The 52,610-nt window shown below is 65.1% G+C and carries 59 protein-coding genes (1 of these 59 running past the window's edge); 22 read left to right on the top strand and 37 right to left on the bottom strand.

What is annotated here, in order from left to right; translation table 11 throughout:
• The 5 genes from Q8S60_RS17150 to Q8S60_RS17130 form a co-directional block, all read right to left on the bottom strand.
• Positions 1-703, bottom strand: the 5' portion of a protein-coding gene (locus tag Q8S60_RS17150; RefSeq protein ID WP_305278709.1) for an acyl-CoA dehydrogenase family protein. 437 nt of this gene lie to the left of the window's left edge; 703 of the gene's 1,140 nt are visible here — the first part of the coding sequence; its start codon is at positions 701-703; the stop codon falls past the left edge of the window.
• Between the two features lie 81 nt (positions 704-784).
• Positions 785-1,978: an acyl-CoA dehydrogenase family protein gene (locus Q8S60_RS17145; protein WP_305278710.1), complete on the bottom strand. Its 1,194-nt coding sequence runs from the start codon at positions 1,976-1,978 to the stop codon at positions 785-787.
• Positions 1,979-2,190: 212 nt separating this feature from the next.
• Entirely contained in the window at positions 2,191-3,801 is a 1,611-nt protein-coding gene (locus Q8S60_RS17140) for an acyl-CoA synthetase (protein WP_305278711.1), read from the bottom strand.
• A gap of 132 nt (positions 3,802-3,933) precedes the next feature.
• A complete protein-coding gene (locus Q8S60_RS17135) occupies positions 3,934-4,818 on the bottom strand; it encodes a serine protease (RefSeq protein ID WP_305278712.1) in 885 nt (294 codons plus the stop codon).
• Between the two features lie 89 nt (positions 4,819-4,907).
• Entirely contained in the window at positions 4,908-5,552 is a 645-nt protein-coding gene (locus Q8S60_RS17130; RefSeq protein ID WP_305278713.1) for a hypothetical protein, read from the bottom strand.
• Positions 5,553-5,643: 91 nt separating this feature from the next.
• On the opposite strand from Q8S60_RS17130, the gene Q8S60_RS17125 reads away from it, so the two are divergent.
• From Q8S60_RS17125 to Q8S60_RS17115, 3 genes are all read left to right on the top strand, one after another.
• Positions 5,644-6,270 carry a TetR/AcrR family transcriptional regulator gene (locus Q8S60_RS17125; RefSeq protein ID WP_305278714.1) on the top strand — a complete coding sequence of 209 codons (627 nt, stop codon included), beginning with the start codon at positions 5,644-5,646 and terminating at the stop codon, positions 6,268-6,270.
• A gap of 90 nt (positions 6,271-6,360) precedes the next feature.
• Entirely contained in the window at positions 6,361-6,564 is a 204-nt protein-coding gene (locus Q8S60_RS17120) for a hypothetical protein (RefSeq protein WP_305278715.1), read from the top strand.
• 11 nt (positions 6,565-6,575) lie between these two features.
• Entirely contained in the window at positions 6,576-6,785 is a 210-nt protein-coding gene (locus Q8S60_RS17115; RefSeq protein ID WP_305278716.1) for a hypothetical protein, read from the top strand.
• A 61-nt stretch (positions 6,786-6,846) separates the two neighbouring features.
• On the opposite strand, the gene Q8S60_RS17110 is transcribed toward Q8S60_RS17115, so the two are convergent.
• Positions 6,847-7,980 carry a ferritin-like domain-containing protein gene (locus Q8S60_RS17110; RefSeq protein ID WP_305278717.1) on the bottom strand — a complete coding sequence of 378 codons (1,134 nt, stop codon included), beginning with the start codon at positions 7,978-7,980 and terminating at the stop codon, positions 6,847-6,849.
• A 211-nt stretch (positions 7,981-8,191) separates the two neighbouring features.
• Between Q8S60_RS17110 and Q8S60_RS17105 the strand changes: the two genes are divergently transcribed.
• Entirely contained in the window at positions 8,192-9,004 is an 813-nt protein-coding gene (locus tag Q8S60_RS17105) for an alpha/beta fold hydrolase (protein WP_305278718.1), read from the top strand.
• Positions 9,005-9,006: 2 nt separating this feature from the next.
• Here the strand turns inward: Q8S60_RS17105 and Q8S60_RS17100 are convergent, their stop codons facing one another.
• The 5 genes from Q8S60_RS17100 to Q8S60_RS17080 all read right to left on the bottom strand — a co-directional run bounded on the left by Q8S60_RS17100 (position 9,007) and on the right by Q8S60_RS17080 (position 12,459).
• Complete coding sequence (locus tag Q8S60_RS17100) at positions 9,007-9,519, bottom strand: response regulator (RefSeq protein ID WP_305278719.1); 513 nt, start codon at positions 9,517-9,519, stop codon at positions 9,007-9,009.
• Positions 9,516-10,061, bottom strand: coding sequence for a hypothetical protein (locus Q8S60_RS17095; RefSeq protein ID WP_305278720.1), 546 nt, complete (start codon positions 10,059-10,061; stop codon positions 9,516-9,518). Before Q8S60_RS17095 ends, Q8S60_RS17100 begins: the two co-directional genes overlap by 4 nt.
• Before the next feature lie 11 nt (positions 10,062-10,072).
• Positions 10,073-10,570, bottom strand: coding sequence for a response regulator (locus Q8S60_RS17090; RefSeq protein ID WP_305278721.1), 498 nt, complete (start codon positions 10,568-10,570; stop codon positions 10,073-10,075).
• Positions 10,571-10,745: 175 nt separating this feature from the next.
• On the bottom strand, positions 10,746-11,618 hold the full coding sequence (locus Q8S60_RS17085) for a class I SAM-dependent methyltransferase (protein ID WP_305278722.1): 873 nt from the start codon (positions 11,616-11,618) through the stop codon (positions 10,746-10,748).
• Between the two features lie 49 nt (positions 11,619-11,667).
• Positions 11,668-12,459, bottom strand: coding sequence for a hypothetical protein (locus Q8S60_RS17080; protein WP_305668744.1), 792 nt, complete (start codon positions 12,457-12,459; stop codon positions 11,668-11,670).
• Between the two features lie 62 nt (positions 12,460-12,521).
• Here Q8S60_RS17080 and Q8S60_RS17075 point away from each other — a divergent pair, with 62 nt between their 5' ends.
• A complete protein-coding gene (locus Q8S60_RS17075; protein ID WP_370867317.1) occupies positions 12,522-13,037 on the top strand; it encodes an NUDIX domain-containing protein in 516 nt (171 codons plus the stop codon).
• A gap of 27 nt (positions 13,038-13,064) precedes the next feature.
• Here Q8S60_RS17075 and Q8S60_RS17070 read toward each other — a convergent pair whose 3' ends face one another.
• Positions 13,065-14,114 carry a sensor histidine kinase gene (locus Q8S60_RS17070; protein ID WP_305278724.1) on the bottom strand — a complete coding sequence of 350 codons (1,050 nt, stop codon included), beginning with the start codon at positions 14,112-14,114 and terminating at the stop codon, positions 13,065-13,067.
• A gap of 191 nt (positions 14,115-14,305) precedes the next feature.
• Positions 14,306-15,736 carry an amidase gene (locus Q8S60_RS17065; RefSeq protein WP_305278725.1) on the bottom strand — a complete coding sequence of 477 codons (1,431 nt, stop codon included), beginning with the start codon at positions 15,734-15,736 and terminating at the stop codon, positions 14,306-14,308.
• Between the two features lie 133 nt (positions 15,737-15,869).
• Between Q8S60_RS17065 and Q8S60_RS17060 the strand changes: the two genes are divergently transcribed.
• Positions 15,870-16,235, top strand: coding sequence for a hypothetical protein (locus Q8S60_RS17060; protein ID WP_305278726.1), 366 nt, complete (start codon positions 15,870-15,872; stop codon positions 16,233-16,235).
• A gap of 3 nt (positions 16,236-16,238) precedes the next feature.
• On the opposite strand, the gene Q8S60_RS17055 is transcribed toward Q8S60_RS17060, so the two are convergent.
• The 3 genes from Q8S60_RS17055 to wrbA all read right to left on the bottom strand — a co-directional run bounded on the left by Q8S60_RS17055 (position 16,239) and on the right by wrbA (position 18,708).
• Positions 16,239-17,237 carry a glutathione S-transferase family protein gene (locus tag Q8S60_RS17055; protein ID WP_305278727.1) on the bottom strand — a complete coding sequence of 333 codons (999 nt, stop codon included), beginning with the start codon at positions 17,235-17,237 and terminating at the stop codon, positions 16,239-16,241.
• Positions 17,238-17,262: 25 nt separating this feature from the next.
• Positions 17,263-17,973 carry a pirin family protein gene (locus Q8S60_RS17050; RefSeq protein ID WP_305278728.1) on the bottom strand — a complete coding sequence of 237 codons (711 nt, stop codon included), beginning with the start codon at positions 17,971-17,973 and terminating at the stop codon, positions 17,263-17,265.
• A gap of 123 nt (positions 17,974-18,096) precedes the next feature.
• Positions 18,097-18,708: an NAD(P)H:quinone oxidoreductase gene (gene wrbA / locus Q8S60_RS17045; protein ID WP_305278729.1), complete on the bottom strand. Its 612-nt coding sequence runs from the start codon at positions 18,706-18,708 to the stop codon at positions 18,097-18,099.
• Positions 18,709-18,827: 119 nt separating this feature from the next.
• Here wrbA and Q8S60_RS17040 point away from each other — a divergent pair, with 119 nt between their 5' ends.
• Positions 18,828-19,745 (top strand): LysR family transcriptional regulator, encoded by a 918-nt coding sequence (locus Q8S60_RS17040; RefSeq protein WP_305278730.1) that lies wholly within the window; start codon positions 18,828-18,830, stop codon positions 19,743-19,745.
• A gap of 55 nt (positions 19,746-19,800) precedes the next feature.
• Here the strand turns inward: Q8S60_RS17040 and Q8S60_RS17035 are convergent, their stop codons facing one another.
• Positions 19,801-20,715, bottom strand: a complete 915-nt coding sequence (locus Q8S60_RS17035) for an SDR family NAD(P)-dependent oxidoreductase (protein WP_305278731.1) — start codon at positions 20,713-20,715, stop codon at positions 19,801-19,803.
• A gap of 361 nt (positions 20,716-21,076) precedes the next feature.
• Here Q8S60_RS17035 and Q8S60_RS17030 point away from each other — a divergent pair, with 361 nt between their 5' ends.
• Positions 21,077-21,598, top strand: a complete 522-nt coding sequence (locus Q8S60_RS17030) for a GNAT family N-acetyltransferase (RefSeq protein ID WP_305278732.1) — start codon at positions 21,077-21,079, stop codon at positions 21,596-21,598.
• Here the strand turns inward: Q8S60_RS17030 and Q8S60_RS17025 are convergent.
• The 7 genes from Q8S60_RS17025 to Q8S60_RS16995 all read right to left on the bottom strand — a co-directional run bounded on the left by Q8S60_RS17025 (position 21,595) and on the right by Q8S60_RS16995 (position 31,261).
• Positions 21,595-22,560 (bottom strand): metal ABC transporter substrate-binding protein, encoded by a 966-nt coding sequence (locus Q8S60_RS17025; protein WP_305278733.1) that lies wholly within the window; start codon positions 22,558-22,560, stop codon positions 21,595-21,597. The two genes, Q8S60_RS17030 and Q8S60_RS17025, sit on opposite strands and share 4 nt — an antisense overlap.
• 13 nt (positions 22,561-22,573) lie before the next feature.
• On the bottom strand, positions 22,574-23,443 hold the full coding sequence (locus Q8S60_RS17020; RefSeq protein ID WP_305278735.1) for a metal ABC transporter permease: 870 nt from the start codon (positions 23,441-23,443) through the stop codon (positions 22,574-22,576).
• Positions 23,440-24,177 (bottom strand): metal ABC transporter ATP-binding protein, encoded by a 738-nt coding sequence (locus Q8S60_RS17015; RefSeq protein WP_305278736.1) that lies wholly within the window; start codon positions 24,175-24,177, stop codon positions 23,440-23,442. Before Q8S60_RS17015 ends, Q8S60_RS17020 begins: the two co-directional genes overlap by 4 nt.
• Positions 24,178-24,393: 216 nt before the next feature.
• Entirely contained in the window at positions 24,394-26,469 is a 2,076-nt protein-coding gene (locus tag Q8S60_RS17010) for a hypothetical protein (RefSeq protein ID WP_305278738.1), read from the bottom strand.
• A 12-nt stretch (positions 26,470-26,481) separates the two neighbouring features.
• Complete coding sequence (locus Q8S60_RS17005) at positions 26,482-29,286, bottom strand: DUF4159 domain-containing protein (RefSeq protein WP_305278739.1); 2,805 nt, start codon at positions 29,284-29,286, stop codon at positions 26,482-26,484.
• A 3-nt stretch (positions 29,287-29,289) separates the two neighbouring features.
• Positions 29,290-30,249: a DUF58 domain-containing protein gene (locus Q8S60_RS17000; RefSeq protein WP_305278740.1), complete on the bottom strand. Its 960-nt coding sequence runs from the start codon at positions 30,247-30,249 to the stop codon at positions 29,290-29,292.
• Between the two features lie 13 nt (positions 30,250-30,262).
• Positions 30,263-31,261: a MoxR family ATPase gene (locus Q8S60_RS16995; protein ID WP_305278742.1), complete on the bottom strand. Its 999-nt coding sequence runs from the start codon at positions 31,259-31,261 to the stop codon at positions 30,263-30,265.
• A 164-nt stretch (positions 31,262-31,425) separates the two neighbouring features.
• Here Q8S60_RS16995 and Q8S60_RS16990 point away from each other — a divergent pair, with 164 nt between their 5' ends.
• From Q8S60_RS16990 to hemN, 5 genes are all read left to right on the top strand, one after another.
• Positions 31,426-32,061, top strand: coding sequence for a DUF1285 domain-containing protein (locus Q8S60_RS16990; RefSeq protein ID WP_305278743.1), 636 nt, complete (start codon positions 31,426-31,428; stop codon positions 32,059-32,061).
• Between the two features lie 9 nt (positions 32,062-32,070).
• On the top strand, positions 32,071-32,721 hold the full coding sequence (locus Q8S60_RS16985; protein ID WP_305278744.1) for a CoA pyrophosphatase: 651 nt from the start codon (positions 32,071-32,073) through the stop codon (positions 32,719-32,721).
• 89 nt (positions 32,722-32,810) lie between these two features.
• Positions 32,811-34,064, top strand: coding sequence for a CCA tRNA nucleotidyltransferase (locus tag Q8S60_RS16980; protein WP_305278745.1), 1,254 nt, complete (start codon positions 32,811-32,813; stop codon positions 34,062-34,064).
• Positions 34,064-34,591: a hypothetical protein gene (locus Q8S60_RS16975; RefSeq protein ID WP_305278746.1), complete on the top strand. Its 528-nt coding sequence runs from the start codon at positions 34,064-34,066 to the stop codon at positions 34,589-34,591. Before Q8S60_RS16980 ends, Q8S60_RS16975 begins: the two co-directional genes overlap by 1 nt.
• A 71-nt stretch (positions 34,592-34,662) precedes the next feature.
• Positions 34,663-36,012 (top strand): oxygen-independent coproporphyrinogen III oxidase, encoded by a 1,350-nt coding sequence (hemN, locus tag Q8S60_RS16970; protein ID WP_305278747.1) that lies wholly within the window; start codon positions 34,663-34,665, stop codon positions 36,010-36,012.
• On the opposite strand, the gene Q8S60_RS16965 is transcribed toward hemN, so the two are convergent.
• Positions 36,009-36,485 carry a YbaK/EbsC family protein gene (locus Q8S60_RS16965; protein ID WP_305278748.1) on the bottom strand — a complete coding sequence of 159 codons (477 nt, stop codon included), beginning with the start codon at positions 36,483-36,485 and terminating at the stop codon, positions 36,009-36,011. The two genes, hemN and Q8S60_RS16965, sit on opposite strands and share 4 nt — an antisense overlap.
• A 99-nt stretch (positions 36,486-36,584) precedes the next feature.
• Between Q8S60_RS16965 and Q8S60_RS16960 the strand changes: the two genes are divergently transcribed.
• Positions 36,585-36,998, top strand: coding sequence for a nuclear transport factor 2 family protein (locus Q8S60_RS16960; protein WP_305278749.1), 414 nt, complete (start codon positions 36,585-36,587; stop codon positions 36,996-36,998).
• Between the two features lie 17 nt (positions 36,999-37,015).
• Complete coding sequence (locus Q8S60_RS16955) at positions 37,016-37,465, top strand: MerR family transcriptional regulator (protein ID WP_305278750.1); 450 nt, start codon at positions 37,016-37,018, stop codon at positions 37,463-37,465.
• A gap of 70 nt (positions 37,466-37,535) precedes the next feature.
• On the opposite strand, the gene hemF is transcribed toward Q8S60_RS16955, so the two are convergent.
• Both hemF and Q8S60_RS16945 read right to left on the bottom strand, forming a co-directional pair.
• Positions 37,536-38,420 (bottom strand): oxygen-dependent coproporphyrinogen oxidase, encoded by an 885-nt coding sequence (gene hemF, locus Q8S60_RS16950; RefSeq protein WP_305278751.1) that lies wholly within the window; start codon positions 38,418-38,420, stop codon positions 37,536-37,538.
• A gap of 55 nt (positions 38,421-38,475) precedes the next feature.
• Positions 38,476-38,934, bottom strand: coding sequence for a tRNA (cytidine(34)-2'-O)-methyltransferase (locus Q8S60_RS16945; protein WP_305278752.1), 459 nt, complete (start codon positions 38,932-38,934; stop codon positions 38,476-38,478).
• A 316-nt stretch (positions 38,935-39,250) separates the two neighbouring features.
• Between Q8S60_RS16945 and petA the strand changes: the two genes are divergently transcribed.
• From petA to Q8S60_RS16910, 7 genes are all read left to right on the top strand, one after another.
• Positions 39,251-39,790, top strand: a complete 540-nt coding sequence (petA, locus tag Q8S60_RS16940; protein ID WP_305278753.1) for a ubiquinol-cytochrome c reductase iron-sulfur subunit — start codon at positions 39,251-39,253, stop codon at positions 39,788-39,790.
• A gap of 11 nt (positions 39,791-39,801) precedes the next feature.
• Positions 39,802-41,079 (top strand): cytochrome b/b6, encoded by a 1,278-nt coding sequence (locus Q8S60_RS16935; protein ID WP_305278754.1) that lies wholly within the window; start codon positions 39,802-39,804, stop codon positions 41,077-41,079.
• A 26-nt stretch (positions 41,080-41,105) separates the two neighbouring features.
• A complete protein-coding gene (locus Q8S60_RS16930) occupies positions 41,106-41,885 on the top strand; it encodes a cytochrome c1 (protein ID WP_305278755.1) in 780 nt (259 codons plus the stop codon).
• Between the two features lie 110 nt (positions 41,886-41,995).
• Complete coding sequence (locus tag Q8S60_RS16925; RefSeq protein ID WP_305668743.1) at positions 41,996-42,889, top strand: S-methyl-5'-thioadenosine phosphorylase; 894 nt, start codon at positions 41,996-41,998, stop codon at positions 42,887-42,889.
• Between the two features lie 9 nt (positions 42,890-42,898).
• Entirely contained in the window at positions 42,899-43,426 is a 528-nt protein-coding gene (locus Q8S60_RS16920; protein ID WP_305668742.1) for an adenine phosphoribosyltransferase, read from the top strand.
• 19 nt (positions 43,427-43,445) lie between these two features.
• On the top strand, positions 43,446-44,540 hold the full coding sequence (mtnA, locus tag Q8S60_RS16915; protein ID WP_305668741.1) for an S-methyl-5-thioribose-1-phosphate isomerase: 1,095 nt from the start codon (positions 43,446-43,448) through the stop codon (positions 44,538-44,540).
• A complete protein-coding gene (locus Q8S60_RS16910) occupies positions 44,537-45,187 on the top strand; it encodes a class II aldolase/adducin family protein (protein ID WP_305668740.1) in 651 nt (216 codons plus the stop codon). The genes mtnA and Q8S60_RS16910 overlap by 4 nt, the downstream gene beginning before the upstream one ends.
• A gap of 237 nt (positions 45,188-45,424) precedes the next feature.
• Here Q8S60_RS16910 and Q8S60_RS16905 read toward each other — a convergent pair whose 3' ends face one another.
• From Q8S60_RS16905 to Q8S60_RS16860, 10 genes are all read right to left on the bottom strand, one after another.
• Positions 45,425-46,006 (bottom strand): DUF4823 domain-containing protein, encoded by a 582-nt coding sequence (locus tag Q8S60_RS16905; protein ID WP_305668739.1) that lies wholly within the window; start codon positions 46,004-46,006, stop codon positions 45,425-45,427.
• 10 nt (positions 46,007-46,016) lie between these two features.
• Entirely contained in the window at positions 46,017-46,505 is a 489-nt protein-coding gene (locus tag Q8S60_RS16900) for a glutathione peroxidase (RefSeq protein ID WP_305668738.1), read from the bottom strand.
• Positions 46,506-46,531: 26 nt separating this feature from the next.
• Positions 46,532-46,954, bottom strand: coding sequence for an organic hydroperoxide resistance protein (locus Q8S60_RS16895; protein WP_305668737.1), 423 nt, complete (start codon positions 46,952-46,954; stop codon positions 46,532-46,534).
• 114 nt (positions 46,955-47,068) lie between these two features.
• Positions 47,069-47,506, bottom strand: a complete 438-nt coding sequence (locus Q8S60_RS16890) for a MarR family winged helix-turn-helix transcriptional regulator (RefSeq protein ID WP_305668736.1) — start codon at positions 47,504-47,506, stop codon at positions 47,069-47,071.
• A 487-nt stretch (positions 47,507-47,993) separates the two neighbouring features.
• On the bottom strand, positions 47,994-48,671 hold the full coding sequence (locus tag Q8S60_RS16885) for a dienelactone hydrolase family protein (protein ID WP_305668735.1): 678 nt from the start codon (positions 48,669-48,671) through the stop codon (positions 47,994-47,996).
• A gap of 43 nt (positions 48,672-48,714) precedes the next feature.
• Positions 48,715-49,197, bottom strand: coding sequence for a MaoC family dehydratase (locus tag Q8S60_RS16880; protein WP_305278799.1), 483 nt, complete (start codon positions 49,195-49,197; stop codon positions 48,715-48,717).
• Positions 49,197-49,676, bottom strand: coding sequence for a MaoC family dehydratase (locus Q8S60_RS16875; RefSeq protein WP_305668734.1), 480 nt, complete (start codon positions 49,674-49,676; stop codon positions 49,197-49,199). The genes Q8S60_RS16880 and Q8S60_RS16875 overlap by 1 nt, the downstream gene beginning before the upstream one ends.
• Before the next feature lie 406 nt (positions 49,677-50,082).
• Positions 50,083-51,192, bottom strand: coding sequence for a redox-regulated ATPase YchF (gene ychF, locus Q8S60_RS16870; RefSeq protein ID WP_305278797.1), 1,110 nt, complete (start codon positions 51,190-51,192; stop codon positions 50,083-50,085).
• Between the two features lie 3 nt (positions 51,193-51,195).
• Positions 51,196-51,810 (bottom strand): aminoacyl-tRNA hydrolase, encoded by a 615-nt coding sequence (gene pth, locus Q8S60_RS16865; protein WP_305278796.1) that lies wholly within the window; start codon positions 51,808-51,810, stop codon positions 51,196-51,198.
• Positions 51,811-51,836: 26 nt separating this feature from the next.
• Complete coding sequence (locus Q8S60_RS16860) at positions 51,837-52,487, bottom strand: 50S ribosomal protein L25/general stress protein Ctc (protein ID WP_305278795.1); 651 nt, start codon at positions 52,485-52,487, stop codon at positions 51,837-51,839.
• Between the last annotated feature and the right edge of the window lie 123 nt (positions 52,488-52,610).

Below are 52,610 nucleotides of genomic sequence, written 5' to 3'. Positions count from 1 at the left end.
CGAGGACGTCGTTGCCGCCATCGACCGAGCCGAGCACGGCCGTGCCCGGCACCGCAACATTGCGGAATTCGATGTTGGCGGCGTTGCGGCTATCGACCATGCGGGTGCGCGTGACCTTGACACCTTCGGATTTCGGATCGACCAGGAAGAGCGTGATGCCGGAGCGGTCGTTGTCGCCGCCGCTCGTCCGCGCCACGACGACGAGCTGGTCGGCGACGTGGCCGTCGAGCACGAAGGTCTTGGCGCCGGTGATGCGATAGGAAGAGCCCTCCGCGACGGCCTTTGTCGCGATGCGGGTCGGGTTGTGGTGCGGGCCTTCCTCGAGCGCGAGTGCCATCACGCGGTCGCCCGCCGCGATGGCGGAGAGGATGTCCTGCCGCTGCGTCGCGTTGCCCGCGAGCTGGACGGCGGAGCCGCAAAGCAGCACGGTGGAGACCAGCGGGGTCGCGGCGAGCGTGCGGCCCGCCTGTTCGAGCACGAGGCCGAGGCCGACGGGACCGAAATCGGTGCCGCCGTATTTTTCGGAAATCATGATTCCGGCGAAGCCGAGATCGGACATTTCCTTCCATGCCGCGCGGTCGAAGCCTGTCTGGTCCTGCGTGTCGCGCAGTTTGCGAAGGTTGGCGATCGGCAGCCGCTCCTGAAAGAACTGCGTTGCCGTGTCGCGGAGAAGCTGCTGCTCCTCAGTCAGTACAAGTGCCATCTCATCCCGGATTGTTTGCTGTTTCTATATAAAAAGCGAAGAGCATGCCGGCGGCATGCCCGGATTTCATGCAAGGCGGCGTCAGTCGGGAAGACCGAGCACCCGCTTCGAGACGACGTTGAGCTGAACTTCGCTCGTGCCGCCTTCAATCGAGTTGCCCTTGGAGCGAAGCCATGAGCGCGTGACGGCGATTTCGTCCTCGCTGAAGCCTTCGCCCTCCCAGCCGAGCGCCTTGGTGCCCATCACTTCGAGGAGAAGTTCAAAGCGGCGCTTGTTCAGCTCCGTGCCGTAATATTTGAAGATCGATGTCGCGGCGCCGGGGCCTTGTCCCGCCTTGGCTTCTTCCGCCGAACGCTGGAGCGTCAGCGCGAAAGCCTTGCCGTCCATCTTCTGACGCGTGATGTGGTCGCGCAGCGACGGGCTGGCGATACGGCCGTTCGCCTCGCCGTAATATTCCTTGGCGACCTGTTCCAGACCGCCGAGACCGGCGCCCGAACCGGCGCCGCCGAGGCCCATGCCGGAGATCATTTCGCGCTCGTGCTGCAGCAGGCGCTTCGCGATGGTCCAGCCCTTGTTCAACTCGCCGACGAGATTCTTCTTCGGCACCTTCACATCGGTGAAGAAGGTTTCGCAGAAGGGGGAGGCGCCCGAGATCATGGAAATGGGCCGCGCCTCGACGCCGGGCGACATCATGTCGAAAAGCAGGAAGCTGATGCCGTCATGCTTCTTCGTCGGGTCGGTGCGGACGAGGCAGAAAATCCAGTCGGCCTTGTCGGCATAGGAGGTCCAGATCTTCTGGCCGTTGACGAGGTAGTGGTCGCCCTTGTCCTCGCATTTGGTTTGCAGGCCGGCGAGGTCCGAGCCCGCGCCCGGCTCGGAATAGCCCTGGCACCAGCGGATTTCGCCGCGCACGATTTTCGGCAGATGTTCTTTCTTCTGCTCTTCGTTCGCGAATTCGAGAAGGGCCGGCCCGAGCATCCAGATGCCGAAGCTCGACAGCGGCGCGCGCGCCTTGATGCGCCGCATTTCCTGATGAAGGACGAGGTTTTCCTCCTTGCTCAGGCCGCCGCCGCCATATTCCTTCGGCCAGGTAGGAGCGGTCCAGCCGCGCGAGGCCATGCGGTCGAGCCAGACTTTCGAATCCGGATTGGGCCACTTCGCATTGCGGCCGCCCCAGGGCGTTTCCTCCTCGGGCATCGGAGTCCGCATGGAGGCCGGGCAATTCTCTTCAAGCCATGCCCTTGTCTCCTCGCGGAATTTTTCCAGCGCTTCCATGTCTTTTCTCTTTCCGAAGTCAGTTGCTTGTGGCTGACACAATATCAACAGCCTCCGGCCAGGCAACCGGCATCGGAGGGGTAGACAAGGCGGTCTTTCGGGTGAGGGCTCAGGCAGATGCTTTTCCGTCCCGTTTCGGGCAGCCGGCGGCCTGGAAGCAAAGAGGCCGGTCATGGACCGGCCTCTTTTTAACCCTGTCTTTCGCGGAAGCGTCAGGCGGCGCCCAGTTCGCGCTTTGCGAATTCGGTGACCGTCTTGTAGTCGGCCTTGCCGTTCGGAGCGCGGAAGGGGACCGTGCCGATCAGGATGCGCTTCGGCGTCTTGTAGCCGGCAAGCGCCGCGCGCACATGGGCGCGCAGGGCGTCCTCGTCGAAGGCGGCGCCGTTGCTGAGCTTGACGACGCCGGTAACGGCCTGTCCCCATTTCTCGTCGGGCAGGCCGACGACGAGCGCGTCCTCGATCGAGGGGTGCCGCTTCAGCACTTCCTCGACTTCTTCCGGATAGACCTTTTCGCCGGCCGTGTTGATGCAGGCCGAACCGCGGCCGAGCAGCGTCAGCGTGCCGTCGGTTTCGACGGTGCACCAGTCGCCGGGGATCGCATAACGCTCGCCGCGCACGGTCTTGAAGGTGCGGGCGCTCTTTTCCGGGTCCTTGTAGTAACCGACCGGGATCGGCGCGCCGAGGGCGATGAAGCCCGGGATGCCGGAGCCGGGCTCGACGGGTTCGTCGTTCTCGTCGAAGACCTTGCAGCGTTCGCCGATCTGGAATTTCGCGGTGGCGATCTCACCGTCCTTCGTCATCAGCGACGAACCGAGGCCGACGGCTTCCGACGCGCCGAAGCTGTCGGTCATGATCGCGTTCGGCATGTATTTCAGCAGGCCGCGCTTCACCTCGGTCGACCACATGACGCCCGACGAGATGATGGTGACGATGCTGGAGAGGTCGTATTTGCCCGGTGCTTCCTCGAGCGCGCGGAGCATGGGCTTGGCGAAGGCGTCGCCGACGATCGCGACCTGCTGGACCTTGTTGCGGTCGACCGCAGCCCAAAGCTCGTGCGGGTCGAGCGACTGATTGTCGAGGGTGACGACGCAGCCGCCCGAGAGCATGTTGCCGTTCGCGGTGAGAAGGCCGGTGCCGTGCATGAGCGGGCAGGCGGGGATCATGGGGCCGGCGGGACCGACTTCCTTGATGGAGGCGACGAGCGCATCCAGCGACTCCGGCACGGGGCCGAGGCGGCGCAATGCCGAAAGCTGCACCTCGCGCAGATCGTCGTGGCGCCACATCACGCCTTTCGGCATGCCGGTGGTGCCGCCCGTGTAGATGAAGAGGAGATCGTCGGGCGAGCGCTTGATGTCGAGTTGTTCGCCGCTGCCCGATGCCGCCAGCGTTTCGTAGCGTTCGGCGAAAGGCGCGATGTCGCCGCCGTCATTCACTTCGACGAAGGTCTGCACCTTCGTCAGGCGCGGGCGGATTTCCTCGATGATGTCGCGGAACTCGGTGCCGTAGACGACGGTCTGCGCATCCGAGTTGTCGAAGATGTAGAAGACTTCGTCGGGCTTGTAGCGGTAATTGACGTTCACATGCGTGAGACGCGCCTTGTAGGCGGCGGCGAGGAGCTCCGTGTATTCGGGCCGGTTGCGCATGTAGAAGGCGAGCTTGTCGCCCGGCTTCGCGCCGCGTTCGATGAGCGCGCGGGCGAGATTGTTGCTGCGCTTCGTCGTTTCGCCCCAGGTGATGCGACGATCGCCGTGAACGAAGGCGGGCGCGTCCTGCGGCAAGACAGGTGAAATGGCGTCGAGGATGTCCCCGAAATTCCAAGGCATTTCTTTCCTCCCAGAAAGCAAAATTTACTTGCCCCTCCGCTTCTCCGGCGGCTGGGGCCATTCTTTTGGCGACAATATACAGGGAATCTCCGGCCGGTCACCCGCAACCGGGCGGACGCCGCTTTCCCTGCGTCAGCAGGGGAGGGCGGGGGTCTCGTCCATGCTCACTACGAGGCATTTTACGGTGCCGGGCGCGCCGGCGCGCAGCAGGTTCTCCACCGTTGCCAGGAACCGGCCGTCGAGGCGGACGGCGGTATTGGGGTTCATGCGGCCATTATAGGGGCGGCCGGAGATATGCGTGATGGCGTTCACCTCGGTCGAGTTCACCGCCACGAGGTAGCTCGCGCCGCCTTCCCGAAGGATGAGCGGGCCGCCCGACCAGCCCGGCATCATGTCGCAATCGTGATTGAAGACGCGGGGGTCGAAGCGGTTCAGGTGCGAACCGAGCTTCGGCACGGGGCCGCAATTTTCCGACACCTGCAGCGGGCCGCGTTCGCCATTGTGGCCGGCGAGCAGGAAGCGCGCCTTGCGCGTTCTCAGTTCGTAAGCCTCGGCTTCGTCCACGACGCGGGGCAGGAGGCGCGAGAAATTCTCCGGCAGGCGGCGCTCCAGAATGGCGACCGCCCAGTCGTTGTGCCAGTTGCCGTAAGGCGAGAGCGTGCCCGTTTCCAGGAAGACGATTTTCGCGGCGAGGGCGGCATCGGCCTGCGGCCAGAATTCGCATTGCCGGAGAAGTTGTCCGTTGGAGCCGATGAAGGCGTGGGCGACGGTTGCGATGACATCGTAATAGGGCGAGGGGGAGCCGCCGGGCAGGGTCACGAGCGATGCCGTGGGGCGGCGCGTCGTGCCCTCGCAGACGATGGTGCCGACGCCGCTCAACCCGTCCCCGGGAAGGATGTCGCGCCGGTCGTCATGGCCGAAGATGTTCGCGTGGGCCGGGCCGACAAGCATCAACGTCAGCAGAAAGAGCCCTGCCGCAGAAGCCCGATAGCCCGTTGTCGCTTTCGTGCCGTGCATTCCGGGAAACCTCGGAAGCAATCAAGCCGATGATCCGACCAGAATAGCACGGGCGACGCTGCGCCAACGAACAAGAGGTCGTGATCCGGTCAGGCGGCGGCTTTGCGCCGTTTCAGCCACGCGGCGATGCGCAGGCCGAGAGCGAGAAACCCGAGACCGGCCGTCACGGCGAAGATCGGTTTCGGTTCGGGCGGCGTCTCGCTCATCAGGCGGCCGACATAGGAGTTCATGAAGATCAGCCAGACATAGGAGATGCCGGTGAGGTGGAGGCGCCGCCAGGTCTTCGGCCCGAGCTTGCGGACCGACCAGTCGTTGGAGGTCAGCGCCAGGAGCGCGATGAAGAGATAGGCGCCGCCGCCGCCGACAATCGTTACGACGCCCGGCATCTCGCCGATGGCGCGGTGGTAAGCGACGATGGCGCCGAGATGCAGGAAGTGGGCGAGTGCGAAGGAGAGGCCCATGTAGCGCCGGTTGCGCTTGAGCCAGCGCGTGAGCGGAGAGGGGAAGAGCTGCGCCAGCGCGGCGCTCGCGAAGACGGTGATGAAGATCAGAAACGCAAAGCGGGCCGTGTAGCGCGTGATGTGCAGCAGACCGTCCTCGCCGGGGCCATAGACGGCGATGCTTGCCGCCACGATGGCGCCGACGACGGCCAGAACGGACCCGAAGAGCCACCACGGTATCCGCCGCCCGCCGGCACGAGGCATGGACGGGTGTTGCAGAGTGCCATCGGTCATCGTTTCGCTCCCGAATTTTTCATACAAGCTGTATGATATGCAGCCTGTATAATTCGAAATCGTGTTTCATACAAGCTGTATGAATGAGGATATGACCCGTACGTCCCAGGCCAAACGCCCCTCGAAAAACCGCGACAAGCTGCTCGCTGCCGCGCGCCGGCTGTTTGCCGACCGGGGATATGCGGATACGGGTACCGAAGACATCGTGCGGGAAGCAGGGGTCACGCGGGGGGCGCTCTACCACCAGTTTGCCGACAAGCGCGATCTCTTTCGCGCCCTGCTGGAGCAGATGCTGCCGGAAATCGGACAGCGGCTGTTCGAGGAGACAATGGCGCGCATCGCGCATGACCGCGACGATCTTCAGGTCGGGTGTCAGGTGCTGCTCGGCATCTATACCGATCCCGAGGTCAGGCGATTGTTCCTGATCGAGGGGCCTGCCGTACTGGGGCTCGCGGACTGGAAGGCGCTTCAGGCGCCGCTCAGCACGCTGTTTCTCGATCATGCGCTGCAACATCTCGTCGACGAAGGGTTCATCGCCGCGGACGAGATGCGGCCGGTGAACGAGTTGCTGTCGGGTGCCCTGCAACAGGCCGCGTTGGGGATAGCCAGTGCCGAAAATCCTCAGGATGCGCGTGCCGGATATGCGCTCGGCCTCGATCGGCTTATCGCCGGGCTCATGCGCCGCAGCCCGGAGACGGCGGCCGCCCAACCCGCATGAGCGCGGCGGCTTGACGCGCCTTCTCCGTGAGCGCAGCGTCACCCGTGGAGGCGGGCATTCGCCCTCCGCCGCATGCAGGGAGGAACTCAGATGACATACCGGATCGGTATCGCGGCCGTCGCCGCGTTCTTCATTCTTGCGTTTGTGCCTGTGACCGTGAGTGCCGAAGAAGATGCCGAGGAACAACTCGAGCAGATTGAGGAGAGTTCGCAGGAAGCCGTCGTTGCGCCGAGCGACGAGGATGCCAAGGACCTGTCGGGTCAAGGCTTCGATACTCCGTCCACGGGTGAGTGAGGGAGATGAAAATGAAGTTTGGCATACCGGCGGCCGCCATTCTGGCGGGCCTGCTCATAGTGGCGCCGGTTCCGGCCCTGGCCGAGGATGAGACGCCGGTTCCGCTACCTTGCGACCCCGCCGATTGCGGACCCGTTCCGATCGAACTTCCGGGCTGCGACACCTGCGAACCGGGACCGGCGCCGGATCCGGGAACGGCACCCGGCGGCCCCATCGAATGATGGGTGGAAAAACAAAAAGGGCGGCCCGCAAGGCCGCCCTTTCGTTTCGATTGCGCTGCCGTTATTCGGCGGCGGACATCTTGTCGAGCGAGTAGGAGCGGTTGCCCTGACCGTTGAGCTGGAGAAGGTATTTGATGCCTTCTTCCGCGATGTCGTCGCCGATCATGCGGTCGCTCTCGCCGTAGAGTTCCTTCATGTCGATGAAGGCGGCGTAGTTCGGCGCCGTGCGGCCCGTGATGATGCCGGCTTTCAGGAGCGTTTTGATAAGCACACGGAAGATGTTGGAGGATTCCTGCATGCTTTCGCGGATATGCACGTCCGTCAGCGCTTCCATGAACGCGCCCTGCACCCATTCCCAGTCGAGGCCGACCGCGGCATAGATGTGCTTCTTCTGCTCAGGGCTTCCGAGGTTGAAGAGCAGGATCTGGAAAACTTCCCAGGCCCAGTCCTCGATCGCGTCGCGCTCTTCCGCCTTCAGGTTCGGAATGGTGCGGTCCGCCCAGATCTTGCCGAACTTGTGATGGAAGGCTTCGTCCGTCATGGTGAGCTGCATCAGCTTCACCATCAGCGGATCGCGGCCCCACTTGTAGAATGAGGCGAAAGCGCCCATCGCAAGGCCTTCGACCAGCATCTGCATGCCGACGAGCTTCTTCCAGACGAGCGGCGTGTTGACGAGTTCGGTCAGCACGTTGCCGAGCGCCGGGCCGACGGGCACGGGCTTGCCCCAGCGGGCCTTGATGTAGTTGGAGAAGCCGGCGACGTGGCGGGCTTCCTCGCGCGTCTGGTTGGCGGCGTATTCCTGCGCGCCCGGATCTTTGAGGATGTGGCAGAGGCTCGCGGACAAGGCCAGCGCGCCTGCTTCGCCGTGAAGGATGGAGGAGAGGCCCCACTGCACGTCGAGATTGACGAGCTTGATCTTCTGCTTTTCGTCGAGCTTGTCCTTGACGGCGGTCTTGAGGTCGGTGTTCTGCTCGGGGTCGATCAGGTATTCGTTTTCCATGTCGAAGGGCACGGAGAAGTCGATGTACTTCTTGTCCATCGGGTCCCAGAAATGATCGTGGGTCGCCGAGATGATCTTGTCGAAGGCGGTCGAGCGCTTGCCGTAGCGGTCCACTTCCATCATTGCGGGGAAATCGTCGGGGGCTACGGCTTCATAAGCCGCGTCCACCGTAATATTGGTCGTGATCTTCGTCATCGTTCCTCCTACCCTTGTGCAGAATGCCCTTGGCTCTCCCGTGCCCGGACAAGGAAGGGACAAGCCCTCCCGGCTCCGGCTTCCTGAATATCAATATAGGGGCAGGGGTTAATGGTTGCAAAAAATAATGACGCCGCTGTCATTTTTAGCGGGTAGCAGGGTCATACAGGCGGCAAGAACGGCCGAAAACCGGCCAAAATCCGGGGGCGAAATGAAAAAAGGCAGCGCCGAAACGGCTCATGGCACGCTGAGCTATGTGGAGAGCGGGGGCGAAGGGCCGGCCGTTCTGTTCATTCACGGCAATTCGTCGTGCAAGGAAATATTCGGGCGGCAACTCGAGAGCGGGATCGGCCGCGGCTATCGCTGCATCGCGTTCGACCTGCCGGGGCATGGCGAGAGCACGAACGCGCCGGAGCCGGAAAAGACCTACTCCATTCACGGCTTCGCCGATGCGTCGATGGCGCTTCTCGACGCGCTCGGCATCGAAAGGGCCGTTGTCGTCGGTTGGTCGCTGGGCGGCCATGCGGCGCTGGAGATGATGGCCCGCTGGCCCGGCACCGCCGCCGCCTGGATCACGGGCACGCCGCCCGCCGGGGGCGCCGACATGGGCGAGGCGTTCCTGCCGGGCGAGCACATGAACCTGACGTTCAAGGATGCGTTCACGGCGGAGGAAGCGACGATCTACGCGGCCGAGACCATCGGCGCGGACGTGGCGCCCGAACCGTGGATGGTTGCGAGCTGCAGCCGCGCGGACGGCCGCTTCCGTCCGCTGATGCTGCAATCGGTGGCGGCGGGGCTCGATCTCGACGGGCGGAAGATTGCGGAAACGTCGCCGCTGCCGCTTGCCGTCGTTTCTGGCGAGCTGGAGCCCTTCGTCAACAATGCGTTTCTCGCGAGCGTCGCCTACCGCAACCTGTGGGACGGCAAGGTTCATATCCTGAAGGGGCAGGGGCATATGCCGTTCTGGCAGGCGCCGGACGAGATCAACGCGCTGCTGAGCCGGTTCCTCGCCGACGTGACCTGAGGTCAGGACAGCGGATCGGCGTCCGGCCGGCGGGCTTCCAGCGTTCGCTTCGGCGAAGGCCCGCGATAACCGGCCTTCTCGACGAAATGGATCGGCTTCGAGACCGCGGCGACGATCGCTTCATAAAGGACCGACGCCGAGAGCGGCTTGGGCAGATAGTCGGTGACGCCCTGGTCGCGGGCATGGACGACATTCTCGCGCCCGACATGGCCGGAAATCATCAGGATCGGGACGTCGGGATTGGCGCTTTCGCCGGCGGTGGCGGCGCGTATCCGGCGCGTCATCTCGTAGCCGTCCATCGGCTGCATGGCGCCGTCGGTGACGATGATGTCGGGGCGGTGCGCGGCGAAGGCGTCGAGGCCTTTCGCGCCGTCGCGCGCTTCGATGATTTCGCCGACATGCATGGATTCGAGCAGTGCCTTCAGCAGCCGCCGCATTTCGGCACTGTCGTCGACGACGAGCACCTTCAGCTTACGGAATAATTCCGCGTCGGCCCCTGTCGGCGCGCCGCTCATCCGATCCGCCTCCGACTTCTCGCGGCAGTCGTCACGAGGCGTTCGAGCGCGTTGAGCGTTTCCATCGTGATGGTCGGGTCGGCGGCCGGGTTTTCAAGCGCGTCGTAGATGGCGTCGATGTGAAAGCGGATGACGGCGCCTTCTTTCCACTCGACGATCTCGCTTTGCTCGAGATATCCGCAGAGCGAGTCCGCGAAGCGGCCCAGCATCGGATGGCCGAACGTGCCGGCGAGACCGCGCATATCGTGAACGATGGAGTAGATGCGGCCGCGCGCCTCCGCGTCGCCCTTGCAGGCCGGTTCGACGAGAACCCGGAGCATGGCGGCCTGCGCCTTGAGCGCTTCGGCGTAGCGGCTTTCGAGGCTCTTGATCGTGGCCTGCATCTGGTCGAGAACGCGCGGGTCGAGCCGCATGGGCGCCACGTAGTCGGCGCCGAGCTTGCGTTCGGCAATCGAGGGTACCCGGACGAAGCGGACATCCGGCGGCGAAATGTTCTCGTCGGCGGCCCCCGCCAGTCTGGAAGTGCTTCTGCGCTCGATCATGGCGGCGCTCCCTATATGAGTTCGACCGGGCCGCGGCGATCCGCGCCGTCGAAGGGACGGTCGCGGCGGCGCCTGTCGGGACCGCGATAGGTCGGGGTTTCGACGAACTGGCGCGGCCGGTCGACCACCTGGATCAGCCGCTCATAGAGGCCGCGGGCGGAAATCGGCTTGGAGAGGAATTCGGTGATGCCGATGTCGCGCGCCCGCTCGACGGAGGCCATGTCGGTATGTCCCGAAATCATGATGATCGGCACGGTGCCGAGGGCGCGGCCATTGAGGCTGCGAAGCCGCTTGGCGAGGTCGAAGCCGTCGACCGGCATCATGGCGGCGTCGGTGATGACGAGGTCCGGCTCGTGGTGGCGAAATATTTCCCATGCCTCGTCGCCGTCGACCGCGACATGCACTTCCGGCACGCCGAGCGCCTGCAGAAGCGTCATCAGCAGGTGACGCATATAGGCGCTGTCGTCGACAACGAGAACGCTCAATGAATTGAATACAGAACGGCTCATACCGTCTTCCCCCGAACCACGCCCCGAAACACACGCGGCACGGAATGCTCCGTGCCCGCCCCGTCCGGAGACGGAGCTTTGCGTGCGTCAACCTTAACGGCGAGGTCTTAAGAAAACGGAAGCGCGGGGGAAGTCCGCCAACTCCGATTTCTACCTGAAATGCCGAATTTTCCGCTCAAGCCTGCGCTGTAACGAGCCACACCGCGCCGCCAAGCATCACCTGGCCATCCTTAACGTGGCGGGCGAGCGCCTCGCGCACAGCATCGGCGGCTCGGGCACGATGTTCGTCGCCGAGATCGGCCATGAGCCGCGAGAGCGGGCCGATTTCGAGCGACTGGCGGAGCGCCGCTTCCACGGGGTCATCGTCCCGTCCCATCGACAGAAGGGCATCGTGAGGCTCGATGCCGATGGAGCTGTAGCCCGCTTCCGTCAGGATACGGCGAAAGCGGTCCGGGTCGTCGAAGGCGAACGGGCCGGGAGCGCCGGGCACGGCCGGCTCCGGCGCGGGAACGTGGGCGAGAGCGGCGAAGAGCGGCACGGCGAACCACGGGTTCTCCTTCAGGGGACGCCAGCAGACGAAGGCCGTGCGGCCGCCGGGTGCGAGCGCCTTGCGCAGATGCGCGAAGGCCGCGACGGGATCCGCGAAAAACATGATGCCGAAGCGCGAGGCGAGAAGGTCGAACGAGCCGGGCTCGAAGGCATGCGTGGCGGCGTCGGCCAGCATGAAGCCGGCGGCGCTCTTCATCGCCGCTGCGCGTTCCCGCGCGCGGGCGATCATGGGCGCCGATATATCGACGCCGAGCGCATTTCCGGTTTGCGCCGCGAGTTCGAATGTCGTGGCGCCGCAGCCGCAGCCGATATCGAGGACGCGCTCGCCCGGCCTTGCGGCCGCGAGCTTCAGCACCGCGTCCGAGAAAGGCTGCAGCATCGCGTCGAGCCGGTCCTGGTTGCGGGCCCATTTGCCGCCGGCATCGCCGTTCCAGTAGTCGATCTGTTCGGCATTGGGGCCGGTCGAGGCGATGGTCTGTTGGGAAACGGGCGTGGACATAGGGCACCTCCTGATGGGGCGCCTTGTTTAGCACATCCCGCGAAAGGGTTCAGCTTTCGCCGCCGGTCCGGCTGTTGAGGCGGTCGGCCAGCGCGCGGAGCTTGTCCTCGACTTCGGCCATGCCGAGTTCGTATTCGCCGGCCTCGGGGATATCCATGGCGTCGGCGCCGGTGGGAAGGTGGCTGTCGATGGGGCGCGGCCCGGCCATGTCGCGGAGCCGCGAGAGCCGGTCGGAGATCAGCGCCGCATGGTCGGCGAAACGCTCGCTGACGGCGGCGGCCCTTGTCCGCGCGGTCTCGATCTCGCCGGAGATGGCGGCGATTTCGGCATCGTCCGCGAAAGCCTCGCGGGGCGGCGAGAGCGCAAGGCCGCCTTCGCCGGTCGTGAGGTTTACGACCTGGATCGCGATACCCGAGCGACCGTCATCGTCGAGCGCGATGTCGAATGTCATATGCTGGCCGCCGATGCGGCGGCCGGAGATGAGGTTGATGCGGTTGTGCGACGCCGATCCGACGATGGCGTCGATTTCGGAGCGGAGGTCGTCGTAGCGGCCCGCGAGAAGCGCGCGGCGGCCGACATCGTCGTTCCGGCCGGCATCCGCCACGAGGTCCGCCGCTTCGCGCAGCCGCTCCGTGACCGCATCGATTGCCAGCACCGAGGTCTCTATCGTGCTGAGCGCGGTTGCGATCCGCTGGCCGAGTTCGGCGGCCGTGAGGGAACCGGAGGCCTGGGCCGTGGCGCGCAGCGCGCGCTGAAGCGCCGCCGGCGTCACCGACGGCGTTTCCTCGGCGGGCGGCGGCTCCAGTTTCGCCTTGCCCCTCAGTCGCGACAGAATGCCCATTACCCGATTGTCCAAACCCCGGCGCGCCCGGCGCCGTCGCGCCCGAGACTAAAGGGGGAGGGTTGACGACATCTAAAGGCGGGTACGGTAAGCTCGCGCCGATGCCTCACCCGCGCGCCCTTCTCTGGATGACCGTCCGTCCGCTCCTCCGCCTCTACTGGCGGTTGAGACGGCCGCTGACGGCCGGCGTGAGGGGCATGGTTTTCGACGCAGAAGGCCGCGTTCTTCTCATTCGCCATACCTATATTCCGGGCTGGTATCTGCCGGGCGGCGGGGTGGAGCGCGGCGAAACCATGCTCACCTCGCTCCGCCGCGAGCTCGACGAGGAGGTGGGCGTGATCCTGAGAGGAGAAGTCAGGCTGGCGGGCCTCTACGCCAATTTCCGGGAATTCAAATCGGATCACGTCGCGCTTTATGTCGTCGCGTATGGCACCTACGAGCGCGTGCCGCGCCGGTCGCCGGAAATCGCCGAAAGCGGCTTCTTTGCCGCCGGCGCATTGCCTGAAGGCACATCCGCTTCCACGCGGGCACGGATTCTCGAAGTTACCGAGGGGCTCAACGCGCCTGACTTGTGGTGAGGCCGGCGGAGATTCGGGCGCCGGACGCTATTGAACGGCAGCGGCTTCGCTTATCACCGAGATTTTCGCTCCCGGGGATGCCTCCGAAATAACGATATGGGCGTTCAGTTGCTTGGCGAGCGCTTCGACGATGCTCGTGCCGAGGCCGACCTTGGCGTCCGGAGAAGCGGAATGCCTTCCGATCCCGTTGTCGGTGACCGTCAAGCTCCAGTCCTGCCGGTCGACACGATAGCTTACGTCGACGAGCCCGCCCCGGCTGTCCGGGAATGCGTGTTTCAAGGCGTTGATGACCAGTTCGGTGACGATCAGGCCGAGGCTGACGGCCTTCTGCGAACTGATCGTCGCGTCGTCGGAATGAACCTTGAGCGCGAGCGGACGCGATTCCCGGATCATCGACGAAGCAAGGCTCTCGCACAGCTTCACCAGGTAAGGACCGACCTCGACATCGCCTGTGCTGGCCTGCAGATGTTGCTGCACGGCGGCAACCGACATGACGCGGTCATGCGCATCCTGCAAATGGAGCCGGGTTTCTTCCGATTTCACCGTGCGTGCCTTGAGCAGAAGAACGCTTGCGATGATCTGCAGGCTGTTGGCGACCCGATGCTGCATTTCCTGCAACAGAACGGCGCGCTCCCGCAGCAGGTCGTCCTTCTCCAGAAGGAGCGCCACGTTCATTTGCTCCGTGCGCCGCGCATCGGTCACGTCGTCGATGGTGAGCAAAATCCGGGCATTCTGCTTGTCTTCGTAGATGAGGTTCTGGACATGCAGTATCAGCCGCCTCGGCTCGGCTCCGGGGCGCAGCAGGTCGGTTTCGTAGTCTCCCATTTCCGATTCGTCCGAAAGCGCGTTCTCCAGAAGGGTGTGCAACTGCGGAATGTTCCATTCGCCTGCTCCGAGTTCGGACAGAGTGCGGCCGCTGGTCTGGTCGGAGGCGAGATCGAAGTTGGCGCAGAAGGACGGCGTCGCGCTCACCACCCGCAGATCGCCGTCGAAGAGAAGCAGGGGAAGGTGGGACGTGTTCATGAGGGCGCGAGACAAGCTCAGCGCGGCATCGGTTTGAGTGCCTGTGACTGGCATTTTCGCCTTCCTTGATGACCGCGGACCTGCGGCGCGGAGGCTTACTCGAGACTGACAGTGCATTTGTTGAGCAGTTTGAATGTCACCCCATGTCTTCAAGCCGGGAGAACCATAGCATGTGTGGCCGCGAGACTGCGGTTTTACTTTGCCCTTCGAGGCTTTTCCGCGGGAAACCGGGCCGAAAGCGGGTTTTACAGCTTCGGCCGCTTGTCCGCCCAAGGGTGTGCTTCTTCCAGTTGGGCCGCGAGCCGGAACAATGTCGCTTCGTCGCCGAAGCGGGCGGTGAACATCGTGCCGATGGGCAGCCCGTCGCCGTTCGAGTGCAGCGGCACCGACATGGAGGGCTGTCCCGTCATGTTGAAGATCGCGGTGCCCGGCATGTATTCGCCGGAGAGGCGCAGATAGGCGCCGACATCCTTGCCCATCATGTCGAGCCTGCCGAGTTCGATCGGGGGGATGCCGAGCGTCGGGCTCAGATAGACGTCGTGGCTTTCATGGAAGGCCGCCATCCGGCGGCCGAGCCGGTGGATGAAGAGCGTCGCTTCCGCATAGTCGGTGCTGCTGCGCAGGGCGGCCGCTTGTGCGATCAGCCAGGTGATGTGCTCGACGTCGTTCGCACTTGCGTCGCGGCCGAGCGCCGCGCCGCGCTGGCGAAGCGTGAGCGCGACATTGGCGCCGACGATCGTTCCCTGATGTTTGCTCAACTCTTCCTGGTCGAAGGCGGGCGACGCTTCCACGACTTCGTGGCCGAGGGTCTCGCAAAGTTTTGCCGCGTCTTCCACCGCCTGCACGACATCGGGGTGGCAGGCCGTGCCGTTCGGCCGTTTCGTCGTGAAGGCGATGCGAAGGCGGCCGGGCCTGCGGTCCAGTTCCTGCAGATAAGGCATCGCCTGCGGCGGCGCCGCATAGGGATCGCCCGGTGCCGCGCCCGCCGTCGCGTCGAGCATGGCGGCGCTGTCGCGCACCGAGCGCGAGACCACATGGGCGATGGACATGCCGGCCCAGCCTTCGCCCCGGTCGGGGCCCATCGGCGTGCGGCCGCGCGTCGGTTTCATGCCGAAGAGGCCGCAGGCAGCGGCCGGGATGCGGATCGAGCCGCCGCCGTCGCTCGCATTGGCGACCGGGAGAATGCCTGCGGCGACGGCTGCCGCTGCGCCGCCGGACGAACCGCCCGGCGAATGTGCGAGGTTCCACGGATTGTGCGTCGGCCCATAGAGTCTCGGTTCCGTCGTGCCCGCGAGACCGAACTCCGGCGAGTTGGTCTTGCCGAAGATGACGAGGCCCGCGTTCAGGTAGCGCTCCGTCAATGTCGAGTTGTGGTCTGCCTCGCCGCTGTCACGGAAGAGCGCGGAACCATAGGTCGTGACCGTGCCCTTCAGCAGCAGGTGGAGGTCCTTCAGCAGGAACGGTACGCCGCGGAACATGCCTTCCGGCAGGCCGTGCGCGATCTGCGCCCGGGCCTCGTCGTAATGCTTCATCACGACGGCGTTGAGTTTCGGATTGAGGGCTTCGGTGCGGGCAATGGCTTCATCGAGAAGTTCCGCCGGCGTCACGTCGCCGCGCTTCACCAGCGCGGCGAGGCCGAGACCGTCATATTTGTCGTAGTCGAAGAAACCGCCCATTTTCCGCCCCCTGTCTGAATTTTCTTTGGGCGCGATCTTAGAGGCGCGGCGTGAAGACCGGCCAATACTTTTTTTCCGCCACATTCTCCGCCTATGGCTGACTTTCGGGGGCTGGATGTTTCAGGAGGATGCCATGAAACATATTCTGACCGGTGGCGTTATCGCGGTGACCGTCCTGCTCGGCGCCAATGCCTGGGCACAGAATGAAGTCAACTGGCTCGCACTGCCTACGGATGAAGCCGCGCTGACGAAGCTGGATACGGAGCAATCGCGCGCGGTACGGGCGGCGGTTCGTCATTGCAACGCGTTCCTGCGGTCGAGCCATCAGGGAAACCCATGTGTCTTCACCGATGTCGACCGCGTCATGAGGCAGAGCGACGATGCGGCGCTGCGCGCCTATCACTTCGCGTTGCCGCGCTCGCTGCGCTATCAGGAAACGCGCAATCAGGGCTTCGCCGTTCAGCATGTTCTGAAGCAGCGCAAAATCTACGTGGAGTGAAGCTCAGGCGCCGAACCTGCCGCGGTCATGCGGCGCGTCGAGATCGAGGATCGGTCCTGCGGGCACGATGCCGGTGGGGTTGATCGTTTTGTGGCTGCCGTAATAGTGCAGCTTGATGTGGCGGAAGTTCACCGTCTCCGCGACGCCCGGCACCTGGTAAAGCTCGCGCAGGTAGTTCGAGAGGTTGGGGTAGTCGGCGATGCGGCGCAGGTTGCATTTGAAGTGGCCGTGATAGACGGCGTCAAAGCGGACCAGCGTCGTGAAGAGCCGCCAGTCGGCTTCGGTGAGACGCGAGCCTGCGAGATAGCGTTGTTCGGAGAGCAGGTTCTCCAGCCGGTCGAGCTGGTCGAAGAGCGCCGTCACGGCGTCCTCGTAGACTTTTTGCTCTGTGGCGAAGCCGGCCTTGTAGACGCCGTTGTTCACCTTGTCGTAGACGGCGGCGTTGATCGCGTCGATCGTTTCGACGAGATCCGCCGGGCAGAAATCGAGCGCGGCGTTCATGCCTTCGATGCCGTCAAAGGCCGAGTTCAGCATGCGGATGATGTCGGCGGACTCATTCGAGACGATGGTGCCTTTGCTCTTGTCCCAGAGGACGGGCACGGTGACGCGGCCGGTATAGGCGGGATCGGCGAGCTGGTAGACCTCGTAGAGCCGCGTCTTGTGGTTCACGAAGTCGGCGATGGTGGCCCCGTCCCCGCCCGCGTCGCGGAGCGTCCAGCCTTCCTCCAGCATCAACGGATCGACCACGGAGAGGGAAATCTTGTCCTCAAGGCCTTTCAGCTTGCGGAAGATCAATGTGCGGTGCGCCCAGGGGCAGGCGAGGGAGACATAGAGATGGTAACGCCCGGCCTCGGCCTTGAAGCCGCCTTCGCCTGAGGGGCCGGGCGCGCCGTCTTTCGTCACCCAGTTGCGGAAAGAGGACTCCTGGCGGACAAAGCGGCCTCCGGTCGACTTTGTGTCGTACCATTTGTCGCTCCATTTTCCATCCACCAGCAGTCCCATTTTCTTTCCTTTCGTTGTCGCGCGGTCAGTCTTCCGGCGGAAGATCGACCAGCAGGAATTCCGCATCGTCGAGCGCGCGGATCGTCAGCGTTTCCACATCGCGGATCGCGGCGCCGGAGCGCTCGGTCACTTCGACGCCATTCACCTCGACGCGACCCTTTGCGGGCACCAGATAGGCGAGGCGGTCCTTGCCAAGGAGATGGGTCACTTCGGCGCCCGCGTCCAGGGTTGCGCCGAGGATCTCGGCGTCCTGGGCGATCCAGAGCGCTTCCGCGACGGCGTCCTTCTTGCCGCTGGCGAGCGGCACGAGCCTGCCCTTGCGGTCTTCCTTGGGGAAGGAGGCCGTTTCCCAGCGGGGACGGAGACCCTGCTTCGCCGGCTCGATCCAGATCTGGAAGATGCGGGTGTCCACATCTTCGAGGTTCCATTCCTCGTGCCGGATGCCGGTGCCGGCCGACATGACCTGAACGTCGCCCGCGACGGTGCGGCCTTCATTGTTCAGGTGGTCGCGATGCGTGATCGCGCCTTCGCGGACATAGGTGACGATTTCCATGTCGCGGTGGCCATGCGGCGGGAAGCCGGTGCCGGCGCGGATGAGGTCGTCGTTCCAGACGCGGAGCTTGCCCCAGCCGAACCTTTCCGGGTCGCGGTAGTTCGCGAAGGAGAAGTGATGCTTTGCGGTGAGCCAGCCGTGGTCGGCGCCGCCGAGGCTGTTGAAATCGCGAATGTCGATCATGGTGTGCCTCCTTTCGAGGCTTCAATTGGGGGCCCGGCCGGCCTCGGGGAGGGGGGAAGCCAGCCGGCCGGGTCCGGGGTCCGATACTCGCGGACCCCTTTGGTTACGATTGGTTGGAGGCGGTCATGCCTTCAGCTTCGCCGCGATGGCCGCCACATGGGCGCCCTGCTTCCGCGCAAGGCTCAGTTCCTTCTCGCTCGGCTGGCGCTTGCCGTCGCCGCCCGCCAGTGTCGATGCGCCGTAGGGCGAACCGCCGCGCACTTCCGAGACGTCGAAGAGTTCGGTGCCGACGGAATAAGGCAGGCCGACAACGACCATGCCGTGATGGAAGAGGTTGGTGTGGAACGAGGTGATGGTCGTCTCGTTGCCGCCGCCGGTGCCGGTTGAGGTGAAGACGCTGCCGACCTTGCCGGTGAGCGCGCCCTTGGCCCAGAGCCCGCCCGTCTGGTCGAGGAAGGTGCGCATCTGGCCTGTCATGTTGCCGAAGCGGGTGGGCGTGCCGAAGATCACGGCGTCGTAGTCGCCGAGTTCCTGCGGGGTGGCGACGGGCGCTTCCTGCTCGACCTTCATGCCGGCATTCTTCATCGCTTCGGCGGGCATGGTCTCAGGTACGCGCTTCAGGGCGACCTCGGTGTTGGCCTGCGAGGCGGCGCCTTCGGCGACGGCCTTGGCGAGCGTTTCGATATGGCCGTAGGAGCTGTGATAGAGCACCAGGATTTTGGTCTTTTCGGTCATTTTACCCTCCGTGAACTGTCCGCTGGGGAACGTGTTGGCTTCGATGCGATCTATCTAATTAGCCTCTCTGGTGATACAAATAGCCCTGTTTGGAACAGATTGTTTCCGTGAGAGGGATAATGGCGGTCGATCTCAACGGCTATGCGGTTTATGCCAAGGTCGTGGAGCTTGGCGGCTTCACGGCCGCCGCCGATGCGCTCGGCCTTTCCAAATCCATGGTCAGCCGGCAGGTCGCGACGCTCGAGGACGAACTCGGCGTCCGCCTGCTGAACCGCACCACGCGGCGCATCAGCGTCACCGAGGCGGGGGGCGTGGTGTTCGAGCGCGCCCAGCGGATCGTCGCGGAGGCGGCAGAGGCGGCGAACGAGGCCACCTGCGTCGAGGGCGCTGTGCGCGGCCTTCTCAGGGTCAACGCGCCGATGAGTTTCGGTATCCGGCAGCTCGGGCCCGTCATGCCGGAATTTCTCGCCCGATATCCCGATCTCAATGTCGACCTCACGCTCAATGACAGGCGTGTCGATCTCATCGAGGAAGGCTTCGACGTAAGCTTGCGCGTTTCGGCGCTTACGGATTCAAGCCTGATCGCGCGGCAGCTCGCGCCGGTGGAGCGCTATCTGGTCGGGGCGCCCGCCTATTTCGAAAAGCATGGCATGCCGAAACACCCGGCCGACGTCGCGGATCATGACTTTCTTCTCTACACGCTGCTCGCGCGGCCGAACCTGCTCGAAATGGAAAATGCAGCGGGCGAGCGTCAGCACGTGCAGTTGAAGGGAAAATTTCTCTGCAACAATGCCGATGCGATGGAGGGCATCCTGCTGGCGGGCGGGGGGATCACGCTCTCGCCGGACTTCATCTGCCATCAGGCGCTCGCCAGCGGCGCGCTTGTGCGGATATTGCCCGACTGGTTCGTGCCGCCGCTGACGCTTCACGTCATCTATCCGCATGCGCGGCATCTCGCGGCAAAGGTGCGTGCCTTCGTGGATTTCACGGTGGAAAAGTTCGGACCGGGGAAGGCGCCTTGGCACAGGCTGAAATGAAAAAGGCGGGCCCTGCTGCGGCCCGCCTTTTCCGTCAGTTTTTTCTTCAGCGCGCTTACACCGGTTCCCAGGTGAACACGGCACCCGTGTTGCCGAGGTCGGTGTAGCCGCCTTCCATTGCGGGGAAGGCGTGGGAGAGGATCGTTTCCGGCGTCCAGCCGTCGATGCGGGCGACCGACTTTACGGGGCGGGGCTGCGAGAACAGCACCAGCTCGTTGCCGCGCACGGCGAAGATCTGGCCATTGGCGGTGCAGGAAGGCGCGGCGAGGGCGACGGCGAAATTGCCGACCTGTTCGGCGCGCATCGCGTTCTTCATGCGCTCGACGCGCTTCGCGGAGGTTTCGTCCTTCACCGGGATGGTGGCGATCATGCGCGTCCAGGCGAAGGGCGCGATGATGTTGGAGCGGACGTTCTTCATGGCGCCTTCCATCGCGATGATGCGCGAAAGGCCGGCGATGCCCATCTTGGCGGCGGCGTAGTTCGCCTGGCCGATATTTCCGATGAGGCCGGAGGTCGAGGTGAAGAGGACGAAGCTGCCTTCTTCCTGTTCGCGGAAATGATTGATCGCCGCGCGGGTGATGTTGTAGCTGCCCTTCAGATGCACTTCGAGAACGGCGTCCCAGTCCTCGTCCGGCATCTTGTGGAACATGCCGTCGCGGAGAATGCCGGCCGGGCTGATGATCGAGTGCAGGCCGCCGAAGGTGTCGAGCGCCTGCGCGATCATGTTTTCCGCGCCGGACTTCATCGAGACGCTGTCGGAATTGGCGACGGCTTCGCCGCCCGCCGCCTTGATCTCGTTGACGGTCTTCTGCGCGGCGCTTGCATCGCCCGCATCGCCGCCCTTCACGCTGCCGCCGAGATCGTTCACCACGACCTTCGCGCCCTGTGCGGCAGCGATCAGCGCGCATTCGCGGCCGATGCCGCCCGCCGCGCCGGTGACCAGCACGACCTTGCCTTCGAGGAATCCCATGACGTTCTCCCTTGATCCTGATTGTCCTTGTTGGCGGGGAAGCTAGCCGAAGGACGGTGGCCCGTTCCAGCCTTTTTAGTCCTGCCCACGCCAAGGCGGCCTCTCAAAGCCGCTTTACGCACGGATTTTCCCGTGCTACCGCCTTGTCCTTCAAGGGAGGAGCGGGCCGCTGGGGCCCGCCCGGGATCGAGGTCGGCAACATGGCGCGGTGCGTCTCGCAGCGACGACGAATGATGGACGAGGGCCGCGCGGCTCTCGGTTTCGCGTCTGCCCGCACGACCGATCCCCTTTTCGCCTGAGCGCGGAAGCGGCGGCGACGGGCAGGTCCCGGTCGTCTGTTGCTGCCTTGAGAGATTTTTCCATGTTTGAGATCGAAGCCGAGCGGCCCGAGCACGGGCCGGCCATCGAAGCGCTGCTCGACCTGTCCTTCGGGCCCGGCCGCTACGCCAAGACGGCGCAGCGCCTGCGCGAGGGCAACCGTCCGGTGCCGGAGCTTTGCTATGTCGCCTTTTCGGACGAGGGCGGCGAGCGCCACATGGTGGGCTCATTGAGCTTCTGGCCGGTCGTGATCGGCGGCGTGCCGGGGCTCATGCTTGGGCCGCTCGCGGTCGAGCCGCGGCTGCGCGGCAAGGGCTGCGGCATCAAGCTGATGGAAAAGGGGCTCGCCGACGCGAAGAAGCTCGGCTACCGGCTCGTCATTCTCGTCGGCGATGCGCCCTATTATGCGCGGGTCGGTTTCGGCCCCGTGCCGCCCGGCCGCCTCACCATGCCGGGGCCGGTCGATCCGTCGCGGCTGCTCTACCGCGAACTCGACATCGGCGCCTTCGGCCGGGCGAGGGGGGCGGTTACCAAGCCTCCGCAGGCGGAAAGCGCGACCTCCTAGTTCTTCTGCATCGCGCCGACGAGGACCGGCACGTTGTGCCGGAACATGTCCATGTATGTGGGGGCGGGGCCGTCCGGAGGCGACAGCGCGTCCGAATAGAGTTCGCCGCCCATTTCGGCGCCGGTCTCGCGCGCGATGGTTTCCATCATGCGCGGGTCCGACATGTTCTCGATGAAGAGCGCCTTGATCTTCTCCTGGCGGATCTGGTCGATCAGCCGCGCCAGCGCCTGCGCGCTCGGTTCCGCTTCGTTGCTCACACCGGCGGGGGCGAGGAATTCGACGCCATAGGCATCGCCGAAATAGCCGAAGGCGTCATGCGTGGTGATGACCTTGCGCTTGCCGGCGGGCACTTTCGCGATTTCGGACTTCACCCAGAGGTCGAGCTTCTTCAGTTCGGCGATATAGGTCTCGGCATTGGCCTTGTAGACGAGGGCACCTTCCGGGTCGGCCTCGGCGAGACCGTCCGCGATGTTCTGCGCGTAGATCATGCCGTTTGCGAGGTTCTGCCAGACATGCGGGTCGAAATCGCGCGCCGCTTTCGGATAACCGTCCGCGTCGTGACCCTTTTCGCCGCGATCATGGTCATGGTTTTCGGCGTGGTTGTGTCCGCCTTCCTCCAGACGGCGTGGATTGGCGCCGAAACTTGCGGTCACATATTTCGCTTTCGTCTTCGCCGCGGCGGCGAGACGTATCATCCACGGCTCGAAGCCGAGGCCGTTCATGATGAGGACGTCCGCGTTCGCCAGCGCGCTGGCGTCGGACGGCTTGGGCTCGAAGGAATGCGCGTCGCCGTCTGGGCCCACCAGCACGGTCACCTCCGCCCTGTCGCCCGCCACCTCGCGCGCAATGTCGCCGAGAATGCTGAAACTCGCGACCACTTTCAGCGGTTCGGCCCGGGCGGGCGCCGCCGCTCCCGTCAGCAGCAGGGCAAGGGCGGCGCAAAGCATTTTCACAGGTGTCATGAGCTTCGGCTCCTCAGTCGTGGAAATGAGCCCGCGGGAAATAGCGCGTGCGCAAGCTGTCGCGTGTCCCGAGAACGATCGAACCCAGGTAAAGGATGCCTGCCGTCAGGATGATTGAGGGACCGGAGGGCAGGCTGAAATTGTAGGAAACGAGAAGGCCGGCGAAGCCCGACAGGAAGGCCAGCGCCGTCGAGAGTGCGCAAAGCGACCAGACGGCGCCCGCCCAGAAGCGTGCCGCCGCCGCCGGCAGCATCATGAGGCCGACGGCCATCAGCGTTCCGAGCGCCTGGAAGCCCGCCACGAGGTTCACCACCACCAGCACGAGAAAGACGACGTGCCAGGCCGCGCCGCCGCCTGTGGTGGCGCGCAGGAAGGCCGGGTCGAAGCTCTCTATGACCAGCGGCCTGTAGATCACCGCAAGCGCGACAAGCGTTACGCTGGCGATCGAGGCGACCAGTATCAGCGCATCGTCCGTCACGGAGAGGATCGTGCCGAACAGCACATGCAGGAGGTCGATGTTGGAGCCGCGCACCGAAACGATCAGAACGCCGAGCGCAAGGCTGATGAGATAGAAGCCCGCGAGACTCGCGTCCTCGCGCAGCGCCGTCGCGCGGCTGATCAGCGCCGCAAGCAAAACGACCGCAAGCCCGGCCACGAGGCCGCCCACGCTCATTCCCCAGATGGAAAGTCCCGCGACGAGAAAGCCGATGGCGGCGCCCGGCAATATGGCGTGGCTCATGGCATCGCCCATCAGGCTCATGCGGCGCAGCACGAGAAAGGTGCCGATGGGTCCGCCGCCCAGCGCCAATGCGAGGCAGGCGATCAGCGCGCGGCGCATGAAGCCGTATTCGACGAAGGGTTCGATGAGCGTTGCGTAGATCATGCCGCGTCGCTCCAGCCGTCGGAAATGTAGCGGGCACGGTGGAGATTGTCGGGCGTCAGAACGGTTTCCGTCTCGCCCCAGGCCACGGGCTCGCGCGCCAGCAGCAGCGTCTGCGGAAATGAGCCACGCACACGTTCGAGGTCGTGCAGCACCGCGATCACGGTGCGCCCTTCGCCATGCCAGCGGGCCACGAGCTGCATCAGGTCGGCGCTGGTGCGCTCGTCGACCGCCGCGAAAGGCTCGTCGAGCAACACGATGCCCGCATCCTGCAGCATCAGCCGCGCGAAGAGCGCGCGCTGCAACTGTCCGGCCGACAGGCTGCCCACCTGACGCATCTCGAAACCGTCGAGGCCGACGGCGGCGAGCGCGGCGCGCGCGCGCTCCGTATGGCCTGCGGTCAGGCGGCGGAACAGCCCGATCTCGCGCCAGAGGCCGAGCGACACGGCATCGATCACGCTGATCGGGAAGCTCCTGTCGATTTCCGCGAGCTGCGGCAGGTAGGCGATGCCGCCGCGTGCGCCCGCGCCGGTGTCGATGCGGCCCTCGCTCGGCGGTATGAGACCGGCAATCGCCTTCAGCAATGTGCTCTTGCCCGCGCCGTTCGGGCCGACCACGGCGGTCAGGCTGCCGGGCGCGAAGCTGCCGGAGAGGTGGTGGACCGCCGGCACGCGCTCATAGGCGACGGTCAGGTCTTCGACGCGGATGGCGGGCACGGGGAGCGCGAACGGGCGCATCAGGCCAGCGCCCACAACACGGCGAGCCACAGCGCGGCAATGGCGGCAAGGGCGACGACCAGCCGCGCGCGGATGCCCACACCGAAAGCGGTTGTGCGCGGTGCGGTCGCGGGGGGGCGGGAAGGCGCCGGATGGCTCATGATTTCGCTGGCTTGTAATATTATAACATCGCGAAACTAGGCGGGATCGCGGGCCGTGGCAAGCGTGGCCTCGCGGTCAGCGCCCCTCGCGCCACCAGGCGAGCGCCAGCGCGCCGAGAATGAGGAAGAGGGCGAGGGGGCCCGTCAGCAGCGGTACCTGATGCACGGCATGGACGAGATATTGTTCGTTCCGCCGGAGTCCCATCCAGTTCGCGCCCGCCGCGTCATGGCCCGCCCGCACCGAACGGATGCCGGGCGTGTCTTCCGCATTCTCGCCCGCCCACCAGATACCGCCGCCGGTCGCGTCCGCGATTGGCCGCAGCAGTTTTTCGGTGGCGCGCACATCGGCGAATTCGCGCGGGTTGAGCGGCCCTGCCGCCGCCACGGCGCTGAGGTCGCCCTGGGATATGCGGTAAAGGCCGAGTTCCCTCGTCTCCATGATGGCCTCGAAGCGGCCGGGCGCCGTTTCCTCCAGCACCAGTTCCCGCGTTGCGCCCGAGGGCATGACGATACTGGCGGGCGGGGTTTCGTCCGCCATGGTGCGCCGGCGCACCGTCAGCGTGCCGCCCTGCGCGGAGGCCGAAAGGTTTTCCTCCTCGAGATCGGGCTCCTTCATCAGCCAGTGCGCGAGGCGGCGCAGAAGTTCCGCCTGCGGACCGCCGCCCTCATAGCCGCGCGACCAGAGCCATATCTGGTCGGAGAGAAGTTGCGCCACGCGGCCCTTGCCGGCATGGGCGAGCACCATCAGCGGCTTGCCGTCCGGCGTGTCCATCAGCACGTCGCCCTGATCCGCGGTCACGTCGATCGAACGGAACCAGCGGCCCCATGAGGGTGGCGAGGTTTCGCCGCCCGGCAGTGCCGCCGTCACCGGGTGGCGCGTGCCGGTTTCGGTGATCTCCGGCCTGTAGCCGCCGGTGCTGATCCCGCCCGTCGGCTGCGCGGGCAGGATTGCGGCGAGGGGTGTCCGGTAGATCGAATAGGGCGAGGCGAAGGCGGGGCCTGTCGCGGCGAGGAAGGCACCGCCGTTCTCGACGTAGTCCACGATGTTCAGGAAATAGGCGAGCGGCAGCACGCCGCGCCGCTTGTAGCGGTCGAAGACGATGAGGTCGAACTGGTCGAGCTTCTCGTCGAAAAGTTCGCGCGTCGGAAAGGCGATCAGCGACAACTCGCCGATGGGCGTGCCGTCCTGCTTTTCGGGCGGGCGCAAAATCGTGAAGTGGACGAGGTCGACGGAGGGATCGGATTTCAGCAGGTTGCGCCATGTCCGCTCGCCGGGATGCGGCTCGCCGGAGACGAGCAGCACGCGCAGCCGGTCGCGGATGCCGTTCGCCACCACCACCGCGCGGTTGTTGAGCATGGTCAGTTCATCCGGCCCTTCCTCCACGTCGATCTCGATGACGTTCGGACCGCCATGCGTCAGCGCCAGCGTCACGCTGGCGGGCTCGCCGATGCCGACTTCGGTGCTTGCCGTCCTCACGCCGTCTACCGTCACGGTGACGGTCGCCGTCTCGCCGGTCGGCCGGTCCTCGGCGGAAGTTTCGTCGACGCGGAAGGAGAGCTTCACCGGCTCGCCGACGATGCCGAAGCGCGGCGCCTCGGTCACGCGGAGGCGCCGGTCCTTCTCGCCCTTGCGGCCGATCACGAGCCCATGCACCGGCGCGTCGAAGCCGAGCGCGGCGGCATTCGCGGGCACGTCGTGGACCTGTCCGTCGGTGATGAAGATCGCACCCGCGATGCGTTCGCGCGGCACATCGGCGAAGGCTTCTTCCAGGGCGGCGAAAAGGGCGGTGCCATTCTCGTCGTCGGGATTGTTTTCCGCCGTGACGATGCGCGTCTCGATGCCGTCTTCCCGTTCGAGGTGTTCGGAGATGCGGGCAAGCGCGGCGGCGGTTTCCTCCGGCCGCGCGCCGATCTCCTGGCTCTGGCTGCGGTCGACCACGATGGCCGCGACGTCGGGCACCGCCTCGCGTGCTTCGCGGCGGACCGTAGGGTTGAGCAGCGCGAGCACGAGAATGCCGAGCGCGGCCGTCCGCCACGGCGCACCGCGCGCGCGGCGATAGGCGGAATAGAGCAGCGCCGCGACGCCCGGCACGGCGAGCAGAAGGATCAGGTAGACCGGCAGGACGGGTTCGAAAACGATGTTCCAGGCCATTGTCCTTGTCCCCTACTGACCGAGGCGCTCGAGAAGCGCGGGGACATGGACCTGATCGGCCTTGTAGTTGCCGGTCAGCGCATACATCACGAGATTGACGCCGAAGCGGTCTGCCATTTCGCGCTGGCGTTCGCCGCCGGGCGATACGGGAAAGAGCGGCCGCCCGCGCGCGTCGCGCGCCCACGCGGCGGCATAGTCGTTGGAGCCGACAAGGATGGTCGTCACGCCGTCATTGGTGAGGCTGCCGGCATCGGCGAGCGAAGCCTCGACCCAGAGCTGTCCGCCGTCCCAGCGGCCGGGAAAGCTGTGCATCAGGTAAAAGGATTTCGTCAGCACGTGATCGGCCGGCACCGGTTCGAGCTGCGGCAGGTCGAGGCGCCCGAGCAGGCGGCGCAGCGTCTCGGTGCCGGGCGTGACCGCCCCGCCCACCGCGCGGTCCTGATCGCGCGTGTCGAACAATATGGTGCCGCCGTTCTTCATATAGGCGTTGATCTTGCCCAGCACTTCCGGCGCGAGATTGTCCTGGCGCGGCGACATCGGCCAATAGAGCACGGGGAAAAACGCAAGCTCGTCGCGCGTCACGTCGACGCCCATCGGGTCGGCCGGCTCGAAGGCGGTGCGAGAGCGCAGCACCTCGCTCAGTCCGGCAAGTCCCGCCGCGCTCGTCTCGTCGATCTCGCGGTCGCCGGTGATGACATAGGCAAGCCGCGTTTCCAGCGTCGCTTCCAGGACGAAAGCGTCGCGACCCTCTTGCGCGCGGACATCGAACGAGGGCAGCGCGAACAAAGCGGCGAGAAGCACGGGCGCGATGCGCGTGCCGAAGCGGACCCGCCGGATTTTCTCCGTCTCGAAAAGTCCCGTCACCCAGAGCGCCGCCACGGTGTCGAGAATGACGAGCGCGAGGGCGAGCGCGAATGCCAGGGAGGCGAGCTGCACTTCCGAACTTCCCGCGAAATGACGGCGGCTGGCGGCGCCAGGTGCATCGAGGATAGGTGCGAGCTCAAGCGAAGCCGTTGCGAGATTGAGTGCGCGCGGCGCGGCGGCGGTGCCGTAAAGGCCCGGCGGATGGCGCGGGCTCCGCTCGGCGCTTTGGAACTGTTCGACGGAAATCGCCGTCGCGGTCGCGGGCGGCGTTCCGAGCCGGCCGAAGCCGTCGAGCGTCGCGACGGGGTTCAGCAATTCGCGCCCGCGCGCCGTTGCCGCGCCGTCGCCCGATATCGGCGTTCCTTGCGACAGCGCAACCGTGCGGCGAAGCATCTCGACGAAGAGACCGGAGATCGGCAGGTTCGACCAGTCGCGATTTGCCGTCACATGAAAGAGGACGATGGTGCCGCTTCCCCGTTTCGCGGCGGTGACGAGCGGCGTGCCGTCGCTGAGCCGCGCCCATGTTCCGCCTGCAAGGTCGGGCGTCGGCTCGGCGAGCACCTGGCGCGACACGGTTACGTCTTCAGGCACATCGACGCCGAAGAAGGGACTGTCTTCCTCGAAGGCGGCGAGGTTTTGCGGCGTGCTCCACGACAATGCACCGCCAAGCGCGCGGCCGCCGCTCCGCAACGGCACGGGCACGAGGTCGTCGCTCTTTTCGGCGAGGCGGGGCCCCGCGAAGCGGATCAGCAGGCCGCCGGCCTCCACCCAGTCGCTCACGCGCTCGCGGTCGTCGCCGGTCAGATTGCCGATATCGGCGAGAATGAGAACGGAGAGCGGCGAGGAGAGAAGATCCTCGATCGTCTCGCTTGTAGTGCTGCCCGCGTGCGTTTCGCGAAGTTCGGCATAGGGCGCGAGCGCACGGCGCAGATAATAGACATCGGAGAGCAGCGGTTGCGCTTCTTCTGCGCTCGCGCCGGAAACGATGCCGACACTGCGGCGGCGCCAGCGTTCGTCGGCGAGCGCCACGGCGCCCGCCGAGGCCTCGCCCGTGATTTCGAGACGCGCCACGCGGTTGCGCAGTTCGAGCGGCAAGTCGAAACGGGCGGCTGCGCGCGTCTCTCCCTCCGCAAAGGCGAAGGGCACTTCGCTCAGCACGCTGCCTTCGCTGCTCACCGCGCGGACGCCGCCTTCCCGCGTGCCCTGCGTCTCGGCGCGAATGACGGTGGCCGCGAAGGCGCCGCCTTCGTCGTCGGGCGGCAGCAGGGCGAGCGCGCGTGTGCCGGGCCCGGGTTCGACCAGCGTCAGGCCGCCGGCGCCCGCCAGCGCGGACAGGCGTTCCGCGAACTGCGCGGCGGCGCCGTAGTCGAGCCCGTCGCTGATCCACACCGTTTGGACGTTGCGGCTTGCGAGCGTCGTACCGCCTTCGAGCTTCTCCACCAGTGCGATGCGGTTGGGCTCGATCGGTTCGGGCACCATCGCGCGCGCCCGCGCGGCGGCATCGTCGGCGGATTCGAAATTCAGGTCCGGCGCGTTCGCTTCCGGCGCCGTGCCGACGACCAGGACGGGGCGGTCGGTGCGGCGCGCTTCGGCGATCAGTCCATCCATCGCGGCGCGGCGTTCGTTCCAGTGCGCGGCCGCCGCCCAGCTATTGTCGGTCACAATGAGAAGCGGTCCCGAGCCCGCCACGCGCGGCGCGGGATTCCACAACGGCTCGGCGAGCGCGAACACGATGAGCGCGGCGATCAGCATCCGCAGCAGCAGCAGCCAGAACGGCGTGTGCGCGGGCGTCTCCTCTTCCCGCGCGAGGCCTACCAGCAGCCGGATCGCGGGAAAGCGCACGCGTTTCGGCAGCGGCGGGCTGATCCGCAGCAGCCACCAGATCGCCGGCAGTGCGGCGAGGCCGAGCAGCATCCACGGGCTGGCGAAGGCGAGGGGCCCGAGTTGCAGCATGATTTAGACGCCCGCCCGGGGCGGCTTGCGCGCGGCGATGGCGCCCGACAACGCGCCATAAAGCGCGAGCAATGCCGTCTGCGGCACACGGTCCGTGCGATGCGTCGCGAAGGTGAAGTTGATGCGCCGCGCCGTTTCGAGAATGCGGTTGCGGTGAATTTCCAGCCGCTGGTGATAGGCCTCGCGAAGGTTCTGCGCGCGGCCGACCATCAGGCGGATGTCTTCCTCGACGCCTTCGAATTCGGTGCGGCCGGTAAAAGGCAGATCTTCTTCGGCCGGATCGAGCACCTGGATCATGTGACCGCGAATGCCTTCGGCGGCATAGCTCTTGATGCGCGAAACGATTTCCTCGGCGGGCGAGAGAAAGTCGCTGATGAGGACGATCTGCGCATAGCGCGGCAGGTGTTCCGGCGGCGGCAGGCTTTCGCGTTCCGCGCCTTCGCCGGCTGCCTTGTCGTCGTTCCGGGGGGCATCGAGCAGCGCATGGGCCATGCGGCGCAGCGCGACGCGGCCCGGTACGGGCGCGAGGCCGCCGCCGAGCGGGGCGACGCTTTCGCCGCCCTGGACGAGAAGCGAGGACAGCGCCAGTGCAAGCACGGTCGCGCGATCCTTCTTGGTGCAGGGCGCGAACTCGGAGGCGTAATCCATCGAGGCCGAGCCGTCGCGCCATATCCAGACGCTTTCGGCCGCTTCCCGCTCGGTCTCGCGGACGAAGAGATGCGCCGAGCGTGCCGAATGCCGCCAGTCGACCGACGAGGCCGTGTCGCCCTCGCGGTAGCGGCGGAACTGCCAGAAGGTTTCGCCCATGCCGATGCGGCGGCGGCCATGCACGCCCTGCGCGACGGTCGAGGCGACATGTTCCGCCTCCGTCACCAGCGGGGGCATGGCTTCCGACAGCGCCTCGGCCTGCTCGCGCAGACCGGCCGCGCCGGAAGGAGCCGCGTTTGATCGGATAAGGCTCATTTCTGTCTCTTGTTCAGCCGATGTTCCGGCAGAGCCTGTCGATAACTCCGCTGACGGTGACGCCCTCGGCACGGGCCGAGAAGTTGAGCGCCATGCGGTGCCTGAGCACGGGCGCGGCAAGCGCCGTAACATCCTCGATCGAGGGCGAGAAGCGGCCGTCGATCAGCGCGCGGGCGCGAACGGCGAGCATCAGCGACTGGCTGGCGCGCGGGCCGGGGCCCCATGCGACATGCCGCTCGACTTCCTCCGACGCGCCTTCCTCCGGCCGCGCGGCGCGGACGAGTTCGAGGATCGCGTTGACGACCTTCTCGCCGACCGGCACCCGGCGCACGAGGCGCTGCGCCGCCATCAGGTCTTCCACCGTCATGGCCGCGCGGGCCGTCGCAACGGTCTCGCCCGTCGTGCTGAGCAGCATCCGGCGCTCGGATTCGAGGTCGGGGTAGTTCACGTCGATCTGCATCAGAAAGCGGTCGAGCTGGGCTTCGGGCAGCGGGTAGGTGCCCTCCTGCTCCAGCGGGTTCTGCGTCGCCAGCACATGGAAGGGTGCGGGCAGCTCATAGCGCACGCCCGCCACCGTCACCTGCTTTTCCTGCATCGCCTGCAGCAGGGCCGACTGGGTGCGGGGGCTCGCGCGGTTGATTTCATCGGCCATCAGCAACTGGCAGAAGACCGGGCCCTTGATGAAGCGGAAGCTTCTATGGCCCTGGTCGCTCTCTTCCAGCACTTCGGAGCCCAGAATGTCTGCGGGCATCAAGTCCGGCGTGAACTGTACGCGCTTGTCGTCCAGTCCCAGCACATGGCCCATCGTGTGGACGAGCAGCGTCTTCGCAAGGCCCGGCACGCCGACAAGCAGCGCATGGCCGCCTGCCAGCACCGTCACCAGCGTCTGGTCGATCACCTGTTCCTGGCCGTAGATGACTTCGCCGATTGCGTCGCGGGCCGCGGCGATTTTCGCGCCGGTAGCCTCGATTTCCTGGACGGCGGAGCCGTCGGCTTCACTGAGTGTCTGCATTGACCTACATAAGAGGAGTGACGTGCTTCGCCGCCCGTCACCGTGCCACATCCTGTATCGTTTACCGCGCCGCCATTGGCGCGGGGTTTCTTGACGATAATATGGCCGGATTCCCGGCCTTACGGCAGTAATTCGCGATCAAGTTAATGGGAGGAGACGGAAATATGGCCGCCTCGACCGGAAAGACAGCCGCAAAAGCCGAAAAGTCGGTGTCGGGCAGCGCGCCCGGAGGCCTGAAGGGGCTCGCCGCCGCCGAGGATGCGGGCAAGAAGGCAAAAGGCCTGCCGCCGGTTCATCTGTGGAATCCGGAATTTTGCGGCGATCTCGACATGCGGATCGCGCGGGACGGCACCTGGTTCTATATGGGCACGCCCATCGGCCGCGAACGGCTGGTCCGGCTTTTCTCGACCGTGCTGCGCCATGACGAGGACGGGAAATATTATCTCGTCACCCCCGTCGAGAAGGTCGGCATCATGGTGGACGACGCGCCCTTCCTCGCCGTCGCCATGAAAGTGGAGGGCGAGGGGCGCGAGCAGGTTCTCACCTTCACCACCAATGTCGGCGACGACACGGTGGTCGGCTCCGATCACCCGATGCGGTTCGAAATCGACGCGGAGACCAGCGAGCCCGCCCCTTACGTCCATGTCCGCGCCCGTCTCGACGCCCTCATCAACCGAGCGGTCTTCTACGATCTCGTGGAACTCGGCGTGGAAGAGGAGCATGAAGGCCGCAGATGGTTCGGCATCTGGTCCGGCGGCATCTTCTTCCCGGTCACCCCGGCCGAGGAGATGGCGTTCTAGGTCCCTCCCATGCAGACATACCGCACCCGCATCCTCGCCCGGACCGACCGGGAGCCGCCGCCGCTCGCCGCGCTGCTGGCGCCGGACGGCATGCCGCGCCTCAGGGGCGATCACGATCTCAATCCGCCGGACGCCAATGTCTGGGTCGAGCCGGAGGAGCGCGTGACGCTGCGGGCCGCTGCCGTTCTTGTCGGTGTCATCGAACACGCGCATGGGCCGCATATCCTGCTCACCCGCCGCGCCGATCATCTCGGCACCCATTCGGGTCAGGTTGCCTTTCCGGGCGGCAAGATCGAACCCGACGAGACGCCGGCGGAGGCGGCCATCCGCGAGGCGGAGGAGGAAGTCGGCCTCGATCCCGCCCATGTCGAGGTGGCGGGCTATCTCGACGCCTATGAGACCGGCACGGGCTTCCGCATTCTCCCCGTTGTCGCCTTCGTGCGGCCCGGCTTCACCCTCACCATCTCGCCGGACGAGGTGGCGGAGGCGTTCGAGGTGCCGCTCGACTTCCTCATGAATGCCGGCAATCACCAGCGCCACAGTGCGGTGTGGCGCGGGCGGCGGCGCGAATATTACGCCATGCCCTATAATGGCCACTACATCTGGGGCGCGACGGCGGGCATGCTCAAAAACATGTATGACCGGCTCTATGGCGACTGAATGCCCCATACCGGCCACCGGCCGAGACAGGGCGGTTGGCGCGCCTTATATCTAGGCGCAATATAAAAAACTGCTGGAGGCTTCGCCCAATGACTGCCGACAAGGAACTTGCCCGCGCCCCGTGGCTCAACGAAGCCGACACACGCGCCGTCATGGCGGCGCTTGCCGCGAAGGGCGGGGCTGCACGTTTCGTCGGCGGGGCGGTCCGCAATGCGCTCATGGGCGAGCCCGTTTCCGACATCGACATCGCCACCACAGAGACGCCGGAAGCGGCGAAGGCGCTCCTCGAAGCGAAGGGTATCAAGGTCGTGCCGACCGGCATGGACCACGGCACGATCACCGCCGTCACGCCCACCCGCCATTTCGAGATCACCACGCTCCGCGTCGATGTGAAGACGGATGGCCGCCGCGCCGACGTCGCCTTCACGGGGGACTGGGCCGCCGATGCCGGGCGCCGCGACTTCACGATGAACGCGCTCTACTGCGACGCCGACGGCACCATCCACGATCCGCTGGGCGGCCTTGCGGACCTGAAAGCCCGCCGCATCCGCTTCATCGGCGACGCGCATGAGCGCATCCGCGAGGATTATCTGCGTATCCTCCGTTTCTTCCGTCTTCATGCCTGGTACGGCAAGGGCGAGCCGGACGAGGCGGGGCTCCGCGCCTGCGCCGAGGAACGCGAGGGCTTACGGCAATTGTCGGGCGAGCGCGTCCGCGACGAACTTCTGAAGACCGCCTCCGCCGACAATGCGGCCGCGGCCTTCCGCCAGATGGCGGCGGCGGGCATCCTCCAGCTCGTCTTGCCGGAGGCGAGCCGCCTCGACCGTTTCGAGAAGCTGGTCGAGATCGAGACGCAGCAGCTCTTCGTGCAGAAGGTGGACCCCATCCTCCGTCTCGGCGCCATGCTCGATCTCGACAAACCGGGCATCGAGGCGCTGGCCGCGCGGCTGAAGCTTTCCAACCGGGACCGCGACCGCCTTGCCGCCATGCTCACCGACAGCACGAAGATCGTCTGCTACCTCTCCATGCGCGAGGTGCGCCGCGCGCTCTATCTGATGGGCCTGCAGCTTTTCAAGGATCGCGTTTCGCTCGGCTGGGCGGACGACAAGCGCGGCCACAATGCCTTCCAATGGCGCGCCATGCTGGCGATGGCGGACAGCTGGGAAAAGCCGGTCCTGCCGCTCACCGGCGAGATGATCAAGGCCGCCGGCGTCCCCGAAGGCCCGCAGATCGGCCGCATCCGCGACGAAGTCGAGGAATGGTGGATCGACTCGGATTTCATCGACGACGAATTCTCGATCATCGAGCGGCTGAAGGCGATCGTTCAGGCAACGGTGTATTGATGCGCACACTCATCCTCTCCCTCCTTCTCGTCCTCCCTCTCGCCGGTTGCGGCGACGCAGGCCCCGAGGGCGATGCGGCGGGGGCCGCGCGGGTCTTCTACGACATCGCGCTCAGCGAGAAGCAGGGCGGCGTGCCGGACGAGGATTTGCGTCTGCGTCTCCGTCCCGTCATCTCGCCCGATCTTGACAGCTTGCTCGCGCAGGCCGCCGAGGCGGAGAGCCGCCACACCGCGCGCGTGAACAACGAAGAGCCGCCCTATCTGCAGGGCGACATCTTCTCCTCCCTGTTCGAAGGGCCGACCGCCTATGAAATCGGCACCTGCGAGGGCAGGGAGCAAGTCGTGCAATGCGAGGTGCTGCTCGCGCATGAGGCGGAGGAGCCGGTGCAATGGACCGATCGCGTGCTGCTCGTCCGCGAAGGCGACCGTTGGCTCGTCGACGACATCATGTATGGCGGCGGCTGGGACTTCGCGCCGAAGGGCACGCTTCAGGCGATGCTGAAATCCGTCGCCGCGCAGGAAGAATAGCGGCTGCGACAAATTTCCCTGCGACATTTGCGCGGGTAGTGCGGAGCGGGGCCCGCGCCTAGCCTTTCCCCATGCGCCACGATCTCATCGAGCGGTACGATCTCAGGGTGCCGCGATACACATCCTATCCGACAGCGCCGCATTTCGGGCCCGCGGTCGATGCCGCGTGTCATGCGCGCTGGCTCGGCGCGCTCGATCCGTCGCTTCCCGTCTCGCTCTATCTCCACATCGCCTATTGCGCCGAGATGTGCTGGTTCTGCGGCTGCCACACCAAGGCGACGAAGAAATACGCGCCCGTCGCCGACTATCTCGATGCGCTGCTCGCCGAGGCGCGTCTCGTTGCGCATGCTCTCCCCTCGCGGATGAAGGTCGACCACATCCATTTCGGCGGCGGCAGCCCGACGCTCCTGAGGCCCGCCGATCTCGCGCGGACGCTTGAGGTGCTCCGCGAATACTACAATGTCGAGTTGGACGCCGACATCGCGGTCGAGCTCGATCCGCGCACGGCGGACGAGGCCTATGTCGCCGCAATGGCGCGGGCGGGCGTCACGCGCGCGTCCGTCGGCGTGCAGGATTTCGATCCGCGCGTGCAGCAGGCGATCAACCGCATCCAGCCCTATGAGGTGACGGCGCGCGTCATCGAATGGCTTCGCGCGGCGGGCGTCTCCGCGATCAACATGGATCTCTGCTACGGGCTTCCCTGGCAAACGGTGGAAAGCCTTCTCGACACGCTGGACAAGGCGGCGGCGCTGCGGCCCGCGCGCATCGCGCTGTTCGGCTATGCGCATGTGCCGTGGATGAAGCCGCATCAGCGCCTCATCCCGGAAGCCTCGCTCCCCGGCATCGCCGAACGCTGGGCGCAATACGAGGCGGCCTCGGCGCGGCTCGCGGAGCGCGGCTATGTCGCCATCGGCCTCGATCATTTCGCGCTGCCGGACGATCCGATGGCGCGGGCCTGCGGCGCCGGCACGCTCCACCGCAACTTCCAGGGCTACACGACCGACGACGCGCCGGTGCTGATCGGCCTCGGCGCCTCCGCCATCGGCGCGCTGCCGCAGGGTTATGTCGCGAACGAACTCGATATCGGCCGCTACAAGGCGTGCGTCCGCGCGGGCGAATTGCCGGTGACGCGCGGCATCGCCGTCACGGACGAAGACGGTCTCCGCCGCGCCGTCATCGAGCGGCTGATGTGCGACATGGGGGTCGATCTCGACGAGGTCGCGGCCCATCACGGCGCGGCGCCGGATGCCTTCGAAGCCGAACTAGAACTTCTCTCGCCGCTCGAAGCCGACGGCCTCGTCACCCGTAACGGCCACCGCCTCGCCATGACGGAGGAGGGCAAGCCGCTGGTGCGCGCCGTCTGCGCCGTGTTCGACACCTATCTGGCCAGAGGCGAAGCGCGGCACTCGAAAGCGGTCTAGCAAATCGCCGCGAACGTTCCCTCCGCCGCCTTCGCCAGTTCCGCCGCCGCAATCTCCAGCTCGATCCCGAAGCCGCCGCCCGAGACATGGATCGTCTCGAATGCCTTCGCGCTTTCGTCGATAAAGACCGGCAGCTTCTTCTTCTGGCCGAGCGGACTGCAGGCGCCCATCTCGTAACCGGTGAGTTTCACGGCCTTGTCCTTCGGTGCGAGGTCGATGCGCTTCGTGCCGATCGTGCGGGCGAGCGCCTTGCGGTCGAGGTCGCGATCGGACGGCACGACGGCGACCGCGAATTTCCCCTCATCCGTCTCCACGATCAGCGTCTTGAAAAGCCGCGCCGGATCGATGCCGCTCGCCGCCGCCATGTCGAGCGCGGAGGTCTTGCGGTCCTTCGGCACGTCGATTTCGCGGAAGGTGCCGGCAATTCCGTTCAGCCGCACGAAGCGCTGCGCCGCCGTCTCGCCTTTTGCCATTACCGGCCCTCGAAATTTCCGCTTGAGCTGGAGTGCACTCAAGGATGTTCAATCTGGAAACGCCCCTTCGGGCGACATTTCACTACAAGGAACAACCTCATGAGTGCGACTGAAAACAGGAAGCTTGTCGAAGATATTTTTGCCGGGCTTGAAAAAGGCGATGGCGGGCCCTTCGTCAGAAGCCTGGCGGACGATTTCTGCTGGACGATCATCGGCAACACGGCCTGGTCCGGCACCTATCGCGGCAAGGCGGCGGTGCGGCGGGAACTGCTCGACCCGCTCTTCGCGCAATTCGCGGACCAATATGTGAACCGTCTCGTCGGCCTCATCGCCGAGGGCGACCGCGTTGCCGTCGAATGCCGCGGCCGCGTCACCACGACGGAGGGAAAGACCTACGCCAATACTTACTGCTGGGTTTGCCGGATCGAGAATGGCAAGCTGACGGAGTTGATCGAGTACATGGACACGGCGCATATGAATGAGGCGTTGCAGCCGCCGCAGGTAGCCGCGTAACGCTCCGGGAACGAGCCATGGCGACGGATTTTCACATCGGCGAACTTGCCGGCCGCACCGGCCGCACTGTCGATACCATCCGCTGGTACGAGAAGCAGGGGCTCATCCCCGGCGTCGCGCGCGATGCGGGCGGGCGCCGCGTCTATACCGAAAACCACGTCGCCTGGCTCGATCTCATCGACCGCCTGCGCCGCACCGGCATGTCGATCGCGCAGCTTCGCCAGTACACGGCGCTGACAAGGCAGGGCAAGGCCGCGTTGAAGGAGCAGCGCGCGCTGCTCGCGGCGCATGGCGTGCGCGTGCGCGAAACCATCGCCGACTGGACGGAGGCATTGGCGCTGATCGACGCGAAGGTCGATTTCTACGGCGAGTGGATGAAAAAGGGAAAGCGTCCGGCGGTCATGCCGCATCACCGGGCCAAGGCGCCGAGGAAAGAAGCGAAGAAGGCACCGAAGCGAAGAGCGTGAACGGCCCCGTCTTCTCTTCACCCTCCCACAGGGGAGGGTGGGGAAGAAGTCGGTTCAGCGCTTCAAATCCTCACGGCCACTTCACCGTCGGCGGCATCGACGACAATATCGAGTTCACATTGCCGCCCGTCTTCAACCCGAAGACCGTCCCCCGGTCGTAGAGCAGGTTGAACTCGACATAGCGGCCGCGCCGCACGAGTTGTTCCTCGCGCTCTTCCTCCGTCCACGTCTCGTTCATGTGGCGGCGGACAAGCTGCGGGTAAATTTCCAGAAATGCCCTGCCGACATCCTGCGTGAAGGCGAAGTCCTTCTGCCAGTCGCCGCTGTTCAGGTGGTCGTAGAAAATGCCGCCCGTGCCGCGCGGTTCGTTGCGGTGGGGCAGGAAGAAATATTCGTCGCACCACTTCTTGAAGCGCGAGTAATAGTCCGCATCGTGCTTGTCGCAGGCGTGCTTGTAGGCCGCGTGGAAATCCGCCGTGTCGGGATGATCCGCGCGCCGCTGCACGTCGAGCACGGGCGTGAGGTCGCCGCCGCCGCCGAACCAGCTCTTCGTGGTGTAGACATGCCGCGTGTTCATGTGGACGGCGGGCACGCGCGGGTTCTGCATATGCGCGATCAGCGAAATGCCGCTCGCCCAGAAGCGCGGGTCCTCGTCCGCGCCGGGCATCTGCTTGCGGAATTCTTCGGAGAACTCACCGTAGACGGTCGAGATATGGACGCCGACCTTTTCGAAGACGCGGCCATGCATCACCGACATTTCGCCGCCGCCTTCGTCCTTCGAGCCGTCGCCGCGCGTCCAGGGCGTGCGCACGAAGCGGCCCGGCGCCTGCCCGGCATAGGTGCCGGTCAGTTCATCCTCGAGCCTCTCGAACTCGGCGCAGATCAGGTCGCGCAATTCGCGGAACCATGTCTCCGCGCGCAGCTTTCGCTCGTCCGTCTGCGTCTCGTCCTGCATTGCCTTCTCTTTTCTGTCGCGGGATCGTTTCTGTGCCGTCCTGTTTACCTGCCGCTCAGGGCTTCGGAAAGCCGCCGGTTTGCCGCAGCGCCTCGCCGAGCACCATCGCGGCCGCCACGGCCATGTTGAGCGAGCGGGCAGGGGGCCGCATCGGGATCGTCACCCTTGCATCCGCGGCCTCGTGGACGGCGTCGGGCACGCCCGCGCTTTCGCGTCCGACCAGCAGGATGTCGGCGGGGCGGAAGCTGAAATCCACAAAATTATCCTGTGTTTTTGTCGTCAGTAGAATCACCCGCGACACCGGCTCCCGCGCCTCGCCGAAGGCGGCCCAGGAGGCATGCCGGGTCACCTCGGCCAGCGCGCCATAGTCCATCGCCGCGCGTTTCAGGTCGCGGTCGCCCCAGGGGAAGCCGCAAGGCTCGATGATGTCGACCGGAACGCCGAGACAGGCGCCGAGCCGGATCAGCGTTCCCACATTCGGCGGAATATCCGGTTCATAAAGCGTAAGACGCATGGGAAAGCCTACCGATTGTCCGCGAATGGCACCCGCCCGCGGGGAGGGGGGTGGCGGCTGAAAAGAGCAAAGATGACCTTCTTCGCTCAACTTGAATGCCGCCCTTCGAGGTGCGGCGATGCGTCATCCTGCCACAGGGACGGCGGGGCTGGACAATGTACCGATTGGATGCCACAAAACCACGCGACGCATGGGGCGAAAGCAGGGGATTCGTCGAGCTTTCGTGTCATGTAACGGGTGTTTTGAAGCGCCGCGCCGTACTCCGATCAGCGGCGGCCACGCGGCGTTCGACCTATTCAACGAGGAGACCTGAACCGTGGCAGATATCCACGCGGTCGAGCCGACACGGCGCGATTTCCTTTATGTAGCCACCGGATCGCTCGCCGCCGTCGGCGCGGCGTTCGCCGTCTGGCCCCTCATCGACCAGATGAACCCGGACGCCTCGGTTCTGGCGCTCGCGTCGATCGAAGTCGATATTTCCAACATCCCGGTCGGCCAGGAAACCACCTTCAAGTGGCGCGGCAAGCCGGTCTTCGTGCGTCACCGCTCGGAAGAGGAAATCGCCGCGGCGGATAGCGTCGACATCTCGACGCTGCCCGATCCGCAGGCCGACAGCGACCGTGTCATCACGGGCCCCGAGGGCACGCTGGAAAAGCAGTGGCTCGTCGTCATCGGCATCTGCACCCATCTAGGTTGCGTGCCGCTCTCCTATCGCGGCGAGTATGACGGCTACTTCTGCCCGTGCCACGGCTCGGTCTACGACACGTCGGGCCGCATCCGCAAAGGCCCCGCGCCGCTCAACCTGGAGGTGCCGCCCTATGCGTTCATCTCCGACACCAAGATCAAGATCGGCTGAGGGGCATAAAGATGAGCCATCAAAGCACATACACACCCGGCAACGGCTTTTCGCGCTGGCTCGATGCGCGCCTGCCGGTCATGCGTCTCGTGAACGACAGCTTCGTCGATTACCCGACGCCGCGTAACCTCAATTACTGGTGGACCTTCGGCGGCATCCTGACCTTCTGCCTCGCGGTCCAGATCGTCACCGGCATCGTGCTTGCGATGCACTACGTGCCGACCACCGAACTCGCCTTCGCCAGCGTCGAGCACATCATGCGCGACGTGAACTACGGCTGGCTCATCCGCTACGTTCATTCGAACGGCGCGTCGATGTTCTTCATCGCCGTCTACATCCACATGTTCCGCGGTCTCTATTACGGCTCCTACAAAGCGCCGCGCGAAGTGCTGTGGATTCTCGGCGTGCTGATCTACCTGCTGATGATGGCGACCGCCTTCTTCGGCTATGTGCTTCCCTGGGGCCAGATGAGCTTCTGGGGCGCCACCGTCATCACCAACCTCTTCGGCGCGATCCCGTTCGTCGGCGAAGCGCTCCGCACCTGGCTCTGGGGCGGTTTCTCGGTCGGCGATCCGACGCTCAACCGCTTCTTCTCGCTGCATTACCTCTTCCCCTTCCTCATCGCCGGCGTCGTGATCCTTCACGTCTGGGCGCTGCATGTGTCGGGGCAGGGCAATCCGGCGGGCATCGAGGTCAAGGACCCGGCGAAGGACACGATCCCCTTCACGCCCTATGCGACCATCAAGGATGCCTTCGGCCTCGCGCTCTTCGCGATCCTGTTCGCCTATTTCGTCTTCTACAATCCGAACGGTCTCGGCGAACCCGACAACTACATCGTCGCCAACCCGCTTTCGACGCCCGCGCATATCGTGCCGGAATGGTATCTGCTGCCGTTCTACGCGATCCTGCGCGCCGTGCCGGACAAGCTCGGCGGCGTGGTGCTGATGTTCGGCGCTATCGCGATCCTCTTCGTGCTGCCCTGGCTCGACACGTCCAAGGTTCGCTCGGCGCGGTTCCGTCCGCTGTTCAAGCAGTTCTTCTGGATCTTCGTCGCGGTCTGCATCGGGCTGGGCTATTGCGGCGGCCAGTCGCCGGACAAGATCCTGCTCGCAGTGGGCGATGGCGGTTTCGACGTCACGGACCTGTCGCGCATCCTGACGGTCTACTACTTCGCTCACTTCATCATTCTCTTCCCCGTTCTGGGACTGATTGAGAAGCCGAAGCCTCTGCCGGAAAGCATCGCCGCTTCGGTGCTGCCGGGAACGAGGCAGGATAAGGCCACGAGTTAAGGGGAACGCGGAAAGTGAAAAGCACAATGAAAAGCATCTCCCGCGCCTTGTCGCTCGCAGCTCTTGCCGCCGGTCTCGCCTTCGCGGCCACCGCGCCGGCCGGGGCCGCCGAAGGCGAGGTCGCACTGAAACACGCCGAGTGGTCCTTCGAAGGCGTCTTCGGCGTTTACGACCGCGATGCGCTGCGCCGCGGTTACAAGGTCTACAAGGAAGTCTGCGCGGTCTGCCATTCGATGGAGTACGTGAAGTTCCGCAACCTCGCCGAGCCGGGCGGGCCGGAATTCTCCGAAGGCCAGGTGAAGGCGCTTGCCGCCGAAATCACCGTCACGGACGGTCCTGACTCCTCCGGCGAGATGTTCGAGCGTCCGGGCGAGCCCAAGGACGCCTTCCCGTCGCCCTATCCGAACCCGGAAGCCTCGGCGGCCGCGCTCGGTGCGGCGGCGCCGGATCTTTCGCTGATGGCCAAGGCACGCCCCGGCGGGACGAACTACATCTATTCGCTGCTGACGGGCTATGTGGATGCGCCGGAGGATTTCCACCTCGCCACCGGCTCCTACAACCTCTATTTCCCCGGCCACCAGATCGCCATGCCGCCGCCCCTGTCGGACGGCCAGGTCGATTACGAGGACGGCACGCCCAACACGGTCGACCAGATGGCGAAGGACGTCGCCCATTTCATGATGTGGGCCGCCGAGCCCAAGCTCGAGCAGCGTCACCGCATGGGCTTCCAGGTGCTGATCTATCTCCTGGCGCTGACCGGCATTCTCTACTTCACGATGCGCAAGGTCTGGGCCGGCGCCCACTAGGCGTTTCGCGGCTGAAACAAACGGAAAAGGGCTCCTTCGGGAGCCCTTTTTCATGGCGCCGACGCCGTGGTTTGTTAATGTCGCGCGGATTTCCGGAAGAAGGGCATGGCATGACGAAAACAGTTCTGGGCGTAATCGGCGGCAGCGGCGTCTATGAATTTCCCGGGCTCCGCAACGAGCGCTGGGAGCGCGTGGAGACGCCCTGGGGCGAGCCGTCGGACGAGCTTCATTTCGGCGAGCTGCCGCTCGGCGACGGCAAGACCGTGCAGATGGTCTTCCTGCCGCGCCACGGACGCGGCCATCCGCATTCCCCCACCAGCATCAACTACCGCGCCAATATCGACGCCATGAAGCGCGTCGGCGTCACCGACATCATCTCCGTCTCCGCCGTCGGTTCGCTGAAGGAAGAGCTGCCGCCGGGCCATTTCGTCATCGTCGACCAGTTCATCGACCGCACTTTCGCGCGCGAGAAGAGCTTCTTCGGCGAGGGCTTCGTCGCCCATGTCTCGATGGCGCATCCGGTCTGCCCGCGCCTCGGCGATCACATCGAGGCCGCCTGCAAGGACAACAATATCGCCTATACGCGCGGCGGCACCTACATGGTCATGGAAGGCCCGCAATTCTCGACGCTCGCCGAAAGCAATCTCTACCGCTCATGGGGCTGCTCGGTCATCGGCATGACCAACATGCCGGAGGCGAAGCTCGCCCGCGAGGCGGAGATCTGCTACGCGACCGTCGCGATGGTGACCGACTACGATTGCTGGCATCCGACGCATGCGCATGTGGAAGTTACGGACGTGATCCGCGTGCTGGAGGAAAATGCCGGCCATGCCCGCGCCGTCATCCGCGCGGTCGCGGAAAGTTTCGGGCCGGAGCGCACGCCTTCGCCGCAGGGCCTCGACCGCGTACTCGATACGGCGCTCATCACATCGCCCGCGAAGCGCGATCCGGCCCTTGTGAGTAAACTCGACGCCGTCGCCGGCCGCGTGCTCGGCCAGGCCTAAGGGAGACATATGGACGTGAAGCAGTTCATCCGCACCATCCCGGATTATCCGAAGCCGGGCATCCTTTTCCGCGACATCACCACGCTGCTGTCAGATCCCGTCGGCTTTCGCGGCGCGGTCGATGCGCTGGTCGCGCTGCACAAGGGGGCGAAGTTCGACGTCGTCGCCGGCATCGAGGCGCGCGGCTTCATTCTCGGCGGCGCCGTCGCACATCAGCTCGGCCTCGGCTTCATTCCCGTCCGCAAGAAGGGCAAGCTTCCCTTCACCACCATCGGCCAGGAATACGATCTCGAATACGGCACCGACATGGTCGAAATCCACACCGACGCGGTGAAGGAAGGCGAGCGCGTGCTGCTGATCGACGACCTGATCGCGACCGGCGGCACGGCGGAGGCGGCCGTGAAGCTCATCGCGCGGGCGGGCGGCAATGTCCTCGCCTCGAGCTTCGTCATCGAACTGCCGGAGCTTGGCGGCCGCGCCCGCCTCGAAGCGCTCGACATCGAGGTGCTCTCGCTCTGCTCGTTCGACGGACACTGACCTTCAGGGGGAGGCGGCGATGAACATCGACGGCATTCACTACCGCACCATCTGGGTCGCGGAGGACGGCTGGTCGGTCGAGATCATCGACCAGACGAAGCTGCCGCACGAGTTCTCCGTCATCCGCCTGCAGACCGCCGACGACGCCGCCCGCGCCATCAAGGAGATGCAGGTACGCGGCGCGCCGCTCATCGGCGCCACCGCTGCCTACGGTCTCTGCCTCGCGCTCCGCGAAGACCCGTCGGACGAGGCGCTTGCCCGCGCCTGTGACATGCTGGCGGCGACGCGCCCCACCGCCGTCAACCTCAAATGGTCGCTCGATGCGATGCGCGAAGCCGTCGGCAAGGTCGGCCACAATGCGCGCGTCGAGGCGGCCTATGCGGCGGCGGCGCGGCTTTGCGACGAGGATGTCGAGACCTGCCGCCGGATCGGCGAAAACGGCCTCCGTCTCATTCGCGGCGTCGCGGAGGCGAAGCCCGGCCAGACCGTCAACGTGCTCACCCATTGCAATGCCGGCTGGCTCGCCTGCGTCGATTGGGGTACCGCGCTCGCGCCGATCTACATGGCGCATGACGCGGGCATTCCCGTCCACGTCTGGGTGGACGAGACCCGCCCGCGCAACCAGGGCGCCTCGCTCACCGCCTTCGAGCTCGGCCGCCACGGCGTCGCGCATACGATCGTGCCGGACAATGCCGGCGGCCATCTGATGCAGCATGGCAAGGTCGACATGTGCATCGTCGGCACCGACCGCACCACGGCGACGGGCGACGTCGCCAACAAGATCGGCACCTACCTCAAGGCGCTGGCGGCGGATGCGAACGACGTTCCCTTCTATGTCGCGCTGCCGCACACGACCATCGACTGGACGCTGTCGGACGGCGTCGCGCAGATCCCGATCGAGGAGCGTTCGGCGCGCGAGGTTACGCATATGACGGGCCGCGCCGATAATGGCGAGATCGTCACCGTCGAGATTTCCGCGCCCGGCAGCGCCGCGCTGAATTACGGTTTCGACGTCACGCCCGCCAGATACGTCACCGGCCTCATCACGGAGCGCGGCGTTTGCCCGGCCAGCCGGGAGGGCCTGCTCTCCCTCTATCCGGAGCGGAAAAAATGACGGAGGCCGACGAAGACTGGCTGCGCCAGCGCGTCATCGACGCCGCGCTCGATCTCGCTTCCACCGGCCTCTCGCCGCAAATGTCGGGCAATGTCTCGGCACGGGCAGGGGACCGCGTCTTCATCACGCCGTCGGGCGTGGCCTATACCGATCTTCTGCCCGCCGACATCGCCGAGATCGCGCTCGACGGGCGCATCCTCTCCGGCACCTTCCCGCCCTCCAGCGAATGGCACATGCATTGCGCCGTCTATCGCGCGCGGCCGGAAGCGGGCGGCATCGTCCATGCCCATTCCGATTTCGCCACCGTGCTCGCGGTGATGAAGCGATCCATCCCCGCCTTCCACTACATGGTCGCCGTCATCGGCGGCAACGACATCCGCTGCGCGCCCTACGCCACCTTCGGCACGGCGGAACTGGCCGCCCATGCCGTCGCCGCGCTCGAAGGCCGCCGCGCCTGCCTCCTCGCCCATCACGGCCAGATCGCACTGGGCCCCACCGTCGAAACCGCCCTCCACCTCGCCCACGAAGTCGAAACGCTCTCCGCCCAATACTGGCGCGCATTGCAAATCGGCGAACCGGACCTGCTCTCCGACGAGGAAATGGCGGTGAATGTGGAGAAGTTCAAAAACTACGGAAGGCGCGGGTAGACGAGGCATTCTTCTTCCCACCCTCCCCCTGCGGGAGGGTCAAACGGTCGAAGACCGTTTGGGGAGGGGTAGGGGAATCCACCGCAATCTCGGCCGCCCCTACTCGTATCCAGGTCTGCAACCCCTCCCCAAAATTCGCTGCGCAAATTTTGACCCTCCCACAGGGGGAGGGTGGGAAGGGGATTGGGTCCCGGCAACAAGTGCTGGGATGACCGTTGAGGAAAATACTACCCGCCCTTAACTACCGAAGACGGTCTTCATGAATTCGCCAATGGGCAGCGGCAGCAAATCCTGCGGGTGATCGCCGCCGAACGTTGCCCATTTGCTGCTCGCCTTCGACGTCTGCGATGCGACCCTCTCTCCGGTCGCAGCGTCGTAGATTTCAAAGTTGAGAGAAAGCTTGTCGGGGATTCCCGACCACTCGGTTGCCCGGTCTTCCCAGTTCAGAATTCTTGTCTGCAGGACATAATCGAGGTTCTTCTCTCGAGCGGTGGAAAGGGCTGTTTCGAGTTCTTCGGGCCTCTGTGCCCTGATGACCCGTCCCGCGCGCGGTATCAGCGCCGATTGAACCGCGACGGCGGTCTGCTCGCCGGAGTCCGGATAGGAATGGCTGCCATATCTCCCGTCGGCCGGCTGCATCACGTAGAAGCTTGCCCCGGAGGACAGTATGGACGCGGGCGCCTCCGTCGCTATCGGTTTGTATTTGCTGACGCAGCCGGCAAGCGCAAAGGCCGCGGCGAGAAGGAGAATGATTTTCCGCATCTCTATGCCCCCATGTTGATGCACGGATAGGGTCGCAGGACGCGGCTTCGCTGGCAACAGATAGATGCTACTCCCCCATCGCCTTCTTCAGTGCCCGCTCGACCTTCGCCGAGCCCGGCGTCGTCGTGCTGGCGAACCAGTCGACGAGCTTGCCGTCCCTGCCGATCACATATTTGTAGAAGTTCCAGCGCGGCTGCGAGAGAAAGCCGCCCTGTTTCGCCAGCCACTGAAAGAGGGGATGCGCGGCCGGTCCCTTCACATGCACCTTCTCGGTCAGCGGAAAATCGACGCCGAAATTGATCTCGCAGAAATTCGCGATCTCGGCGGCGTTGCCCGGCTCCTGCCCGGCGAAGTCGTTCGACGGCACGCCGAGCACCACAAGGCCCTCATCCCGATATTTCTGCCAGATCGCCTCCAGCTCCTTGTATTGCGGCGTGAAGCCGCATTTCGAGGCCGTGTTGACGATCAGCAGCGGGTGGCCCGCAAACCCGGCGAGCGGCAGGGGCTTTCCCTTCAGGCTCTGGAAATCGAAGTCGTAAGCGGTTTTCTCGGCCATGGGTCGGCTCCTGCCTTGCTCTTTGGTTACGCGATGCTCAGCCGAACCTCGACATTGCCCCGCGTCGCATTGGAATAGGGGCACACTTCATGCGCCTCGGCAACGAGGGCTTCGGCCTCCGCGCGGTCGAGGCCGGGCAGCGATACGACGAGGTCGATGTCGAGCGCGAAGCCCTTGCCCTTCGGATGCGGGCCGATGCCGACTTCCGCCGTCACGGCGGATGCCGCCGGCACCTTCACCTTCTTCTGCCCGGCGACGAATTTCAGCGCCGAGTGGAAGCAGGCGGCATAGCCGGCCGCGAAAAGCTGTTCCGGGTTGGTGCCCGGTCCGCCCGCGCCGCCGAATTCCTTCACGGTGTCGAGCTTCACGTCGAGCCTGCCGTCATCCGTCTTCGCTTCGCCCGTGCGGCCGCCGGAAGAACTCGCGCGTGCCTTGTAGAGAATGTTCATGGGGATGCTCCTTCGATGAGAGTGAATGTCCGTTGCGATCATCATATAGGGAGCAATTAGATTGTGCGCAATATAAGTTCGTTCACGGTTCCGTGAGGCGGGCAGGGCGCACCTTCATTCCGCCAGCGTATCGCGCAAATTCGTCAGTCTTTTCCGTAAGGCGGCGATCTCGCTCAGAGGCATTCCTGCCGCCATCCCGACCTTTTTCGGGATGCCCGCCGCCTGGCGTTTGAGCGCCCGGCCGGCGCCCGTCAGCCGCACCAGCACCTGGCGCTCATCGGCCTCGTTCCGTTCCCGGCTCAAAAGCCCCGCCGCCTCCAGCCGCTTCAGCAGCGGCGTCAGCGTGCCGGAATCGAGAAAAAGCCGCTCCCCCAGCGCGCCCACGGTCACGCCGTCTTCTTCCCACAAGGCCAGCATGGCCAGATATTGCGGATAGGTCAGCCCGATCTCCGCCAGCAGCGGCTTGTAGAGCTTCGTCATCAGCAGCGACGATGAGTAGAGCGCGAAGCAGAGCTGGTTGTCGAGCAAAAGGGGATCGTCGGTCTTGGCCATCGGGTGTTCCTTGCATCACGTCCCCTCAATATGGGCGCGATCATCGATGACGCAATGGAATTGTGCGGGGGAGGAAGATGCGCTCTTCTCCCACCCTCCCCCTGTGGGAGGGTCAAACCGCTGAAAGCGGTTTGGGGAGGGGTAGGGGAGGCAGTCGCGAATGCTCTCGTCCAATTTGCCCCTGCAACCCCTCCCCGAAATTCGCTTCGCAAATTTCGACCCTCCCACAGGGGGAGGGTGGGAAGAGAGAGCGGAGAACTGATGAGGGCTGCGAGGGGGAGTGAAAGACGCCGCCTCAAACAAACGACACCGCCTCAAATAAAAGGCATCGCCTCAAATAAAAGTGTCACCCCGGCGAAAGCCGGGGCCCATGGGCATTGGCCCGGCATGAAGGCGCCGGACGGAAACTGCGGGAAGGCTCATGGATCCCGGTGTTCCCGGCTTTCGCCGGGACAGGCGCCGGGATGACACTCTGGGGAGGCGCCCCTCACGCCCCGTCGAACAGCGCCAGTGTCCGTTCCAGCGCCAGTTCCGCCGAGGCTTTGTCGTAATTGTTGCGGCGGTCCGAGTTGAAGCCGTGGTCGGCGTCGTAGACATAGACCTTCACTTCAGGATGCGCGGCGTCGATGCGGCGCACGTCGTCCATCGGGATGCCGTGGTCCTTCTCGCCGAAATGGCAGATGGTCGGGCATTTCGGCACTTCGGAGATGAAGTCCTTGATCGCGCCGCCGTAGTAGCAGGATGCGGCGTCGAGGCCGCTCGCGCGGCAGGCCGCCACCCAGCTCACCGTGCCGCCATAGCAATAGCCGGTGATGAAAACCTTGCTGTTGCCGTCGGCGCGCAGCTTGTCGATGCACATCTGCGCGTCGAGCACCGTGTTCTCGTAAGGGTTCTTCGCGCGCAGCTCCAGCGACTTCTGGATGTCTTCCTGGCTGTAGCTCGCCTGAAAGTCCTTCACCTGCCGGTCGTAAAGCTGCGGTGCCAGCACATCGTAGCCGCGCGCCGCATAGCCGTCGCAGAGGTCCTTGATATGCGCGGTGACGCCGAAGATTTCCATGATGAGGACGAGGCCGCCTTTTCGCGTGCCGTCCGCCTTCACGTGGTAGCAGAGGATGTCCGCGCCATCGCCGCTCTTCAGCGTGATCGTCTTGCCCTTGTGCGCCATCTCGTTTCTCCCTCTCTTCGCGTTCGCGTTTCCTGTCGCAAAATCATTTGGCGGGATTGCGGCGCTGGACCAGTCCCTGTCCGGTGAATGTCAGCACCGTCTCGCCGTTCTGGTTCACGCCCACATTATGGCTTCTCACAATGCCCCAGTCCGGCCGCGACCGCATGTCCAGCTTCTCGCTCACGGTCGAAGAATAGCTGATCCGGTCGCCGGGGCGCACGGGCGCCGGCCATTTGAGATCGAGGAAGCCGGGGGAGGGGCCGCCCGCCGGCGGCTTGCGGCCGTCGGCATCCGCGGGTTCCTCGCGTCCCGCCCGCGCGCGGATCATCATCTTCATCCAGGTCGCGGTGGTGTGCCAGCCGCTCGCCGTCAGCCCGCCGAAGGGGCCGTTCTTCGCCGCTTCCGGGTCCGTGTGAAAATATTGCGGATCGTATTTCTTCGCGAAGGCGACGATCTCCTCCTCGGTGAAGGTATAGGTGCCGAGTTCCGTCCGCGTGCCGATCTCTATGTCCTCGAACCAGGGCATCAGCTTGCCTCCCCGGCCGGCGCGCCCGGATGGCGGCGGCCATACATCGCCCAGCCGATCGAGGTCAGCACCACCTCGTCCTTCTGGTTCAGCATCTCGATGCGGAATTTCGTGAGGCCCATGTCGGGGCGGCTCTTCGAGGCGCGGGCTTCGACGCAGGTCCGCCGTACACGGAGCACATCGTCGACATAGACCGGCTTCTTCCACCTGACCTCGTCGACGCCCGGCGCGCCCATCGAGGCGCTTTCGAGGATGTAGCCGTCGCACATCATCCGCATCAGCATGGCGCAGGAGTGCCAGCCGCTCGCGCAGAGCCCGCCCAGGATCGACTGCTTCGCCGCCTCCTCATCGAGATGGAAGGGCTGGGGGTCGAATTCCGACGCGAATTCGAGGATTTCTTCCTTCGTCACATGCTTCTCGCCGAATTCGACGGTTTCGCCGACGGGGAAATCTTCCCAGAAATATTTTGGAGTGGTCATGCGGCCTCGCCGTCCCGTTTTTCTCAACAATATGTCATGCCCGGACTTGATCCGGGCATCCAGGGGCCACCGGTTCGGAGCGCGCCGCCCTGGATTGCCGGGTCAAGCCCGGCAATCACGGAAGAGGGGATAAAGCGCCGGGGATTAGTTTTTCCTCTTCCGCTTTTTATTTATCCCCGCCGTTCATCGTCTCTCCGAACCGGGAATTGCTCCACCGCGCGACTCGAAAAAGCAGTCCGCCGTTTTCCTCAAAACCGGGGATAACAAATTTCTCCGGCGGGCCGTTTTTCATTTGTGACAGTAATGTAACAGTTCGATGACAGACGCCCTGTTTATCCCCGCTTTCGCGCCTTCGAAAATCTTGTCCCCGCCCTTTGCATCCGTGTCGAAATGCCGTTTCCGTCCTCTAGTTCGCGAAGCGGAAATGCATCACATCGCCGTCCTGAACCACATATTCCTTGCCCTCGAGACGCATCTTGCCCGCGTCCTTCGCGCCCTGTTCGCCACCCAGCGAAATGTAGTCGTCATAGGCGATCGTCTCTGCACGGATGAAACCCTTTTCGAAGTCCGTGTGGATGACGCCGGCGGCCGCCGGCGCGCGCGTGCCGCGCGTGATCGTCCATGCGCGCGTCTCCTTCGGTCCCACCGTGAAATAGGTGATGAGGTCGAGCAGCGCATAGCCGACGCGGATGAGGCGCGACAGGCCGGGCTCCGTCAGGCCCAGCGTTTCCAGGTATTCGTTGCGGTCTTCGGCCGGAAGCTGCGCCACTTCTTCCTCGATGCGCGCGGAGATGACGACGGACTGCGCGCCTTCCGCTTTCGCCTTTTCTTCCACGCGCTTCGAATAATCGTTGCCCGTCGCGGCGGACGCCTCTTCGACGTTGCAGACATAGAGCACGGGCTTCGATGTGAGGAGGTTCAGTCCCTCCCACACCTTCATGTCGTCGTCGGAAATCTTCTTCTCCGCCGTTGCAAGCCGGGCGGGCTTGCCGTCGCGCAGATAGCCGAGCGCGATATTCATCAGCTCCACCTGCAGCTTCGCTTCCTTGTCGCCGCCCTTCGCCTTCTTCTCGTTCGCGACGACGCGCTTTTCGAGGCTGTCGAGGTCGGCGAGCATCAATTCCGTCTCGACGATTTCGGCATCGGAAAGCGGATCGATGCGGTTCTCGACATGCGTGATGTCGTCATCGACGAAGCAGCGCAGCACATAGGCCACCGCGTCCACTTCGCGGATCGTCGCGAGGAACTGGTTGCCGAGGCCTTCGCCTTTCGACGCGCCTTTCACGAGGCCCGCGATGTCGACGAAGGTAAGGCGCGTCGGAATGATTTCCTTGCTCTTCGCAACCGAAGAGAGTTTTTCAAGGCGCGGGTCCGGCACCGCGACCTCGCCGACATTCGGTTCGATGGTGCAGAAGGGATAGTTCGCGGCCTGCGCGCTCGCCGTCTGTGTCAGCGCGTTGAAGAGGGTGGACTTGCCGACATTGGGCAGACCGACGATGCCGCACTTGAATCCCATGACCTAACTGTCTCCGTCTTTCTCTTTTGTCTTCGTCTTTTTTTCGGGCTCGGGATTGAGCGCGAGATGCACCTTGTTTGCGAATGTCGCATCCTTGCCTGTCGCGAGCAGCGGCGCCGCGTCGGCAATCGCGTCGAGCAGCGGTTCGAGCCATGCCGCGTCCGCCTTCGCGAAGTCGCCCAGCACGTGGCCGAGAACCCGTTCCTTCACGCCCGGATGGCCGATGCCGAGCCGCACGCGGCGAAACTCCGATCCGATATGCGCGGCGATGGAGCGAATGCCGTTGTGTCCCGCCGCGCCGCCGCCCGTCTTTATGCGGAGCTTTCCCGCTTCGAGGTCGAGTTCGTCGTAGAAGACGACGATGTCGGCGGGCGTCAGCTTGTAGAAGCGCATCGCCTCGCCGACGGCGCGGCCGCTCTCGTTCATGTAGGTGGTCGGCTTCAGCACGATCGCCTTCTCGCCGTCGAGCGTGCCCTCCGAGACGATGCCCTGAAAGCGCGCGCGCGGCGGCGAAAAGGAATGGCGGCGAACGATTTCGTCCGCCGCCATGAATCCGATGTTGTGCCGGTTCCGCGCGTACTTCTCGCCTGGATTTCCGAGACCGACGAGCAGGATCATCGCCGGCTCCTTTCAGGCAAGCGGGATCAGGATTCCTTGCCGGCGGGCTTCGCTTCGGCTTTCACTTCCGCAGCGCCTTCAGCCTTGGCTTCATTGTCCGCCGAGACGACAGCGGCAGGCGCCGCGATTGTCGCGATGGTGAAGTCGCGGTCGGTGATGGTCGGCGCCACGCCCTTCGGCAGGGTCACCGCCGAGATGTGGATCGACACGCCCATCTCGTATCCAGCGAGGTCGATGTCGAGCTGCTCGGGGATCGCGTCGGCCGGGCAGACGAGTTCGACTTCGTGGCGCACGATGTTCAGCACACCGCCGGCCTTGATGCCGGGGGAGGCTTCGTGATTGTGGAAGTGCACAGGCACGTCGACCGTCACCGTCGCGTTCCTGCCGAGGCGCAGGAAGTCGACATGGATGATGAAGTCGCGCACGGGTTCGAACTGCACGTCGCGCGGAATGACGCGCTCGGTCTTGCCGCCGATCTCGACATCGAGCACATGGCTCATGAAGGTACCGGTCTGGTAGAGCGCGGAAACGTCCTTGTAGCTGATCGCGATCAGTTCGGGCGACTGCTTGTCGCCATAGATGACGGCGGGAACGCGGCCTTCGCGGCGGAGCGAACGGACAGCCCCCTTGCTGCCTTTTTCGCGCGCCTCGGCCTTGAGCGTCTGGGTCTCGGCCATGACAAATTCTCCAATGAAAACGGGGTCTTAGCGGCCCGCGTGAAAACCCGCAAGTCTCCTCCAGGGGTGTGGAAGTGCGGGATTGCGCGCCTTATAGCGCCGAACCCCCGAAAACTCAACCGG

The organism is Parvibaculum sp. (genome assembly GCF_030694575.1).
Classification (GTDB): Bacteria; Pseudomonadota; Alphaproteobacteria; order Parvibaculales; family Parvibaculaceae; genus Parvibaculum.
Note: the sequence above shows the minus strand (reverse complement) of the source record. Positions and strands in the feature narration are given on the sequence as shown.

What these genes read in the sequence shown, in the direction of transcription:
- Q8S60_RS16935 (WP_305278754.1), top strand. Translation starts at nt 39,802, where the DNA reads ATGAGCCATCAAAGCACATACACACCCGGCAACGGCTTTTCGCGCTGG.
- Q8S60_RS17060 (WP_305278726.1), top strand. Translation starts at nt 15,870, where the DNA reads ATGAAACATATTCTGACCGGTGGCGTTATCGCGGTGACCGTCCTGCTC.
- Q8S60_RS17020 (WP_305278735.1), bottom strand. Translation starts at nt 23,443, where the DNA reads ATGATCTACGCAACGCTCATCGAACCCTTCGTCGAATACGGCTTCATG.
- Q8S60_RS17130 (WP_305278713.1), bottom strand. Translation starts at nt 5,552, where the DNA reads ATGACCGATGGCACTCTGCAACACCCGTCCATGCCTCGTGCCGGCGGG.
- Q8S60_RS16895 (WP_305668737.1), bottom strand. Translation starts at nt 46,954, where the DNA reads ATGAACATTCTCTACAAGGCACGCGCGAGTTCTTCCGGCGGCCGCACG.
- Q8S60_RS17090 (WP_305278721.1), bottom strand. Translation starts at nt 10,570, where the DNA reads ATGAGCCGTTCTGTATTCAATTCATTGAGCGTTCTCGTTGTCGACGAC.
- Q8S60_RS16985 (WP_305278744.1), top strand. Translation starts at nt 32,071, where the DNA reads ATGCAGACATACCGCACCCGCATCCTCGCCCGGACCGACCGGGAGCCG.
- Q8S60_RS16995 (WP_305278742.1), bottom strand. Translation starts at nt 31,261, where the DNA reads ATGCAGACACTCAGTGAAGCCGACGGCTCCGCCGTCCAGGAAATCGAG.
- Q8S60_RS16890 (WP_305668736.1), bottom strand. Translation starts at nt 47,506, where the DNA reads ATGGCCAAGACCGACGATCCCCTTTTGCTCGACAACCAGCTCTGCTTC.
- Q8S60_RS17055 (WP_305278727.1), bottom strand. Translation starts at nt 17,237, where the DNA reads ATGGGACTGCTGGTGGATGGAAAATGGAGCGACAAATGGTACGACACA.
- Q8S60_RS16885 (WP_305668735.1), bottom strand. Translation starts at nt 48,671, where the DNA reads ATGGCGCACAAGGGCAAGACGATCACGCTGAAGAGCGGCGATGGCGCG.
- Q8S60_RS17065 (WP_305278725.1), bottom strand. Translation starts at nt 15,736, where the DNA reads ATGGGCGGTTTCTTCGACTACGACAAATATGACGGTCTCGGCCTCGCC.
- Q8S60_RS17125 (WP_305278714.1), top strand. Translation starts at nt 5,644, where the DNA reads ATGACCCGTACGTCCCAGGCCAAACGCCCCTCGAAAAACCGCGACAAG.
- Q8S60_RS16965 (WP_305278748.1), bottom strand. Translation starts at nt 36,485, where the DNA reads ATGGCAAAAGGCGAGACGGCGGCGCAGCGCTTCGTGCGGCTGAACGGA.
- ychF (WP_305278797.1), bottom strand. Translation starts at nt 51,192, where the DNA reads ATGGGATTCAAGTGCGGCATCGTCGGTCTGCCCAATGTCGGCAAGTCC.
- Q8S60_RS17095 (WP_305278720.1), bottom strand. Translation starts at nt 10,061, where the DNA reads ATGATCGAGCGCAGAAGCACTTCCAGACTGGCGGGGGCCGCCGACGAG.
- Q8S60_RS17085 (WP_305278722.1), bottom strand. Translation starts at nt 11,618, where the DNA reads ATGTCCACGCCCGTTTCCCAACAGACCATCGCCTCGACCGGCCCCAAT.
- Q8S60_RS17120 (WP_305278715.1), top strand. Translation starts at nt 6,361, where the DNA reads ATGACATACCGGATCGGTATCGCGGCCGTCGCCGCGTTCTTCATTCTT.
- Q8S60_RS16960 (WP_305278749.1), top strand. Translation starts at nt 36,585, where the DNA reads ATGAGTGCGACTGAAAACAGGAAGCTTGTCGAAGATATTTTTGCCGGG.
- Q8S60_RS16980 (WP_305278745.1), top strand. Translation starts at nt 32,811, where the DNA reads ATGACTGCCGACAAGGAACTTGCCCGCGCCCCGTGGCTCAACGAAGCC.
- Q8S60_RS17115 (WP_305278716.1), top strand. Translation starts at nt 6,576, where the DNA reads ATGAAGTTTGGCATACCGGCGGCCGCCATTCTGGCGGGCCTGCTCATA.
- Q8S60_RS17050 (WP_305278728.1), bottom strand. Translation starts at nt 17,973, where the DNA reads ATGATCGACATTCGCGATTTCAACAGCCTCGGCGGCGCCGACCACGGC.
- Q8S60_RS16860 (WP_305278795.1), bottom strand. Translation starts at nt 52,487, where the DNA reads ATGGCCGAGACCCAGACGCTCAAGGCCGAGGCGCGCGAAAAAGGCAGC.
- Q8S60_RS16880 (WP_305278799.1), bottom strand. Translation starts at nt 49,197, where the DNA reads ATGCCCTGGTTCGAGGACATAGAGATCGGCACGCGGACGGAACTCGGC.
- Q8S60_RS17010 (WP_305278738.1), bottom strand. Translation starts at nt 26,469, where the DNA reads ATGGCCTGGAACATCGTTTTCGAACCCGTCCTGCCGGTCTACCTGATC.
- Q8S60_RS17040 (WP_305278730.1), top strand. Translation starts at nt 18,828, where the DNA reads ATGGCGGTCGATCTCAACGGCTATGCGGTTTATGCCAAGGTCGTGGAG.
- Q8S60_RS16875 (WP_305668734.1), bottom strand. Translation starts at nt 49,676, where the DNA reads ATGACCACTCCAAAATATTTCTGGGAAGATTTCCCCGTCGGCGAAACC.
- Q8S60_RS17070 (WP_305278724.1), bottom strand. Translation starts at nt 14,114, where the DNA reads ATGCCAGTCACAGGCACTCAAACCGATGCCGCGCTGAGCTTGTCTCGC.
- Q8S60_RS16930 (WP_305278755.1), top strand. Translation starts at nt 41,106, where the DNA reads ATGAAAAGCATCTCCCGCGCCTTGTCGCTCGCAGCTCTTGCCGCCGGT.
- Q8S60_RS16920 (WP_305668742.1), top strand. Translation starts at nt 42,899, where the DNA reads ATGGACGTGAAGCAGTTCATCCGCACCATCCCGGATTATCCGAAGCCG.
- wrbA (WP_305278729.1), bottom strand. Translation starts at nt 18,708, where the DNA reads ATGACCGAAAAGACCAAAATCCTGGTGCTCTATCACAGCTCCTACGGC.
- Q8S60_RS17100 (WP_305278719.1), bottom strand. Translation starts at nt 9,519, where the DNA reads ATGAGCGGCGCGCCGACAGGGGCCGACGCGGAATTATTCCGTAAGCTG.
- Q8S60_RS16945 (WP_305278752.1), bottom strand. Translation starts at nt 38,934, where the DNA reads ATGCGTCTTACGCTTTATGAACCGGATATTCCGCCGAATGTGGGAACG.
- mtnA (WP_305668741.1), top strand. Translation starts at nt 43,446, where the DNA reads ATGAACATCGACGGCATTCACTACCGCACCATCTGGGTCGCGGAGGAC.
- Q8S60_RS17000 (WP_305278740.1), bottom strand. Translation starts at nt 30,249, where the DNA reads ATGAGCCTTATCCGATCAAACGCGGCTCCTTCCGGCGCGGCCGGTCTG.
- pth (WP_305278796.1), bottom strand. Translation starts at nt 51,810, where the DNA reads ATGATCCTGCTCGTCGGTCTCGGAAATCCAGGCGAGAAGTACGCGCGG.
- Q8S60_RS16990 (WP_305278743.1), top strand. Translation starts at nt 31,426, where the DNA reads ATGGCCGCCTCGACCGGAAAGACAGCCGCAAAAGCCGAAAAGTCGGTG.
- hemN (WP_305278747.1), top strand. Translation starts at nt 34,663, where the DNA reads ATGCGCCACGATCTCATCGAGCGGTACGATCTCAGGGTGCCGCGATAC.
- Q8S60_RS17080 (WP_305668744.1), bottom strand. Translation starts at nt 12,459, where the DNA reads ATGGGCATTCTGTCGCGACTGAGGGGCAAGGCGAAACTGGAGCCGCCG.
- Q8S60_RS17145 (WP_305278710.1), bottom strand. Translation starts at nt 1,978, where the DNA reads ATGGAAGCGCTGGAAAAATTCCGCGAGGAGACAAGGGCATGGCTTGAA.
- Q8S60_RS17110 (WP_305278717.1), bottom strand. Translation starts at nt 7,980, where the DNA reads ATGACGAAGATCACGACCAATATTACGGTGGACGCGGCTTATGAAGCC.
- Q8S60_RS16910 (WP_305668740.1), top strand. Translation starts at nt 44,537, where the DNA reads ATGACGGAGGCCGACGAAGACTGGCTGCGCCAGCGCGTCATCGACGCC.
- Q8S60_RS17030 (WP_305278732.1), top strand. Translation starts at nt 21,077, where the DNA reads ATGTTTGAGATCGAAGCCGAGCGGCCCGAGCACGGGCCGGCCATCGAA.
- Q8S60_RS17005 (WP_305278739.1), bottom strand. Translation starts at nt 29,286, where the DNA reads ATGCTGCAACTCGGGCCCCTCGCCTTCGCCAGCCCGTGGATGCTGCTC.
- Q8S60_RS17105 (WP_305278718.1), top strand. Translation starts at nt 8,192, where the DNA reads ATGAAAAAAGGCAGCGCCGAAACGGCTCATGGCACGCTGAGCTATGTG.
- Q8S60_RS17140 (WP_305278711.1), bottom strand. Translation starts at nt 3,801, where the DNA reads ATGCCTTGGAATTTCGGGGACATCCTCGACGCCATTTCACCTGTCTTG.
- Q8S60_RS17035 (WP_305278731.1), bottom strand. Translation starts at nt 20,715, where the DNA reads ATGGGATTCCTCGAAGGCAAGGTCGTGCTGGTCACCGGCGCGGCGGGC.
- hemF (WP_305278751.1), bottom strand. Translation starts at nt 38,420, where the DNA reads ATGCAGGACGAGACGCAGACGGACGAGCGAAAGCTGCGCGCGGAGACA.
- Q8S60_RS16955 (WP_305278750.1), top strand. Translation starts at nt 37,016, where the DNA reads ATGGCGACGGATTTTCACATCGGCGAACTTGCCGGCCGCACCGGCCGC.
- Q8S60_RS17135 (WP_305278712.1), bottom strand. Translation starts at nt 4,818, where the DNA reads ATGCACGGCACGAAAGCGACAACGGGCTATCGGGCTTCTGCGGCAGGG.
- Q8S60_RS17015 (WP_305278736.1), bottom strand. Translation starts at nt 24,177, where the DNA reads ATGCGCCCGTTCGCGCTCCCCGTGCCCGCCATCCGCGTCGAAGACCTG.
- Q8S60_RS16900 (WP_305668738.1), bottom strand. Translation starts at nt 46,505, where the DNA reads ATGGCCGAGAAAACCGCTTACGACTTCGATTTCCAGAGCCTGAAGGGA.
- Q8S60_RS16975 (WP_305278746.1), top strand. Translation starts at nt 34,064, where the DNA reads ATGCGCACACTCATCCTCTCCCTCCTTCTCGTCCTCCCTCTCGCCGGT.
- Q8S60_RS17025 (WP_305278733.1), bottom strand. Translation starts at nt 22,560, where the DNA reads ATGACACCTGTGAAAATGCTTTGCGCCGCCCTTGCCCTGCTGCTGACG.
- Q8S60_RS16925 (WP_305668743.1), top strand. Translation starts at nt 41,996, where the DNA reads ATGACGAAAACAGTTCTGGGCGTAATCGGCGGCAGCGGCGTCTATGAA.